Source organism: Streptomyces sp. NPDC085944 (assembly GCF_040686295.1).
In the GTDB taxonomy this organism is placed as follows: domain Bacteria; phylum Actinomycetota; class Actinomycetes; order Streptomycetales; family Streptomycetaceae; genus Streptomyces; species Streptomyces salinarius.
Window position 1 is genome coordinate 1 of record NZ_JBFBJX010000004.1, and the last position, 57,671, is coordinate 57,671.

At 72.5% G+C, this 57,671-nt stretch carries 44 protein-coding genes (1 of these 44 running past the window's edge); 25 read left to right on the top strand and 19 right to left on the bottom strand.

From position 1 onward, the window contains the following. Window positions 1–156 precede the first annotated feature (156 nt). A complete protein-coding gene (locus AB0P07_RS08740; protein WP_365547089.1) occupies window positions 157–7,083 on the bottom strand; it encodes a glycoside hydrolase domain-containing protein in 6,927 nt (2,308 codons plus the stop codon). 336 nt (window positions 7,084–7,419) lie between these two features. On the opposite strand from AB0P07_RS08740, the gene AB0P07_RS08745 reads away from it, so the two are divergent. The 14 genes from AB0P07_RS08745 (at window position 7,420) to AB0P07_RS08810 (ending at window position 22,957) form a co-directional block, all read left to right on the top strand. Further along, window positions 7,420–8,175, top strand: a complete 756-nt coding sequence (locus AB0P07_RS08745) for a (5-formylfuran-3-yl)methyl phosphate synthase (protein WP_365547092.1) — start codon at window positions 7,420–7,422, stop codon at window positions 8,173–8,175. A gap of 2 nt (window positions 8,176–8,177) precedes the next feature. Continuing rightward, complete coding sequence (locus AB0P07_RS08750) at window positions 8,178–9,587, top strand: aldehyde dehydrogenase family protein (protein ID WP_365547095.1); 1,410 nt, start codon at window positions 8,178–8,180, stop codon at window positions 9,585–9,587. A 1-nt stretch (window position 9,588) separates the two neighbouring features. After that, on the top strand, window positions 9,589–10,692 hold the full coding sequence (locus AB0P07_RS08755) for an NAD(P)-dependent alcohol dehydrogenase (RefSeq protein WP_365547098.1): 1,104 nt from the start codon (window positions 9,589–9,591) through the stop codon (window positions 10,690–10,692). A 79-nt stretch (window positions 10,693–10,771) separates the two neighbouring features. Next, window positions 10,772–11,683, top strand: coding sequence for a class I SAM-dependent methyltransferase (locus AB0P07_RS08760; RefSeq protein WP_365547101.1), 912 nt, complete (start codon window positions 10,772–10,774; stop codon window positions 11,681–11,683). Window positions 11,684–11,854: 171 nt separating this feature from the next. Then, window positions 11,855–12,388, top strand: coding sequence for an EF-hand domain-containing protein (locus AB0P07_RS08765; protein ID WP_365547104.1), 534 nt, complete (start codon window positions 11,855–11,857; stop codon window positions 12,386–12,388). A gap of 318 nt (window positions 12,389–12,706) precedes the next feature. Beyond that, window positions 12,707–14,545, top strand: coding sequence for a gamma-glutamyltransferase (locus AB0P07_RS08770; RefSeq protein ID WP_365547107.1), 1,839 nt, complete (start codon window positions 12,707–12,709; stop codon window positions 14,543–14,545). Window positions 14,546–14,678: 133 nt separating this feature from the next. Next, complete coding sequence (locus AB0P07_RS08775; RefSeq protein WP_365547110.1) at window positions 14,679–15,524, top strand: inositol monophosphatase family protein; 846 nt, start codon at window positions 14,679–14,681, stop codon at window positions 15,522–15,524. Window positions 15,525–15,634: 110 nt separating this feature from the next. After that, complete coding sequence (locus AB0P07_RS08780) at window positions 15,635–17,044, top strand: NAD(P)/FAD-dependent oxidoreductase (protein WP_365547113.1); 1,410 nt, start codon at window positions 15,635–15,637, stop codon at window positions 17,042–17,044. A gap of 31 nt (window positions 17,045–17,075) precedes the next feature. Then, window positions 17,076–17,585: an O-acetyl-ADP-ribose deacetylase gene (locus tag AB0P07_RS08785; protein WP_365547116.1), complete on the top strand. Its 510-nt coding sequence runs from the start codon at window positions 17,076–17,078 to the stop codon at window positions 17,583–17,585. A 160-nt stretch (window positions 17,586–17,745) separates the two neighbouring features. Beyond that, window positions 17,746–19,374 (top strand): ABC transporter substrate-binding protein, encoded by a 1,629-nt coding sequence (locus tag AB0P07_RS08790; RefSeq protein ID WP_365547119.1) that lies wholly within the window; start codon window positions 17,746–17,748, stop codon window positions 19,372–19,374. A 32-nt stretch (window positions 19,375–19,406) separates the two neighbouring features. Then, window positions 19,407–20,375, top strand: a complete 969-nt coding sequence (locus tag AB0P07_RS08795) for an ABC transporter permease (protein WP_365548093.1) — start codon at window positions 19,407–19,409, stop codon at window positions 20,373–20,375. A 5-nt stretch (window positions 20,376–20,380) separates the two neighbouring features. Further along, window positions 20,381–21,268, top strand: a complete 888-nt coding sequence (locus AB0P07_RS08800; RefSeq protein ID WP_365547122.1) for an ABC transporter permease — start codon at window positions 20,381–20,383, stop codon at window positions 21,266–21,268. Window positions 21,269–21,372: 104 nt separating this feature from the next. Continuing rightward, the gene (locus AB0P07_RS08805) at window positions 21,373–22,296 is read left to right on the top strand and encodes an ABC transporter ATP-binding protein (RefSeq protein ID WP_365548096.1); all 924 of its coding nucleotides are present in this window, start codon (window positions 21,373–21,375) and stop codon (window positions 22,294–22,296) included. After that, the gene (locus tag AB0P07_RS08810; RefSeq protein ID WP_365547125.1) at window positions 22,289–22,957 is read left to right on the top strand and encodes an ATP-binding cassette domain-containing protein; all 669 of its coding nucleotides are present in this window, start codon (window positions 22,289–22,291) and stop codon (window positions 22,955–22,957) included. Before AB0P07_RS08805 ends, AB0P07_RS08810 begins: the two co-directional genes overlap by 8 nt. A 19-nt stretch (window positions 22,958–22,976) precedes the next feature. On the opposite strand, the gene AB0P07_RS08815 is transcribed toward AB0P07_RS08810, so the two are convergent. Beyond that, window positions 22,977–24,368 carry a ricin-type beta-trefoil lectin domain protein gene (locus tag AB0P07_RS08815; protein ID WP_365547127.1) on the bottom strand — a complete coding sequence of 464 codons (1,392 nt, stop codon included), beginning with the start codon at window positions 24,366–24,368 and terminating at the stop codon, window positions 22,977–22,979. Window positions 24,369–24,649: 281 nt separating this feature from the next. Between AB0P07_RS08815 and AB0P07_RS08820 the strand changes: the two genes are divergently transcribed. Together AB0P07_RS08820 and AB0P07_RS08825 are read left to right on the top strand one after the other, a co-directional pair. Then, window positions 24,650–28,564: a glycoside hydrolase family 2 TIM barrel-domain containing protein gene (locus AB0P07_RS08820; RefSeq protein WP_365547129.1), complete on the top strand. Its 3,915-nt coding sequence runs from the start codon at window positions 24,650–24,652 to the stop codon at window positions 28,562–28,564. A 40-nt stretch (window positions 28,565–28,604) separates the two neighbouring features. Then, entirely contained in the window at window positions 28,605–29,483 is an 879-nt protein-coding gene (locus tag AB0P07_RS08825; protein ID WP_365547132.1) for a DUF72 domain-containing protein, read from the top strand. On the opposite strand, the gene AB0P07_RS08830 is transcribed toward AB0P07_RS08825, so the two are convergent. After that, window positions 29,464–29,826 (bottom strand): metalloregulator ArsR/SmtB family transcription factor, encoded by a 363-nt coding sequence (locus tag AB0P07_RS08830; protein ID WP_365547135.1) that lies wholly within the window; start codon window positions 29,824–29,826, stop codon window positions 29,464–29,466. The genes AB0P07_RS08825 and AB0P07_RS08830 overlap by 20 nt on opposite strands. A gap of 84 nt (window positions 29,827–29,910) precedes the next feature. Between AB0P07_RS08830 and AB0P07_RS08835 the strand changes: the two genes are divergently transcribed. The 4 genes from AB0P07_RS08835 (at window position 29,911) to AB0P07_RS08850 (ending at window position 34,997) form a co-directional block, all read left to right on the top strand. Continuing rightward, window positions 29,911–31,842 (top strand): heavy metal translocating P-type ATPase, encoded by a 1,932-nt coding sequence (locus tag AB0P07_RS08835; RefSeq protein ID WP_365548099.1) that lies wholly within the window; start codon window positions 29,911–29,913, stop codon window positions 31,840–31,842. Window positions 31,843–31,921: 79 nt separating this feature from the next. After that, a complete protein-coding gene (locus AB0P07_RS08840) occupies window positions 31,922–33,406 on the top strand; it encodes an AlkA N-terminal domain-containing protein (protein ID WP_365547137.1) in 1,485 nt (494 codons plus the stop codon). A gap of 46 nt (window positions 33,407–33,452) precedes the next feature. Then, on the top strand, window positions 33,453–33,947 hold the full coding sequence (locus AB0P07_RS08845) for a methylated-DNA--[protein]-cysteine S-methyltransferase (RefSeq protein ID WP_365548102.1): 495 nt from the start codon (window positions 33,453–33,455) through the stop codon (window positions 33,945–33,947). A 180-nt stretch (window positions 33,948–34,127) separates the two neighbouring features. After that, window positions 34,128–34,997, top strand: a complete 870-nt coding sequence (locus AB0P07_RS08850) for an LLM class flavin-dependent oxidoreductase (protein ID WP_365547140.1) — start codon at window positions 34,128–34,130, stop codon at window positions 34,995–34,997. 45 nt (window positions 34,998–35,042) lie between these two features. Here the strand turns inward: AB0P07_RS08850 and AB0P07_RS08855 are convergent, their stop codons facing one another. Further along, entirely contained in the window at window positions 35,043–35,768 is a 726-nt protein-coding gene (locus AB0P07_RS08855) for a Sir2 family NAD-dependent protein deacetylase (protein ID WP_365547143.1), read from the bottom strand. Between the two features lie 40 nt (window positions 35,769–35,808). Further along, on the bottom strand, window positions 35,809–36,303 hold the full coding sequence (locus tag AB0P07_RS08860; protein WP_365547146.1) for an NUDIX hydrolase: 495 nt from the start codon (window positions 36,301–36,303) through the stop codon (window positions 35,809–35,811). A gap of 184 nt (window positions 36,304–36,487) precedes the next feature. Between AB0P07_RS08860 and AB0P07_RS08865 the strand changes: the two genes are divergently transcribed. Then, window positions 36,488–37,630: a glycerate kinase gene (locus AB0P07_RS08865; protein WP_365548104.1), complete on the top strand. Its 1,143-nt coding sequence runs from the start codon at window positions 36,488–36,490 to the stop codon at window positions 37,628–37,630. 263 nt (window positions 37,631–37,893) lie between these two features. Here AB0P07_RS08865 and pssA read toward each other — a convergent pair whose 3' ends face one another. The 9 genes from pssA to AB0P07_RS08910 all read right to left on the bottom strand — a co-directional run bounded on the left by pssA (window position 37,894) and on the right by AB0P07_RS08910 (window position 48,749). Beyond that, window positions 37,894–38,676 (bottom strand): CDP-diacylglycerol--serine O-phosphatidyltransferase, encoded by a 783-nt coding sequence (gene pssA / locus AB0P07_RS08870; RefSeq protein ID WP_003972511.1) that lies wholly within the window; start codon window positions 38,674–38,676, stop codon window positions 37,894–37,896. Window positions 38,677–38,734: 58 nt separating this feature from the next. Further along, window positions 38,735–39,391 (bottom strand): phosphatidylserine decarboxylase, encoded by a 657-nt coding sequence (locus AB0P07_RS08875; protein WP_061441475.1) that lies wholly within the window; start codon window positions 39,389–39,391, stop codon window positions 38,735–38,737. Between the two features lie 170 nt (window positions 39,392–39,561). Next, entirely contained in the window at window positions 39,562–40,767 is a 1,206-nt protein-coding gene (locus AB0P07_RS08880; protein WP_365547149.1) for an acyl-CoA dehydrogenase family protein, read from the bottom strand. Between the two features lie 2 nt (window positions 40,768–40,769). Next, window positions 40,770–41,282 (bottom strand): MaoC family dehydratase, encoded by a 513-nt coding sequence (locus tag AB0P07_RS08885; protein ID WP_365547152.1) that lies wholly within the window; start codon window positions 41,280–41,282, stop codon window positions 40,770–40,772. Window positions 41,283–41,287: 5 nt separating this feature from the next. Next, complete coding sequence (locus AB0P07_RS08890; RefSeq protein ID WP_365547154.1) at window positions 41,288–42,262, bottom strand: CoA ester lyase; 975 nt, start codon at window positions 42,260–42,262, stop codon at window positions 41,288–41,290. Beyond that, window positions 42,259–44,286, bottom strand: coding sequence for a protein meaA (locus tag AB0P07_RS08895; RefSeq protein WP_365547157.1), 2,028 nt, complete (start codon window positions 44,284–44,286; stop codon window positions 42,259–42,261). The genes AB0P07_RS08890 and AB0P07_RS08895 overlap by 4 nt, the downstream gene beginning before the upstream one ends. Window positions 44,287–44,304: 18 nt before the next feature. Continuing rightward, on the bottom strand, window positions 44,305–45,642 hold the full coding sequence (gene ccrA / locus AB0P07_RS08900) for a crotonyl-CoA carboxylase/reductase (protein ID WP_365548107.1): 1,338 nt from the start codon (window positions 45,640–45,642) through the stop codon (window positions 44,305–44,307). A gap of 340 nt (window positions 45,643–45,982) precedes the next feature. Next, window positions 45,983–46,807, bottom strand: a complete 825-nt coding sequence (locus AB0P07_RS08905; RefSeq protein WP_365547160.1) for a TetR family transcriptional regulator — start codon at window positions 46,805–46,807, stop codon at window positions 45,983–45,985. Window positions 46,808–46,943: 136 nt separating this feature from the next. Further along, window positions 46,944–48,749 (bottom strand): 3-hydroxybutyryl-CoA dehydrogenase, encoded by a 1,806-nt coding sequence (locus AB0P07_RS08910; protein WP_365547163.1) that lies wholly within the window; start codon window positions 48,747–48,749, stop codon window positions 46,944–46,946. A 384-nt stretch (window positions 48,750–49,133) separates the two neighbouring features. Between AB0P07_RS08910 and AB0P07_RS08915 the strand changes: the two genes are divergently transcribed. Beyond that, window positions 49,134–49,727, top strand: coding sequence for an adenylosuccinate lyase (locus tag AB0P07_RS08915; RefSeq protein ID WP_365547165.1), 594 nt, complete (start codon window positions 49,134–49,136; stop codon window positions 49,725–49,727). Window positions 49,728–49,889: 162 nt separating this feature from the next. Here AB0P07_RS08915 and AB0P07_RS08920 read toward each other — a convergent pair whose 3' ends face one another. The 5 genes from AB0P07_RS08920 to AB0P07_RS08940 all read right to left on the bottom strand — a co-directional run bounded on the left by AB0P07_RS08920 (window position 49,890) and on the right by AB0P07_RS08940 (window position 54,047). Beyond that, window positions 49,890–50,393, bottom strand: a complete 504-nt coding sequence (locus tag AB0P07_RS08920) for a GNAT family N-acetyltransferase (protein WP_365548110.1) — start codon at window positions 50,391–50,393, stop codon at window positions 49,890–49,892. Window positions 50,394–50,425: 32 nt separating this feature from the next. Further along, entirely contained in the window at window positions 50,426–50,824 is a 399-nt protein-coding gene (locus AB0P07_RS08925) for a RidA family protein (protein ID WP_365547167.1), read from the bottom strand. A 43-nt stretch (window positions 50,825–50,867) separates the two neighbouring features. Continuing rightward, window positions 50,868–52,448 (bottom strand): alpha/beta hydrolase, encoded by a 1,581-nt coding sequence (locus AB0P07_RS08930; RefSeq protein ID WP_365547170.1) that lies wholly within the window; start codon window positions 52,446–52,448, stop codon window positions 50,868–50,870. Between the two features lie 188 nt (window positions 52,449–52,636). Then, window positions 52,637–52,936 carry an antibiotic biosynthesis monooxygenase family protein gene (locus AB0P07_RS08935; RefSeq protein ID WP_365547172.1) on the bottom strand — a complete coding sequence of 100 codons (300 nt, stop codon included), beginning with the start codon at window positions 52,934–52,936 and terminating at the stop codon, window positions 52,637–52,639. 64 nt (window positions 52,937–53,000) lie between these two features. Continuing rightward, window positions 53,001–54,047 carry an Rv2578c family radical SAM protein gene (locus AB0P07_RS08940; protein ID WP_365547175.1) on the bottom strand — a complete coding sequence of 349 codons (1,047 nt, stop codon included), beginning with the start codon at window positions 54,045–54,047 and terminating at the stop codon, window positions 53,001–53,003. Between the two features lie 160 nt (window positions 54,048–54,207). On the opposite strand from AB0P07_RS08940, the gene AB0P07_RS08945 reads away from it, so the two are divergent. From AB0P07_RS08945 to AB0P07_RS08955, 3 genes are all read left to right on the top strand, one after another. Continuing rightward, on the top strand, window positions 54,208–54,651 hold the full coding sequence (locus AB0P07_RS08945; protein WP_061441462.1) for an SRPBCC family protein: 444 nt from the start codon (window positions 54,208–54,210) through the stop codon (window positions 54,649–54,651). 150 nt (window positions 54,652–54,801) lie between these two features. Next, entirely contained in the window at window positions 54,802–57,276 is a 2,475-nt protein-coding gene (locus AB0P07_RS08950) for an MFS transporter (protein ID WP_365547178.1), read from the top strand. A gap of 144 nt (window positions 57,277–57,420) precedes the next feature. After that, on the top strand, window positions 57,421–57,671 hold the 5' portion of the coding sequence (locus AB0P07_RS08955; RefSeq protein ID WP_365547181.1) for a SpoIIE family protein phosphatase. Its footprint extends 2,281 nt past the window's final position; 251 of the gene's 2,532 nt are visible here — the first part of the coding sequence; it begins with the start codon at window positions 57,421–57,423; the stop codon falls past the right edge of the window.

A 57,671-nucleotide genomic window follows, 5' to 3' on the forward strand; every position in this document is an offset into this window, starting at 1 on the left:
TCCGCCTCCCCCCGCCCCACCCCCCCTGGGTACCCGCCACCCATTTCCCCCCCCCCCGCACCCCACCCCCCCCCCCCCGCTACGGCCGCCGCCGTGCGGCCGGGCCCGCACGGCGGCGCCAGTACCGGGGGAGCGGTCAGCGGGAGCCCGGCACCGTCATCTCACCCCCTGCGCCCGGGGCGTGCCCCGCGTCACCTCCCACTCCCGGGCCGGCGACCACAGGCCGCCGGCGCCCGCGCCGCCGCCGCCGTCGCCGCCCGCGGCACCCCGACCGTCGGACGCGGTCCACCAGTGGGGGCGGTGGTCCGTCGTCCGCCGGACGCCGACCGTGTACGTCCGGGTGTACTCACCGTTGGCAGAGGTCACCGTGATCGTGCGGGTGGTCAGACGGGAGCGGGACGACGAGACCGTGTCACTGCCGTCGGTGACCTTCACTGTGGCCCCCGACTCGGCGGCCACCGCCCCGACGGCCGGGATCCTCCCGTGCCCCGGCCAGTCCACGACGTACGTGCTCACGTCCGGGTCGAACCCGTCGAGCGCGACGCCCCCCACGGTGATCGCGGAGGCGTCGGCCACACTGGCCTTCGTGGCGTCCGGGAAGTCGGTCACCGTGACCGACCCGTCGGCGTTCACCACCACGTCCGCCGCCATCGCCGCCGCGAGGTTGATCCGCTGCCAGCCCGGCCCGCCGGACGCGCTGAGGTCGAGCGGGTACCCGGAGTCCGTGGCGGTCTGCTCCAGGACCTGGGTGCGCTGCCCGGCGGTGAGGTCCGGGAAGGCCGTGACCAGCAGCGCCGCCGCGTCGGCCGGTGCGTCGAGGGTCTGCCCGGCCTCGCCGGTCCGGGAGAACCCGTACGTCAGGCGCCGCGTGTACAGGTCCACGGCCTGTCCGGTGCTCAGCCCGGCGTACCGGTCGCCCGCACAGGCCGTGAGGGTGTCGCCGTATCCCTCCTCCTCGCACCGCGCGAGCAGCACGTTCTCGATCTCGGTGTGGGCCTGCCGCAGCAGCTCCGCGAAGGCGGGGTCCGCCCAGCGGTGCGCCACCGTGGCCTGCGCGGTGATGCGGCCGCCCATGACGTCGAGCGGGTAGTGGAACCCGAGGACGACGCGGTTGTCCCCGTACTCCGAGGTGCGGGCGAGGATCGACGGCGCCAGGTCGGGCAGCAGCGTGGCGAGGATCGTCCCGGCCTCGTAACCGCCGTAGGTGTGGCCGCTCGGGTACGAGCCCTGGCCGGCGAGTCCGCTGTACGAGCTGTCCTGCGACTCGTAGATCGCGCCGCCGTCCCCGGCGAAGCCGAGCCGCACGTAAGGGCGCAGGTACTGGTAGTGGTTCTTCGCCGCGTCGTGGGTGTCGAGGTTCTCGGTGACGCGGGAGAACAGTGCGCTGGTCTTGGGCAGTCGCCCTTCCTCCAGGGCCTGGCTGTACAGCGGGCCGAGCCGGGAGCCGAGGCCGTCGGCCATCGTGACGGTGGCGCTGTGGGACGCGTCCACCTCGGCCCGGTCGACCCGCTCCCGCGTCGCCGCGTTGTTGACGGCGACGGTGATCGTGTCGTTCTCGGCCGTGAGCGAAGTGCCTCCGGTCCACTTCTCGTTGGCGCCGAGGGTGCCGGAGTCCAGGTCGTCGAAGCCGCCGAGGAGCCGGTTGAAGTAGTCGCTCCCGTCGTCGGTCGCGGGCCACGAGTCCGACGCGTAGGCGGCGTCGAGCACGTCGTCCGGGAAAGGGGAAGGCTCGTAGTCCGCGGGGTCCGGGGCGGCGGCGGCCGTGGTCGCGGTCGCCGTGCCGGGGGCGTCGGAGCTGCCGGCCGGGGTCACCGCGGTGACGGTGGCGGTGTGGGTCTTCGCCCGGCCCGTCGTGGTGAGCAGTGCGGTGTCCGCGGTGCCGGACACGTGCACGGTCGTCCCGTCGTCGAGCGCCACCGTGTAGCCGACGACCGGGAAGCCGCCGTCCCCGGCGGACCGCCAGCTCACCCGGACCCGCTCGCCGTCGGTGACCACGCCCGTGACGACCGGCGTCTGGGGCGTGTTGTCGCCCGTGACGGCGGGCTGCGTCGAGGCGCTCCAGGGGGAGTCGCCCAGGGCGTTCACCGCGCGGACCCGCGCCGTGTACGACGTGCCGTCCTTCAGCCGGGTGAACACCGTGCTCCGGCTGTCCGGATCCGCGATCTCGACCCGGTGGCCGTCGCCGAGCGTGATCTCGTAGCCGGTGACCGGCGAGCCCCCGTCGTCCCCGGGCGCGGCCCAGATGACCCTCACACTGGTGCCGGACGAGGTCGCGGACACCGCGGCGGGTGCGGCGGGCACCGTCCTGCGCTTCGTGGTGAGCGCGGTCTGGGCGCGGTCGAGGGCCGCGTACCGTTCGCCGAGGGCGCGGTCCGTGGCCGAGTCGTCGGCCAGCGCCGCCTTCGCCGCGGTGAGCGCCGTGGTGAACGCACGCCACGAGGCCTCCGTGTACCGCTCGTCGGCGAGGGCGGACGCGGTGGCGACCAGGTTCTCCAGCTTCAGCCGGGGGAGGGGCACCAGCTGGTTCGCGGCCAGGGTGAGGGCCCGGGTCCGCAGGTCGACCTCCGGCTGCGTCGCGTCCCCGGCGTCCAGGAGGGCGCGGGCGGCGGCGAGTTCGCGGCGGAACACCGCGAAGTCGATCGTGCCGTACCGGTCCGCGTCCTCGGACAGCCCCTCGTACCGCTCGACAGCCTTCCGCAGGGCGGACAGGTCCGTCTCCGCGGGCGGCTCGACGTGGCCGAAGGTGATCCGGCCGAGGTTGGCGACGTACGGGTGCGCGGAGTCCGCGTTCGTGGTCAGCCGCAGGTGCACGGCGTGCGTGCCGGTGACCGGCTTCGGCAGGGTCAGGCTGGTCGTCCCTCCCGACGACCACGAGTTGCCGGTGACCGGCAGGGGAACGGCCGCGTACGGCGTGCCGGGGCTGTCCGCGTCGAAGGAGTCCAGGTAGAGCTGGACGGCGGAACCGGTGCCGCAGCGGGCGGAGTTGTTGACGTAGGTGAGCGTGAGCGTGTTCTTGGGGGAGTCGCCGAAGTCGACGGCTCCGTAGTCGAGCCAGGCGCCGTCGTAGGTGCCGCCGAGGCTGGTGGCCGAGCCCGCGTCGTCCCAGGTGGCCGGCTCGCTCTTGAGCCCGCCCCCGCTGCTGTCCGTGAACGCCGTGGCGTCGAAGACCACCGGGGCGTCCGCCTGCCGGGTGAAGGTGAGCGAGTGGATGTTGGCCACGTACGGCTGCGCGTCGGTCTGGGTGCTGGAGACGAAGACGGCGAACACGTCCCGGGTGCCGTCGAAGACGTCCGGGTCGAGCCGTACGCTCGTGGTGGCCACGGTGCCCCAGCCCGAGCCGGTGTAGTCGAGGGGGATCTCGACCGCCGGCGGGCCGTCCTCGGCGCCCAGGCGCAGTTCGATGCGCGAGTCCGAGGCCGCGCGGGAGCGGGGCTTGTCGTAGCCGACGGCGACGGTGTCGGCGCCGTCACCGAGGCCGGTGTCCCGCCACTCGGCCCAGGCGCCGTTCGTCACGTTCTCGAAGACGCCGTTCGAGAGCTTCAACGGGAGCGAACCGTCGCCGGTCCCGGTGGCGTCGGCCGCGGTGAGCGTGGCGAGCGTGGTGACCGGGGAGGACGACGGGGCCTCCTCGGGCGAGAACCGGTACCAGTCGAAGTTCGACACCCACCGCTGTCCCGACGGGGCGTGGAACACGAACGTCGCGCTCGACGCGTCCAGCAGGGCGTCCGGGTCGGTGACGGCCGCCTGGACGGTCGTGTAGTACTGCCAGCCGCCGGTCCCCGGCAGGGAGACGGTGGCGACGACCGGGCCGTCGGCGTCCCCGGCGTGAAGGGCCACGCTGCTCGGGTCCGCGGTCGGTGCCTGCGCGTTGGCGTAGCGCACGGAGACGCTGCGCGGGGCGACCCCGCCGAAGTCGAGGCCGGTGTACTGCTCCCAGGAGCCCTCGGTGACGCCGCCGAGGTCGCCGTCCGAGTGGTAGGCCTCCTTCACCAGGCTCGGGCCCTCCATCCGGTCCGGGTCCTCGGCCTGGAGGACGGCGTAACCGCCCTCGTCCAGGGTGAGCGCGTCGGTCGCGGACCGCAGCGCGTCGTGGGCCGCCATGAGCGTGCCGGTCGGCGAGGCGGGGTCCGCGAGGACGGTCCGCGCGCGTTCCAGCGCCGCCCGGAAGATCCCGTAGGAACCGTCGGAGTAGTTGCCCTCGCGCACCAGGGACGCCTCGTCGGCGAGGGCGGCGAGGCTCCCCCGGTGCACCGCCGCCGCCGAGACCACCAGCGGGTCGGTCACGGACACGCCGGTGCCGGTGACCGTCGAGGCCGGTGTGCCGCGCGGGAAGGCCCGGTCGGCGAAGACGAGGCCGAGCCGCGCGTCGGTCCTCGTGGTGCCGGTGAGCTTCAGGGACGCCGTGCGCCGGCCGGTGACCCGGAGGTCCGCCTCGACCCCGTCCGGAAGGCCGGTGACGCTCGCCGCGCCGCTCCGGGTGAGACTGGTGCCCTTGCGCGCGGCGAACGACGCCCGGCCGTTCAGCCGAAGCTCGATGCCGTTCTCGACGGTGCCGTCGGCGGCGGTGTCGACGGTCTCGGGGCGGGCGGAGACGACGGTCGTACCCCTGCCGGGTCCGGAGTCGTCACCGTCGTCGCCCGTGTCGCCGCTCAGCGAGTACGCGGGCTCGGTGCGGGAGCCCCAGGACGACGGCTCGGAGCCCATGTCGAACGTCAGGGTGCCGCCGGCGACGATCTGCGCGTAGTCGAGCCATGTGTTCGTAAACCGCTTGCCGTTGAGCGTCGCGCGCTGCACGTAGTAGTCGCTCGGCGAGACCCCGTCGGCCTCGACGGTGAACTCGGCGCCGCTCTCGTAGCGGATCGTCGTCGAGTCGAAGAAAGGACTGCCGATCTGGAACTGACTGGACCCCGCGGTCACCGGGAAGAGCCCGAGGGCCGCGGCGACGAACATCGTCGACATGGTGCCGGCGTCGTTGTCCATGGTCGGCAGGAAGCCGTCCGGGGCCGGTTCGTAGACCCTGGTCTTCACCGGCGGCCGGAACTCGCCGCCCGAGCTGGGGGCTTCGCCCGTCGAACCGGTCGCGATGTACCGGTTCCAGGTCTCGCCGGTGTAGATGGCGCGCACCCACTTCTGGGTCAGGCTCGGCTCACCGACGTAGTTGAAGAGGTAAGGGGCCTGGAGGTCGATCTCGTTCGCGTTGGAGTGCAGCATGGTCGAGCCGTCGTCGGCGTCCGAGTCCTCGCCGAACATGTGGCGGATCGCCGCCCGGCCGGCCTTCTCGCCGCCCATGGCCTCCAGGAGGCCGGCCATGTCGTAGGCGTCGTACCAGTGGTACTGCCACAGGGTGCCCTGGTAGAGCTTCGCCTCCTCGAACTTCTCGTAGTCGGCCTTCTGCCAGTCGCCCTCGCCGTCGCGCGGCGTGAGCAGACCGACCTCGGTGCCGTCGGCCGCGGTCCAGGCGCCGGGCTTGACCAGGTTGTCGATCGCCATGGTCGCCTGCTCGCGCAGCTTCTTCGCGTCCGCGTCCGCACCGAGCGCGTCCGCGATCACGGACAGCGCCCACTGGTCGTAGCCGCGCTGCACCGTCGTACCGGGGTCGCCGGCGATGTACCCCTGCCGCAGCTGGGTTCCGGTGTAGTAGCCGGTGTACGACTTCAGCGCCGGGTACGCCTCGTCGAGGCGGTCGAAGTCCTTGAACCCCTTCGACAGCGCGTCCGCGATCACCACCGCCGAGCGCTCCCAGCGCACGGTCGGCACCGAGTGGGTGAGGCTGCCCGGGCTCTTGCCCGAGGCGTGCGCGTCGGCGAACAGGACGACCGCGGACTGCACCATGTCCCGGTAGGTCGCCGGGTCGATGTACGCCTCGACGGAGTACTTGCGGAAGTCGTCCCAGGTGGACCAGCCGTCGTAGTACGTGAAGCCGTTCGCCCGGTGCACCGCCCCGTCGACGCCGCGGTACGTGCCGCTGGTGCTGGTGGCGTTCACCGGCAGCGCGTACATGCGGTAGAGGTGCGTGTAGAACAGCTTGGTCAGCGTCGAGTCCGGGTCGGCCTTCTTCGAGGCCTTCACCGCGACGGCGCCGAGCGTGCGGTTCCAGTCCGCCTTCGTCTGCGCGCGCACTTCCGCGAAGCCGCGGCCCGCGACCTCGTTGTGCTGGTCGGTCGCGGCCTGTTCGGCGCTGATCGGCGACAGCGTGACACGCAGTTCGACGTCGTCGCCGTCGGCCGGGTCGAATCCGAGGACGGCACCGGTGTCCCTGCCGTCCCGCGCGGTCGCGTCGTCCAGCGCGCCGTCGTCGTCCCAGGTGCGCAGCGAGGCCACGGGGACGTTCGTGGTCGCGTAGTAGTACAGGCGGTACGAGGCGCCGTTGAACGACCCCGCGACCAGCCCGCTGATCGCGGTGGTCCCGTCCTTCAGCTTCGTCGCTTCCAGGGTCGAACGGGTGCGGCTGGTGAAGTTGTTGGCGAGGTCCAGGACGAGCTGGGGCCGCGCTCCGTCGGGGAAGCCGTACCGTTCGAGCGCCGTACGGGTCGTCGCGGCCATCTCGGCGTCGATGGTCCCGGCGGGGGAGCCGAGCCCCACCCGGTAGGAGCCGGGCGTCGCGGACTCGTCGTCGTGGCTGTAGGGGTGCGCGTAGGTGCTCGTGGCCGGGCGGCTGTCGTACTGCCGCGAGGTCGGGACGACCAGCAGGTCGCCGCCGCCGCCCGAACCGCCCACGCCGTCCAGGTTCGTGGCGGTGAACCCGGCGATGTGGTCCTCCTCGTAGTCGTACCCCGAGTGGCTGCGGCCCGGGGCCGTCATCGGGTTGACCTTGGCCAGGCCGTGCGGGGCCTGGGCGCCGGGGAGGTCGTTGCCGTCGTCGCCGGCGGTGGACAGGAACGGGTCGACGAGCTTCGTGTAGTCGGTCCCGGCGGTCGGCGCTCTCTCGGCGGTCGACGCGGTGGGGCCGGGCACGGCCGCGGCGGTGCCGCCGCCCGCCAGCGCGGCGAGGCCGAGCGCCCCGGCGAGCACCGCGGCGACCGTGGACCGCAGGGCCCGTGGCCGGGCCGGCCGTCTCGGCGGTCTCTTGGATCTGTCGGGCATGACGAGCACGGACCCTCCCTGATGGACAACGTTGTCAGACGGCAATCGGAGCAAGCGCTCCGAGGTGAACGCCTCCGCCATCACATAGGGAGAAGTCATACAACGGGGAAACGGAGTTCGTACAGGGCCCGCGCGTCCGTGCCGCACGCACGCGGTCCGGCGCGGGCGGCGCGTTGTGCGGGGCGCGGGCGCCTGGTGGCTGTGATCCGTGTGTCACTCCGCGCGCCCTGCCGGGACGTGACGCCCCGGGAAATGATGTGCGGACCGCGTGTGAGCCAGGCGAATCCGCGTATCCGCTTCATGAGCGGACGGGTGTGCGGGGGAAAGGACTCAACCTTGTTGCTGCTCATCTCTCCGGACGGTGTCGACGAGGCCCTCGACTGCGCGAAGGCGGCCGAGCACCTGGACATCGTCGACGTCAAGAAGCCCGACGAGGGCTCGCTCGGAGCCAACTACCCTTGGGTCATCCGGGAGATCCGCGCGGCGGTCCCGGCGGACAAGCCGGTCTCCGCCACCGTGGGAGACGTGCCGTACAAGCCCGGCACGGTGGCCCAGGCGGCACTCGGCGCCGCCGTGTCCGGGGCCACCTACATCAAGGTCGGTCTCTACGGATGCGGCACGCCCGAGCAGGCCGTCGAGGTCATGCGCGGGGTCGTCCGTGCGGTGAAGGACCACCGGCCGGACGCCTTCGTCGTCGCCTCGGGATACGCCGACGCCCACCGCATCGGCTGTGTCAACCCGCTCGCGCTGCCCGACATCGCGCGCCGTTCGGGTTCCGACGCCGCCATGCTCGACACCGCGATCAAGGACGGGACGCGGCTGTTCGACCACGTTCCGCCCGACGTGTGCGCCGAGTTCGTACGGCGTGCCCACGACGCCGGCCTCCTCGCCGCGCTGGCGGGCAGCGTCAGGAGCGCCGACCTGGGCGAACTGGCCCGCATCGAGACGGACATCGTCGGAGTGCGCGGAGCGGTCTGCGAGGGAGGGGACCGCAACGCGGGCCGCATCCAGCCGCACCTGGTGGCGGCCTTCCGGGCGGAGATGGACCGGCACGTCCGCGAGCACACGGCCGCCACCGCGGCACAGAGCTGATCATGACCTTGGCAACCGGACGTTCGCCCCGCACTCGTGGAGACCGGGGCGGGTGCCTCACCGTCGTCGACCCGGCGACCGGCGAAGCGTTCGACGAGGCTCCCGACCGGCGACCGGAGGAGCTGGACGCGGCCGTCGACCGGGCCCACGCGGCCTGGCACGACTGGCGGGCCGACCCGGCCGCCCGCAGAACGGCGCTGCTCGCGGCGGCGGACGCCGTCGACGCGGCCGCCGCCGCTCTCGCCCCGCTCCTCACCCGCGAACAGGGCAAACCGCTGACCGAGTCGCACGCGGAGGTGGCCCGCACGGCCGCCCGGCTGCGCTACTTCGCCGAACTGAACACCGGGACGCAACCGATCACGGACGGCCGCCCCGTGCACAGCCGACTGCGGTGGCGGCCGATCGGGCCCGTCGCCGCCATCGTCCCGTGGAACTTCCCCCTGCAGCTGGCGTCGGCGAAGTTCGCACCGGCGCTCGCCGCGGGCAACACGATGGTGCTCAAACCCTCACCGTTCACCCCCCTCGCCACCCGGATGCTGGGGTCCGTACTCGCCGCTGCCCTGCCCGAGGGCGTGCTGACGATCGTCACCGGAAGGGAACCCCTCGGCGCCCGTCTCGCGTCGCACCCGGGGATCCGCCACGTGAGCTTCACCGGGTCGGCGGCCACGGGACGGGCCGTCGCCGCGGGCGCGGCGGCCACACTCGCCCGCGTCACCTTGGAACTGGGAGGCAATGACGCAGCCGTCCTGCTCGACGACGTCGACGTGGAGGAGATCGCGGACCGGCTGTTCTGGGCGGCGTTCCGCAACTGCGGCCAGGTCTGCATGGCGGTCAAACGCGTCTACGCCCCCGCCCGGCTCTACGCCCGGGTGGTGGAGGCCCTCGCCCACCGCGCGGACACGACCGCCGTCGGATCCGGACTCGACCCGGCCTCCCGCATCGGGCCGGTCAACAACGCCCCGCAACTCGCCCGCGTCGAGCACCACACGGCCCGCGCCCTGGCCGACGGCGGCCGGGCCGTGGCCGGTGGACACCGCCTGGACCGGCCGGGGTACTTCTTCGCCCCGACGATCCTGGCCGACGTACCGGCCGACAGCCCGGTGGTGACCGAGGAACAGTTCGGCCCGGTCCTTCCGGTCCTGCCGTACGACAGCCTCGACGAAGCTGTCCGGGCGGCCAACGACACCGGCTTCGGACTGGGCGGCTCGGTGTGGGGCACCGACCTCGACCGGGCCGCGGCCGTCGCCGACCGCCTGGAGTGCGGAACGGCCTGGATCAACCACCACGCCGAACTCTCCCTCGCTCAACCCTTCGCGGGTGCCAAGGACAGCGGTGTCGGCGTCGCGGGCGGACCGTGGGGGCTCTACGGAAACCTCAGACCGTTCGTCGTGCACCGCCCTCAGGAGGCGTGAAGTGAGGTTCGGCGCGGCCGTACTGCGGGCGTACGAGGGCCCGTTCACCGTCGAAGAAGTGGTGCTGGCGGACGGACCGGCCGACGGGGAGGTCCTGGTCCGGATCGCGGGCTGCGGGATGTGCCGGACCGACCTGGGGGTGCGGCGCTCGGCCGGCCGCTCACCCCTGCCGGCGGTCCTCGGTCACGAGGGGGCCGGAGTCGTGGTGGAGACGGGAGGCACGGGCACCGGCCTGAGCCCCGGCGACCCTGTGGTGCTGAGCTTCGACTCCTGCGGGCACTGCCGCAACTGCCTGGGCGCGGCCCCCGCCTACTGTGACTCCTTCGCCTCGTTGAACCTGTTCGGCGGGCGCGAGGAGCGTGCCGCACGCTTCGCCGACGCGAGCGGGACGCCCCTGGCCCCCCGCTGGTTCGGCCAGTCCTCGTTCGCCGAGTACACGCTGGTCCCGGCCCGCAACGCCGTCCGGGTCGATCCCGCGCTGCCCCTGGAACTGCTCGGACCGCTCGGTTGCGGCTTCCTCACCGGCGCCGGTGCGGTCCTCAACTCCTTCGGTGCCGGCCCCGGCGACACCCTCGTCGTCCTCGGCGCGGGCGCGGTGGGCCTGGCCGCGGTGATGGCGGCTCACGCCGCCGGCGCGGTGACCGTGGCGGTGGACCGGCATCCCGGGCGGCTGGCCCTCGCCGAACGGTTCCACGCCCTCCCGGTCCCGGCCACTCCGACCGGCCTGTCCGACCGCCTTCTGCGGCTGACCGGCGGTGGAGCGGCCTACGCGCTGGACACCACGGGCGCCGCCGGGCCGATCAACGAGGCGCTCCGGTCGCTGCGTCCGACCGGCCGGCTCGGCCTCGTGGCACGCCTCCACGACACCTTGCCGCTCGGGGTGGGGACACTGGACCGGGGGCGCACGATCTCCCACATCTGCGAGGGCGACGCCGTCCCCGGAGTGCTGATCCCCCGCCTCATCGCGCTCTGGCAGGCCGGGCGCTTCCCCTTCGACGAGCTGATCCGCACCTACCCGCTCGCCGACATCAACGAGGCCGAACACGACTGCGAGACGGGGCGCGTCGTCAAACCCGTCCTGGTCCCGGACGGCCGGCGGCACTGAACACGCCGCCCACCGCCGCCCACCCCGGCCGGCGCCTCCGACGGACGTCCGACCCACACGATCCCACCAGGGAGAAGGCATGGCCGACACGGCATCGCTCAGCACCACTGCGGACGGCGTGGAGGGAGGAGTGGGGCTGACCGCCCTCCTGGTCGCCGCGGCCCGGGCGATCGAGACCCACCGCCCCGACAGCCTCGCCCGGGACAGATTCGCGGAGCACTTCGTGCTGGGCGCCGAGGCATCCGCGCACTGGCCGGTCCGCCCGGAGCAGGCCCCGGACGGGGACACGAGCCCGCTCTGGGGACGCTTCGCCCGCTACTTCGGCCTGCGCACCCGGGTTCTCGACGACTTCCTGCTCCGGTCGGTCCGGTCCGCCGGCATCCGTCAGGCGGTGCTGCTGGGAGCCGGGCTGGACACGCGGGCCTTCCGGCTCGACTGGCCCCCCGGCTGCGCGGTCTACGAGATCGACAGGTACGGAGTCCTCGCGTTCAAGCACAAGGTCCTCGACGCCCTGTCGGCCCGGCCCCGGGCGGCGCGCGTGCCGGTCGGGACCGACCTGCGCGCCGACTGGGCCGGCGCGCTGACGGCCGCCGGCTTCGACCCCACGATCCCCACCGTGTGGCTGGTCGAGGGCCTGCTGTTCTACCTGCCACGCGCCGCCGAGACCGCGCTCGTCGACACGGTCGACCGGCTGAGTGCGCCCGGCAGCACCCTGGCGTACGAGGTCAAGCTCGAGAAGGACCTGATGGCGTACCGCGACAGTCCGCTGTACACGTGCACGCGCCGGGAACTCGGCATCGACCTGCTCGGCCTGTTCAGCCGGGAGCCGCGGCCCGACTCCGCGGCCCGGCTGACGGGCAGGGGCTGGACCGCGTCGGTGCAGACTCCCTTCGACTTCACCCGCCTGCACGGACGCGGCCCGCTGCCCGAGGAGAACGACGCCCTGGGCGGCAACCGTTGGGTGTTCGCCGACCGGGCGCGGTCGGCGTGAGGGGCCCGGCCCGTTTCATGCATGGATCCACTGTTTCCCCCCGTTCGTGTGTGAAGAGCCGTTGTTCCCTGCCGGCGCGGCCGGGACGACTGGATAGTGGGGTCGGCCGCCGGGGGCAGCTCCCCGGCGCATTCCGACGGCAAGGCCCCACCAAGAAAGGCAGGGTGCACCATGGTGCCCACCACCGAGGCGACCGACCGCATCGAGCTGGTCTTCTCCCTCTTCGACGCCGATGGCAACGGCTACCTGGAGCGCGCCGACTTCGACTTGATGGGCAACCGCGTGGTGGCCGCGGTACCGACCGCCCAGGAAGCCGTCAAGGAAAGGATGGCCGGTGCCTTCCGCCGCTACGGTGACACGCTCCTGACCGAGCTGGACGCCAACGGCGACGGCCGGGTCAGCCCCGAGGAGTTCACCTCCGTCGTCCTCAACCCGCAGCGGTTCGACGCGGCCGTGGACGAGTTCGCCGAAGCGCTCGCGGCGATGGGCGACCCGGACGGCGACGGCTTCGTCGCCCGCCCCGAGTTCGTCGCGCTGATGATCGCGATCGGCTTCGCACGGCCCAACATCGAGGCCCTCTTCGAGGCCTTCGGCCCGGACGGGGAGGACCGCGTGCGGGTGTCCACCTGGGCCGACGCCATCAGGGACTACTACCGCCCGGAGAAGTCCGGCATCGCCGGCGACCACCTGGTCCCACGGACCTGACGAGCCGGGCGGGACGGGTTCCGCCGTCGGCCTGAGAAGGCGTTCGACCTGATGGGGAGGGTGGCGTCGGTCGGCGGCGCGGATCTACGCTGCCTGCGACAGCGACAGCGACAGCGACAGCGACAGCGACAGCGACAGCGACAGCGACAGCGACAGCGACAGCGACAGCGACCGAGGCCGACAGCCCGGCCCGGGGCGGCGGTGGAGACTGGGCTGCGTGGAGGGGAGGGGTCCGCGCCAGTGCTCCCCGGACCCTCCCCGCGGGGGCGTTCCGCTGCCGCACAGGCCCGTCGACGTACCCGAACACCGAGGTCAGGCATGCAGTTCACAACTCGCCCCACCCTGAGCGGCACTTTCGGCATGGTGTCCTCGACCCACTGGCTGGCCTCGCAGTCGGCCATGGCGGTGCTGGAGGACGGAGGCAACGCCTACGACGCCGCCGTGGCCGGAGCCTTCGTGCTGCACGTCGTCGAGCCGCACCTCAACGGGCCCGCCGGAGAGGTGCCGATCCTGCTCGCTCCGGCGGACGGCGAGGTGCGGGTGCTGTGCGGGCAGGGCGTGGCGCCCGCCGGAGCGACGGTCGCGCACTACAAGGGGCTCGGACTCGACCTCGTCCCCGGCACCGGGCCGCTCGCCGCCGCCGTGCCCGGTGCTTTCGACGCCTGGCTGCTCCTGCTGCGCGACCACGGCACCAAGTCACTGGCCGACGTGCTCAAGTACGCCATCGGCTACGCCGAGCACGGGCACGCGCCCGTGGAACGGGTCGCGGAGACCGTGCAGACCGTCCGGCAGCTGTTCGAGACGGAGTGGACCTCCTCCGCCGAGATCTACCTGTCGGACGGCCACCCGCCCCGCCCCGGCGAGTTGCTGCGCAACCCCGCCCTCGCCGCCACCTGGCAGCGGTTGCTCGCCGAGACGGCGGGAGCGGCGGACCGGGAGGCGGAGATCGACGCGGCCCGGGAGGTCTGGCGCTCCGGATTCATAGCCGAGGCGCTCGTACGGCAGGCCGGGCGGCCCACCCTGGACACCAGCGGCGAACGCCACACCGGCACCCTGACCGCGGCCGACCTCGCCGGCTGGTCGGCCCACTACGAAGCACCGGCGACCTACGACTGGAACGGCTGGACCTTGTGCAAGGCCGGCCCGTGGAGCCAGGGACCCGTCCTGCTCCAGCAGTTGGCGCTGCTCCCGCCCGAACTCCCCGCCCACGGCTCCGCCGACTACGTCCACCTGCTGGTCGAGGGCTGCAAACTCGCCATGGCCGACCGGGAGGCCTGGTACGGCGACGCGGACGGCGCGGACCGGGTGCCGCTGGACGACCTGCTGTCGCCGGAGTACAACGCTGAGCGGCGCCGACTCGTGGGCGACAAGGCGTCCTTCGAACTGCGGCCCGGCGCTCCCGGCGGGCGCACCCCGCGGCTCAGCGCGCACGCCCTCGTCGCGGCCGTGGAGGGGGAGGGCCTCGACGCCCTGGGGGTGGGCGAGCCGACGGTCGCCAAGAGCCCGACGTCCCCGGTGCCGGGGGAGCCGGACGTGGCGGCCGACGGGGGCACCCGCGGCGACACCTGCCACCTCGACATCGTGGACCGCTGGGGCAACATGGTCTCGGCCACGCCCAGCGGCGGCTGGCTCCAGTCCAACCCCGTCGTGCCCGAGCTCGGCTTCCCGCTCGGCACCCGGCTCCAGATGACCTGGCTGGAGGAGGGCCTGCCCAACTCGCTCACGCCGGGCCGCCGCCCCCGCACCACGCTCACCCCGTCCGTCGCCCTGCGCGACGGGGTGCCGGTCATGGCCTTCGGCACCCCCGGCGGCGACCAGCAGGACCAGTGGCAGACGCACTTCTTCCTCGCCGTCGCGCTGCGCCCGCGGGTGCGCGGCGGACTCGACCTCCAGGGTGCGATCGACGCCCCGAACTGGCACAACGACGGCTTCCCCGGCTCCTTCTTCCCGCGCGGCATGCGGGCGGGTTCCGTCACCGTGGAGTCCCGGATGCCTGCGCAGGTGGTCGAGGAGCTGAGACGGCGCGGGCACGACGTGACGGTGGGGGAGGCGTGGTCGGAGGGCCGGCTGTGCGCCGTCGCGCGGGACCCGGAGACGGGCGTGCTGTCGGCGGCGGCGAACCCGCGCGGCATGCAGGGATACGCGGTGGGCCGCTGACCGGCACACGCGCCCGGGTGACCGGCACCGGGGCGACCGGCACATGTGCCCGTGCAGGCGATGTTCGTGCCGATTCCACCCGGAGTACACCACCCGGGTGAGGATTGTCAGTGGCGCGTGCTCTCATGGAGTCATGATCGAGAACAACGAAACCATCGACGAGTTTCTCTCCCGGCACACCGACGAGGTCGAGGCGGCCGTGCGCAAGGCTGCCGCCCAGGAGATCATGCCGCGCTGGCGCCGGCTCGCGGCAGACGAGGTCGACCAGAAGACCGGCCCGCACGACCTGGTCACGGACGCCGACCGCCGGGCCGAGGTCTGCCTGACGGAGGTCCTGGCCGGCCTGCTGCCGGGCTCGGTGGTGGTCGGCGAGGAGGCCGTGCACGCGAACCCCGCGTCGTACGAGGCGATACGCGGCGAAGCCCCGGTGTGGATCATCGACCCGGTCGACGGGACCCGGCAGTTCGTGCGCGGCGAGGAGGGCTTCTGCACGCTGGTGGCGCTCGCCCGGCACGGCGTCGTGCACGCCTCCTGGACCTACGCCCCGGTCGACGACCGGCTGGCGACGGCCGTCCGCGGACGGGGCGCCTTCCTGGACGGTGAGCGGCTGTACGCGGGACCGCCCGAGCCCGGCCGCGAGCTGCGGGTCGCCACCTCCCACCCGGACTACACGACGGACGAGCAGAAGCGAGCCCTGCTCGCCCTGCGCACCCCGGGCGTGGCCCCCCGCCCCTGCGGTTCGGCGGGCCTGGAGTACCTGGCGGTCGCCCGGGGCGAAGCCGACGCCACCGCCTTCTCCTGGGAGGCGGCCTGGGACCACGCGGCCGGTCTCCTCCTGGTCGAGGAGGCGGGCGGCGCCCACCTGACCCGCACGGGCGAACCCTTCCGCATCACCGGGGGCAACGACCTGCCGTTCACGGCCGCCCGCGACGCGGCCACGGCACGCCGGGTGGCGGCGCTGCTGTCGGGCGGGGCGTGATGCCCGACGGCCGCCGCGGGCGGGGCACCGCGACCGCGCGCCGCCGGATCCCGGGCATATCCTGATCCCCAGTGGCCATCGGCTGACGAAGGGGTCCGAAGGTGCCGTCGATGCTCGATGCGGTCGTAGTGGGTGCGGGGCCGAACGGACTGACGGCTGCCGTGGAGCTCGCCCGGCGCGGCTTCTCGGTCGCCGTCTTCGAGGCCCGGGGCACCGTCGGCGGCGGGGCGCGCACCGAGGAGCTGACCCTGCCCGGCTTCCGGCACGACCCGTGCTCGGCCGCGCACCCGCTCGGCATCAGTTCCCCGGCCTTCCGCGGCCTCCCCCTGGAGCGATACGGCCTCGAGTGGCTGCACCCCGCGCTGCCCATGGCGCACCCCTTCCCCGACGGCTCGGCCGCCGTCCTGTCCCGGTCGGTGGCCGAGACCGCCGCCTCCTTCGGACCGCGCGACGCGGGCACCTACCGCAGGCTCGTCGAGCGCTTCCTGCCCAGGTGGGACACGCTCGCCCGGGACTTCATGTCCCTGCCGCTGACCGCGCTGCCCCGCGACCCCGTCACCCTCGCCAGGTTCGGACTGGCCGGCCTGCCCCCGTCGACCTGGCTGATGCGCCGCTTCCGCGACGAGAAGGCCAAGACCCTGTTCGCCGGGCTCGTCGCGCACGTCATGGCCCCGCTCGGCGGCTTCGCCACCGGCGCCATAGGCCTGGTCTTCGCGCTCGCCGCGCACGCCCGGGGCTGGCCCGTGGCCCGTGGCGGCTCCCAGGCGATCTCCGACGCCCTCGCCGGGTACCTGCGCGACCTCGGCGGCACCGTCCACACCGACTACGAGGTCAAGCGCCTCGACGACCTGCCGCCCGCGCGGGCGTACGTCTTCGACACCTCGCCCACGGCCCTGGCCCGGATCGCGGGTCTCGGCCACCACTACGCGAACTACCGGTACGGCCCCGGCGTCTTCAAGATCGACTACGCGCTGGACGGCCCCGTCCCGTGGACGGCCGAGGAGCCCCGCGGCGCGGGCACCGTCCAGATCGGCGCCGACAGCGCGGAGATCGGCGCCGCCCTGGACGCGGCCTCCGGAACCGACCGCGCGTCCGAGCGGCCGTTCCTCATCACCGTGCAGCCCAGCGTCGTAGACCCCACCCGCGCCCCGGCCGGCCGGCACGTCTTCTGGGCGTACGGCCACGTCCCCAACGGCTGGACCGGCGACCTCACCGACGCGATCGAGCGCCAACTGGAGCGCTTCGCCCCCGGCTTCCGCGACCGCGTCCTCGCCCGCGCCACCGCCGGCCCGCCAGAGATCGCCGCCCGCAACGCCAACTACGTCGGCGGCGACATCGCCTCCGGCGCGGTCAACGGCCTGCAACTCCTCCTCCGCCCCAAGCTCTCCCTCTTCCCGTACGCGACTGCGCACCCGGCCGTCTTCATCTGCTCGTCGGCCACGCCTCCCGGCCCCGGCGTGCACGGCATGTCGGGCCACAACGCGGCGAAGGCCGTCTGGCGCAGACTCCGCCAGACCTGACCCGGACACCCACGGCCGAGCGAGGACCCGTATGCCCACCATCACCCTCGTCCAGGGCGACATCACCCGCGAACACGCCGACGCGATCGTCAACGCCGCCAACTCCTCCCTCCTCGGCGGAGGCGGCGTCGACGGCGCCGTCCACCGGCGCGGCGGCCCGGCGATCCTCGCGGAGTGCCGCAGGCTCCGCGCCGGCCACCTCGGCAAGGGCCTGCCGACCGGACGCGCGGTCGCCACCACCGCGGGCGACCTGGACGCGCGCTGGGTGATCCACACGGTCGGCCCGGTGCACAGCGCCGCCGAGGACCGCTCGGACCTCCTCGCCTCCTGCTACCGCGAATCGCTGCGCACCGCGGACGAGTTGGGCGCCCGCACGGTGGCCTTCCCCGCCATCTCCACCGGCGTCTACCACTGGCCGATGGACGACGCCGCCCGCATCGCCGTCGAGACGGTCAGGACCACCGAGACGTCGGTCACGGAGGTCCGCTTCGTCCTCTTCGACGACCGCGCCTACGAGGCGTTCGCGGCGCGGCTGGGCTGACCACCGCGCGCACGCCGTCGGCCGCCGGCCGGCCGACGTGACACCGCACGCCGTCATTGAGTCCGCGAGCCGTCGCCGCGGCATGCTCTCCCACCTGGCTTGACGCTTTATTGCGACTGATGTGCAATAGCCACACGCCGACAACAAGCGTGGGGGAGACATGACAGCCCGTCGGACCCGTTGGACCCGTCGGACCGATCGGAGCCTTCCGGTACGAAGCGCCGCCGCCGCGGTGTTGTTCGCCGCCGGCGCGGCCGCCTGCTCCGCACCCTCGGACGGAGGGAAGGACGACGACGCCGGGGCCGCCGAGTCCGTCGTGATCGCAGTGGCCTCGGAACCGGACACCCTCAGCCCGCTCCTGGGCTACGGCAAGGACGGCAACTCCAAGATCTTCGACGGGCTGCTCGCCCGCGACACCGACCTGGAACTGAAGCCCGCGCTCGCCACCGCGCTGCCGAAGATCACCGACGGCGGCCGGACGTACACGTACACCCTGCGTGACGGCGTGAGGTTCAGCGACGGCGAACCACTGACCGCGAAGGACGTGGTCTACACGTACCGCACCGTCATCGACGAGAAGACCAACAACACCGCCCGCAGCGAACTCGACGCGATCGAAGCCGTCCGCGCGAGCGGGGACGACACCGTCGTCTTCACGCTCAAGTACCCGTACGCGCCCTTCGCCGCCCGCACCGTCCTGCCCATCGTCCCCGAGCACGTCGCGGGCGGACAGGACCCCAACACCGGCGACTTCAACACCGAGCCGGTCGGCACCGGACCCTACGTGCTCACCGACTGGAGCAAGGGCGAGAAGCTCTCCTTCAAGGCCAACCCGCACTACTGGGGCGGCCGGCCCGCGGTGAAGTCGTTCACCATGGCCATCGTCCCCGACGACAACGTGCGCGCCACCCGGCTGCGCTCCGGCGACCTCGACGGCGCCGTCCTGCCCCCCAACCTCGCCGCCACCTTCGACAAGGACGACGGTCGGCGCACCTACCGGGCCAGGTCCTACGACTTCCGGGCCGTCACCCTGCCCACCTCGGGCAAGGTCACCGGCGACCGCGCGGTCCGCCGGGCCCTGGACGCCGCCGTGGACCGGCAGGCCATGGCCGACAAGATCCTCGACGGCGCGGGTCGGCCGGCGTACGGACCGCTGCCCGTCGAGGACCCCTGGTACGAGCGCGGCATCGAGCGTCCGCACGACCTCGCGAAGGCGAAGCGCATCCTGGACGAGGCCGGCTGGAAGCCCGGCTCCGGCGGCGTCCGCGCCAAGGACGGACAGAGCGCTTCGTTCACCCTGTACTACCCCTCCGGCGACAAGGTCCGCCAGGACCACGCGCTCGCCTACGCCTCCGACGCCAAGAAGGCCGGCATCGAGGTGAAGGTCGAGGGCGCCACCTGGGAGGTCATCGAACCGCGGATGACGACCGACGCGGTCCTCGCGGGCCTCGGCAGCGTCGGCGACCCCGACTTCGGCCTCTACACCCTGCTGCACTCCACCCTCGCCGGCGACGGCTTCAACAACATGGCCCACTACGACAACCCGGCCGTCGACGAGGCGCTCGACACCGGGCGCCGCAGCCAGGACCCGGAGAAGCGCGCGGCCGCCTACGACAGGATCCAGCGGGCCCTCGTCGACGACCCCGGCTACACCTTCCTCACCCACATCGACCACCTCTACGTCCTCGCCGACCGCTGGGACGGGCTGAGCACCCAACTGGAGCCCCACGAGCACGGCTTCGCCAGCGGGCCCTGGTGGAACATCGAGGACTGGCAGCCCAGGAAGTGACCGGAACCCTCCGGCGGCTGCCCTGGGGCGCCATGGCACGACTCGCGGGGCGGCGGGCGCTGTTCGCCCTGCCCGTCGTCCTCGTCGTCACCTTCGGCGTGTTCGCGATCGCCGCCGCCTCACCCTTCGACCCCGTCAAGGCGTACGCCGGCAGCGCCGCGCTCGGCGCCGACCAGGAGACCCTGGACCGGCTGCGCGAGAACCTCGGCGTGGACCAGTCCTTCGTCGTCCGCTGGTGGCACTGGCTGACCGACGCCCTCACCGGCGACCTCGGCCACTCCAGCGTGCTGCGGCAGCCCGTGACCCAGGTCATCGGCGAACGCCTCGTCTGGTCCGCCCTGTTGTGTGCCGTCGCCTTCGCCGCCGCGGTCACCCTCGGCACGCTCCTCGGCGTGCTGGCCGCCCGGCGCCCCGGCTCGATGCCCGACCGGGCCATCACCTCCCTCGCGTACACCCTGGAGGCGGCGCCGGTCTTCTGGATCGCGCTGCTCGCCGTGTGGCTGTTCGCCCTCCAGTGGGACCTGCTGCCCGCCGGCGGTCTCACCGACACCGCCGGCGAACAGGTCACCCCGGGGCAGGTCGCGGGCCACATCGTGCTGCCCGCCGGAGTGCTCGCCGTCTCCCAACTGCCCTGGTTCACGCTCTACGTGCGTCAGGGCGTCGCCGATGCGCTCGCGGAGGACCCGGTGCGCGGCGCACGGGCCCGCGGTCTGCAAGAGAGCACGGTGCTGCTCGGGCACGCCCTGCGCTCCGGACTGCTGCCCGTGCTCACCCTGATCGGCTCCCGCGTGCCCGAACTCATCACCGGCGCCCTGCTGGTGGAGAGCGTCTTCAGCTGGCCGGGCATCGCCGCCGCCACCGTCGAGGCGGCCACCGCCGTCGACTTCCCGCTGCTCGCCGCCCTGACCACGCTCGCCACCGCCGCCGTACTCGCCGGCAACCTGCTGGCCGACCTGCTCTACGGACTCTTCGACCCGAGGGTGAAGCTCAGTGAGATGTGATGTCCATGGCTGACGTCGCCGCCGAGAAGACCGGCACCGTGTGGCGCTCCCGGAGCGGCGACCGCCGCTCCACCCGCACCCTGCGCCTGCGCACCTCCGCCGCGCTGCTGACCGTCACCGTGCTCGCCGTGCTGCTCGTGCCGCCGCTGGTGCAACTCGACCAGCAGGCCGTCGACCTGGCCGCCAAGCTCCGGGCCCCCGGCTTGGCACACCCCTTCGGCACCGACGACGTCGGCCGCGACCTGCTGCTGCGCTGCGTCTACGGCCTGCGCGTCTCCCTGCTCGTCGGCGTGGCGGCCGCGCTGACGGCGACGGTCGTGGGCACCGCCGTGGGCGCCACGGCCGGTGCGCTCGGCGGCTGGGTCGACCGGGGAGTCATGCGGGTCGTCGACGCCCTGTCCTCCGTGCCGCACCTGCTGATGGGCATCTTCATCGTCGCCATGTTCCGGCCGGGCGTCTGGCCCGTGGTGGCCTCCGTCGCGCTCACCCACTGGCTGTCCACCGCGCGCATCGTCCGCGCCGAGGTGCTGTCCGTGCGCGCCCGTGCCCACATCGACGCGGCCGTCTCCGGCGGCGCGTCCCGGTGGCGGGTGACGGTACGGCACCTGCTGCCCGGCGTGCTGCCGCAGGCCGCGCCGGCCGCCGTACTCATGGTGCCGCATGCCATGTGGCACGAGTCGGCGCTGTCCTTCCTCGGTCTCGGCCTGCCCACCCACACCGCGAGCCTCGGCAACCTCATCCAGGAGGCCCGGGGTTCGCTGCTGGCCGGGCAGTGGTGGCCCACGCTCTTCCCCGGCCTCTTCATCATCGTGCCGACCCTCGCCGTCGCCGGACTCGCGGGCGCCTGGCGGGAGCGGATCAACCCCCGCAGCCGATCGGAGCTGATGCTGTGACCGGGCGAGCCCCCGTGCCGTCGGTGCCCCCCGTGCCGTCGGTGCCCCCCGCGCCGTCGGCGCCGCCCGTGCTGTCGGTGCGCGGTCTGTCGGTGCGCTTCCGCATGCCGGACGGGCGCCGCGTCGCCGCCGTGACCGACGCACGCTTCGACGTGGCGGCCGGCCAGTGCCTGGCCCTGATCGGCGAGAGCGGCTGCGGCAAGTCCGTCCTCGCCTCCGCCCTGCTCGGGCTGCTGCCCGGCAACGCGCAGACCGCGGGCCGTGCCCTCCTCGGCGACCTCGACCTGCTCGCCGCCGACGAACGGACCTTCGCCCGCACCGTACGGGGCCGGCTGATCGGCCTCGTCCCGCAGAGCCCGGCCGCCCACCTCACCCCGGTCCGCACCATCCGCTCACAGCTGGCGGAGACGGTCGCGGAACTCACCGGGGTCCGCGGCCGCACCGCCCTGCGCGAGGCCGCCGAGGCCGCCGCCGAACGCGCCGCGTTCCCCGTGGACCACCTCGATCGCCATCCGCACGAACTCTCCGGCGGCCTCGCCCAGCGTGCCGCCACCGCCCTCGCCCTCGTCGGCGACGCTCCGCTGCTGCTCGCCGACGAGCCGACCACCGGGCTCGACCGGGACCTGGTGGACCACACGGTCGACGAACTGAGACGACATCTCGACAAGGGGGGTGGCCGTGCCCTGCTGATGATCACCCACGACCTGGCCGCCGCCGAGCGCATCGCCGACCGCGTCGCCGTCATGTACGCCGGCCGTGTCGTCGAACTCTCCGACGCCACCGCCTTCTTCGGCACCTCCGGCCCCCGCCACCCCTACAGCCGCGGCCTGCTCGACGCGCTGCCCGACCGCGCCTTCGTCCCCGTCCCCGGCCTGCCGCCCGAACTCGGCGCCCTGCCCGACGGCTGCGCCTTCGCCGCCCGCTGCGACCGGGCGAGCGGCGCCTGCGCCACCCTGCCCCCACTGCGCGGCGAGGTCGCCTGCCACCACCCGCACGCCGCACTGACGGAGGCGGCCGACCGTGCTTGAACTGCGCACCGTCACCGCCGGATACGACAGGAAGGCGCCCGTGTTCCGGGACGTCTCCCTGTCCGTGGCACCGGGGGAGGCCGTCGGGCTGCTCGGTCCCAGCGGCTGCGGCAAGTCCACCCTCGCCCGCGTCGCGGCTCTGCTGCACCGGCCCGACGCCGGCGCACTGGTCCTCGACGGCACCCCCGTACGGCGCTGGCGGCACGGCGCCCCGCGTGCCCTGCGCACCGCCTTCGGTGTCGTCTTCCAGCAGGCCCGCCTCTCCGCGGACCCCCGGCTGACACTCGCCGGCCTCGTCGCCGAGCCGCTGCGTGCCACCGGCCGGCGGGCGCAGGCCGCCGACCGGGTCGCCGAACTGGCCGCCACCGTGGGGCTGACCACCGACCTGCTGAGCAGACGCCCGCACGAGGTCAGCGACGGCCAGCTGCAACGCGCGTGCCTCGCCCGGGCGCTGGTGCTGCGCCCGCGCTGGCTGGTGTGCGACGAGATGACCGCGATGCTGGACGCCTCGACCACGGCCGCCCTGGTCCGGGTGGTGGAGGCCTACCGGGCCGGCACGGGAGCGGGGCTGCTGGCCGTCGGCCACGACCGCGTCCTGCTGGACCGCTGGTGCGACCGCACCGTCGAGTGGGCCTGTGTGGCCTCCACGCCGAAGAGCTGACCTGCTGCCCCGGCCGGGGTCAGCGGGTGCTCCACTTCTGGTTGTCCCGGCCGTTGCACTCCCAGAGCTGAAGCCCGGCGCCGTTGCCGGTCTTCTCGTCGACCACGTCCACGCACTTGTTGGCCTGCACGTTGACCAGGTCCTTGGGCCCGGCCAGGATGAACTGCTGGGCCGGGTTGCCACTGCACACCGCCACCTGGACCACCGTGCCGTTGGCCGTACCGCCCCACGTCGCGTCCATGCACAGGCCGAGCGACCGGATCGTGCCGTCGGGCCGGAAGTCCCACTTCTGCCAGGCCTTGCCGGTGCAGTCCGCGATCTGCAGCGGCGCACCGTCCCGCCACTTGTGACCCGCCACCTCGATGCAACGGTTCGAGGCGTGGCCGTAGATGGTCGTGCCGGGGGCGACGGGCTCCGGGGCCTCGGTGTCCGGCTTCTCCTCGCCGCCCCCGCCGGAGGTCTCCTTCTCGGACTTCTGGGGCGCCGGCGCCTTCTCCTCCCCGCCTCCACCCCCGCCGCCGTCGTCCCTTGGCTCCTCCGCGGTCGGTTCCTGCACCTTCGGCTGCTCGGCTGGCGCGGACTCGGCGGTGCTGGGGAGCGTCTGGGGGCTGGCGCTGGGGCTGGGGGCGAGCGCGGCGCCCGCCTGCTGGGCCTGTTCGGTGGCGCTGGTGCGCACCTGCGGCTTGTACGCGATCCAGATCATCACGAACGCGAGCGCCAGCGCCACGAAGATGCCGACGAAGGTGGCCAGCCAGCGGGGCAGGAAGCCGCGCTGGACGTAGGTGCCCTCGACGTCGGTGGGATCGACGCCGGAGCGGCGTACCGCCAGCTTGTAGGGCCGTTCCTCCTTCGACCCGAACCAGATGACCTGCTTGGGCTTCAGCGTGGTTTCCACGAACGCCGCACGCCCCGGCTCGATCTGGACGTTCGAGGGCCGGATCTCGTAGGCGAGGTGGTCGCCGGTGTCGCTGCCCGCGACCGAGGCGGTCACCTTCGTATTGCCGAGGTTGTCCACCGCCAGCCTGGGCCGGCCCCGGAACCGCCCCTTCACCGTCGGCGGCACCAACTCGGCCCGCACCTCGGTGAACGCCGTGATCGTGAGGTTCCCCTCCGGCACCGTCACCGCGTCCGGGTGCTCGGTCGGCGTGATCCGCACCGCGTACGGGTTCGGTCCCGCCGCCGCATCCGGCGTACGCGGCGGAGCGAAGGTCAGCTCCACGGTGCCGGTCGTGCCCGGGTACAGGCGCAGGGTCGGCGGCTCGACCGTCGTCCAGGGGGCCACGTCCCCCACCGGCTCGAACCGGTACTCGTCCACCACGTCACCGGTGTTGCGCACCCGCAGCCGTACGCGCGTACTGCTGCCGGGGTCGACGGTGGCGGACGCGGGCTCCAGGGAAGTCCACAAGTTCACGCAAGGACGTTACGTGGTGATCGATTCCGGGTCAGGGGGCCTCGGGGCAGACCTGAGTGCCCCGAGGGTCCACGTCCCGTGACCGGTCGCCCCGGAGGTGCGACCGTCCATCAGGAACAAACAAACTCCGACGGGATAATTGATTCGGTTCTGTTCGAGTTCTAGGGTGAGCCTGATCCAGTAGTCACCGCGTCACCGGTAGTTGAGCACCGCCCCACCCTCAACTGCATTCGAAGCACCGTGTGTTGAGCCGCCCCCGAAGCCCACGGAAGGCCACGGTCATGCCGCACTCTCCCGCGTCCCCCGCCCCGTTCCCGGCCCGACCGCCCCGCCCGGTCGTCAGCCGCCGCCGTCTCCTGGAGGGCGGGGCCGCCGTCCTCGGCGCGCTCGCCCTCTCCGCGTCGCCCGTCGCCGCACACGCCGCCGGACGGAGAGCGGCGGCCGACGGACCCCCGGAGTGGAACGACTTCGGCGTCTTCCGGCTCGGCACCGAGCCGCCGCACGCCACGCTCACCCCGTACGAGGACGTCGAGCAGGCGCTCGCCGGAGACCGGGCCCGCTCGCCCTACCGGCTGAGCCTGGACGGCACCTGGAAGTTCGCCTACGCCGACCGCCCCGAGGACCGGGACGCCGACTTCCACCGCACCGACGTGGACGACGGCGACTGGGAGACCATCCCGGTCCCCTCCGTGTGGCAGCTGCACGGCCACGACTTCCCCATCTACCTGAACATCACCTACCCGTACTGGGGTCCCAACGGCCTGGGCGAGGAGCCGCAGCCGCCCGCCGCGCCGACCCGCTACAACCCGGTCGGCCAGTACCGGCGCACCTTCACCGTCCCCCGCGACTGGGAGGGCCGCCGCACCTTCCTCCACTTCGAGGGCGTCAAGTCCGCGCACTACGTGTGGATCAACGGCGAACTGGTCGGCTACGACGAGGACTCCTACACCCCCTCCGAGTACGACGTCACCGACCACCTCAAGCCCGGCACCAACCAGATCGCCGTCGAGGTCTACCGCTACTCCGACGGCGACTGGATGGAGGACCAGGACATGATCCGGGTGAGCGGCATCTTCCGCTCGGTCCACCTCTACTCCACCCCGGCCGTGCACCTGCGCGACTTCAAGCTGGACACCCCGCTCGACGCCGCCTACACCGGCGCCGAACTGGCCGTCACGGCGAGCGTGCGGGCGTACGGCGAGGGCGGCACCGGCCGCTACACCGTCGAGACCCAGCTCTACGACGCGCGCGGCCACGCCGTCTGGTCCCGGCCGCTGCAGCAGCCCGTCGACCTGGGCGGGGCCCGTGCCGGCGAGGACGTCACCGTCCGGGCCGCCAAGGCCGTGCCGAAGCCCCGGCTCTGGTCCGCCGAACACCCCAACCTCTACACGGCCGTCCTGCGCCTGCGCGACCCCGCCGGGAAGGTGACCGAGACCCTGTCGCACCGGGTCGGTTTCCGCGAGTTCGCGCTCAAGGACGGGCTGATGCGGATCAACGGCGAGCCGGTGTCCATCCGCGGCACCAACCGCCACGAGATGCACCCCTCCCGCGGCACCGCGCTCACCCGCGAGGACATGGTCGAGGACATCAAGATCATCAAGCGGATGAACATGAACAGCGTCCGCACCTCGCACTATCCCAACAACCCGTACTGGCTCGAACTCGCCGACGAGTACGGCCTCTACCTCGTCGACGAGACCAACCTGGAGACCCACGGCATCCGCGGCGAGTATCCCGGCGACCACCCGGACTGGACCGCCGCCTGCGTCGCCCGCGCCCAGAACATGGTGCACCGCGACAAGAACCACGCCTCGGTGGTCATCTGGTCGCTGGGCAACGAGGCGGGCGGCGGCTCCACCTTCACCGCCATGCACGACTGGATCCGCTCCTACGACGACACCCGCGTCATCCAGTACGAGGGTGACGACCGCCCCGGCATCAGCGACATCCGCTCGGAGATGTACGACAGTCCGCAGCGCGTCGAGCAGCGCGCGAAGGACACCTCCGACACCCGGCCGTACGTCATGATCGAGTACGCCCACTCGATGGGGAACTCGACCGGCAACTTCAAGAAGTACTGGGACATCGTCCGCCGGTACGACGTCCTCCAGGGCGGCTGGATCTGGGACTTCGTGGACCAGTCCCTGTACACGCCCGTCCCCGCCCGCACCCTGCTCACCGAGGCCGGACCCGCCGGGCTGCGTGGCGAGATCCTCGCCACCCGCGGCACCCTCGACCGCGACAAGGGCCTGTCCGGCAGCACCGTCTTCGCCCGCGACGACAGCCTCGACCTCACCGGCTCCCTGACCCTGGAGGCCTGGGTCACCCCGCAGGTGACGGGCTACCACCAGCCGATCATCGCCAAGGGCGACACCCAGTACGCGCTGAAGCAGAACGGCCGGACCCTGGAGTTCTTCATCCACTCAGCAGGTCAGTGGATCACCGCGAACTGGACCGTGCCGGACGACTGGACCGGCCGCGAGCACCACCTCGCGGGCGTCTTCGACGCGGACGCCGGGACCCTGACCCTCTACGTCGACGGCACGGTACGGGCCACCCGCACCACCGACCGGCGCCCCAGCAGCAACACCGCGCCCCTCGCGCTCGCCTCCGACGCCGACAACCAGGTACGGGAGTTCAGCGGCACCATCCGCCGCGCCCGCGTCTACGCCCGCGCCCTCGGCGCCGGCGAGCTGGCCTCCGAGAGCCGCGGCCCCGGTGACGACGGTGTGCGGTTCTGGTTCGACGCCGCCACCGTGAAGAGCGAGCGGAAGCGGCCCGAGGACAAGACGTTCCCCGCCTACGGCGGCGACTGGGGCGACAACCCCAACGACGGCAACTTCGTCGCGAACGGCATCGTCACCGCCGACCGCCGCCACACCGGCAAGGCCGCCGAGGTCAAGCGTGTCCACCAGGCCGTCAACGCGTCCAACACCCCGGGCGGCGGCCCCGGCGCGGTCACCCTCGTCAACGAGTACCTCTTCACCCACCTCCGCGAGTTCAACGGCCGCTGGGAACTGGTCGCCGACGGAAAGGTCGTACGGCGCGGAAGGCTGACCCGCGACCAACTGGACGTGGCACCGCGTTCGGAGAAGGACATCACCGTCCCCGTACGCCTGCCCCACGACCCGGACCCGGGCACCGAGTACTTCCTGCAGCTCTCCTTCACCACCAAGGAGGACACCCCCTGGGCGAAGGCGGGCTTCGAGGTGGCCCGGCAGCAGCTCCCCCTCGAGACCGACTCCCCCGCCCCCACCCCGGCACGCCTGGAAAGCGTCCCGGCCCTGCGCCACCAGGACCGCGACAAAGACGTGAGGATCACCGGCAAGGACTTCTCGGTCACCGTCGACAAGGCCACCGGCACCCTCACCTCCTACGAGGCGAAGGGCCGCGCCCTGATCACCTCCGGACCCGTGCCCAACTTCTGGCGCGCGCCCACCGACAACGACAAGGGCAACGGCCAGCACACCCGCAACCAGACCTGGCGCGACGCCGGAGCCCGCCGCGAGGTCACCGACGTCGCCGTGCGCGCGCTCGGCGACCGGGCCGTCGAGATCAAGGTCACCGGCACCCTGCCCACCTCGGTGGAGTCCGCCTACAGCACCACCTACACGGTGTTCGGCAACGGCGAGATCCAGGTCGACAACACCCTGCACCCGGGCGCGGCGAACCTGCCGTACATTCCCGAGGTCGGCACCATGCTCTTCCTGCCGCGCCGCCTGGACCGCGTGCACTGGTACGGCCGCGGCCCCGAGGAGAACCACTGGGACCGCAACGACGGAACGGACGTCGGCCTGTACTCCGGGACCGTCGCCGAGCAGTGGACCCCGTACATCCGTCCCCAGGAGAACGGCAACAAGACCGACGTCCGCTGGATCGCCCTCACCGACCGGCACGGCGTGGGCCTGCTCGCCTGCGGCGAACCCCTGCTGGAGGCCAACGCCTCGTACTTCACCCCGGAGGACCTGTCGGCCGGCGTGCGGCACGACTACCAGCTCACCCCGAGGAACGAGGTGGTACTGCGCCTGAGCCACCGTCAGATGGGTGTCGGTGGCGACAACAGCTGGGGCGCGCACACCCACGACGAGTTCAAGCTCTTCGCCGACCGGGACTACGCGTACACCTACCGCCTGCGCCCGCTCACCGACGTCCGTGACGCGACACGCGCCTCGCGGCGGCCGACGGCGACCGAGTAACGCCCGATCAGGACCGGGAGCCCGGGGTACACGGGCTCCCATGGGTGACATTCTGGTCGGTGCGTGTTCGTGGACGGACCGGCAACTCCTCGCCAGCGGCTGGTATCCGCGCGGGCACCGGGACGCCGAGGGGCGGCTGCGGCACTACGCGTCGCGGCTGCCCGTCGTCGAAGTGGACGCCGGCTACTACGCGTTGCCGAGCCGGCGCAACAGCGAGCTGTGGGTGCAGCGGACACCGGAGGGCTTCCGCTTCGACGTCAAGGCCTTCTCCCTGCTCACCGGCCACCCCACCCGCGCGGCGGCGCTCCCCGCCGACCTGCGGGGGGCCGGGCGGGGACGGCTCGGGCGCGGACAGGCGAGTGACGGGCTGCTGGACGAGGTGTGGGGGAGGTTCGCCGACGCGATCGTCCCGCTGCGCGAGGCCGGGCGGCTCGGCGCCGTGCTGTTCCAGTTCCCGCCGTGGTGCGCGCCCGGCGCCTGGGCGGAGGCGGCCCTCGACGCGTGCCTGCGGCGCGCGCGGGGCTGGCCGGTCGCGGTGGAGTTCCGGCATCCGGGCTGGTGGGAACCGGAGCAGACGGAGACCACCCACGCCCTGCTCTCGGCTCTGGGCGCCTCGGCGGTCGGCACCGACATGGCCCAGGGCCTGCCCGGCTCCCTGCCGCCCGTCACACCGGTCACCCGCCCCGCCCTCGCCGTCGTCCGGTTCCACGGCCGCAGCCGCGCGTGGGGGCAGGGTCCCAAGGAGGACCGCTTCCGGTACGCCTACGACGTGAGCGAACTCGCCGCCCGAGTGCCCGGTCTGCGGCGCGCGGCCGGCCTGTCGGACGAACTGCACGTGCTGTTCAACAACTGCTGCGCGGACGCCGCCGTCCGCGCGGCAGAGACCATGCGGAGGCTGCTCACCGCCCCGCGTCGCTGATCCCCAGCCGCAGGTGCTCCACGTGGTACACGGCCTGGTCGAGCAGCTCGGCGACGTGGTCGTCGTGCAGGGCGTACACCACCGAACGGCCCTTGCGCTCGCCGACCACCAGGCCCAGGTTGCGCAGCAGCCGCAGCTGGTGCGAACAGGCCGACTGCTCCATGCCGACCTCCGCCGCCAACTCGGTGGCGGGCAGCGGACCTTCGCGCAGCCGGGCGAGGATCAGCAGCCGGGACGGGGTGGACAGGGCCTGGAGGGTCGTGGCCACCTTCGCGACGTTGTCCGCGTCCAGGCGCACCCGCTCGGCGGCGTTCTGCGTGGTGGTGGCGGCTCCGTGACCCATGCGGTCATCCTACGCACCCGGGCGCGATCCTTCCGGAGACACATGAACAGATGAATGAATGAACGATTCTTCATGTGTTCCTGTATGGTGTGCCGCGTGTCCACCACCCTCGCCCCCGCTCCCGAGGCCGCGCCCTCAGCCCCCGCGCCGCCCCGCCGCCGCACCCGCGTCCTCGCCCTGCCCGAGGCCCGCTGGGCGCTCGTGTCCCTCGTCGCCTTCCTCCTGGCCCTGCCCCTCGACCTCGGCGGCGCACCCGCCTGGACGTACGGCCCGCTGTACGCGGTCGCCTATGCCGCCGGCGGCTGGGAGCCCGCGCTCGAAGGGCTGCGGGCGCTGCGCGACAAGACCCTCGACGTCGACCTGCTGATGATCGTCGCGGCGCTCGGTGCGGCCGCCATCGGCCAGGTCCTCGACGGCGCCCTGCTCATCGTCATCTTCGCCGGCTCCGGCGCCCTGGAGGCCCTGGCCACCGCCCGCACCGCCGACTCCGTGCGCGGCCTGCTCGACCTCGCGCCCACCACCGCGACCCGCGTGCGCGACGGCAGCGAGGAGACCGTTCCGACCGCCGGCCTCGCCGTCGGCGACCTGGTCCTGGTCCGGCCGGGGGAGCGGATCGGCGCGGACGGCACGGTCGTCGACGGCACCGGAGAGGTCGACCAGGCCACCATCACCGGCGAGTCCCTGCCCGTCCTCAAAGGCCCCGGCGACGACGTCTTCGCCGGCACCCTCAACGGCACCGGCGCCCTGCGCGTCCGCGTCGGACGCGACCCGGCCGACTCGGTCATCGCCCGGATCGTCACCCTGGTCGAGGAGGCGTCCCGCACCAAGGCGCCGACCCAGCTGTTCATCGAGAAGATCGAGCAGCGCTACTCGGTCGGCGTGGTCGTCGCCACCCTCGCCGTCTTCGGCATCCCCCTCGTCTTCGGCGCCGATCTCACCGACGCCCTGCTGCGCGCCATGACCTTCATGATCGTCGCATCGCCGTGCGCCGTCGTCCTCGCCACGATGCCGCCGCTGCTCTCCGCCATCGCCAACGCCGGCCGGCACGGCGTCCTGGTCAAGTCGGCGGTCGCCATGGAACGCCTCGGCGAGATCGACACCGCCGCCCTCGACAAGACCGGCACCCTCACCGAGGGCACGCCCGAGGTGACCGCCGTGCACCCCCTGGCCGGCTCCGGCGTGGACGAGGACGCCCTCCTCGCCCTCGCCGCCGCGGCCGAGCACCCCAGCGAACACCCGCTGGCCCGCGCGATCGTGGCCGCCGCCCGTGCCCGGGGGCTGCGGATCGCGCCCGCCGAGGACTTCACGGCGGCTCCCGGCCGCGGAGTGACGGCCGTGGTCGACGGCCGCACGGTGCACGTCGGCCGTGCGGATCCCCCCGAGGGCGCTGCGGGCGCCGAGACCACCGTCCGCGTCACCCGCGGCGGCACCCTCCTGGGCACCCTCGCGCTCACCGACCGCCTCCGCACCGACGCGGCCCCGGCCACCGCCGCCCTCACCGGCCTCACCGGCACCGCCCCCACCCTGCTGACCGGCGACCACACGGCCGCCGCCGCCCGCGTGGCCGGGGCGACCGGCATCACCGACGTCCGTGCCGGACTGCTGCCCGAGGACAAGGTCGAGGCCGTACGGGAGCGGCAGCGGGCCGGCCGCAAGGTGCTCTTCGTCGGCGACGGCGTCAACGACGCCCCCGCGCTGGCCGCCGCGCACGCCGGCATCGCCATGGGCGGGGCCGGCTCCGACCTGGCCCTGGAGACCGCCGACGCGGTCGTCGTGCGCGACGAGCTGACCGCCGTCCCCGCCGTCGTACGGCTCTCCCGGCGCGCACGCCGGCTGGTCGTCCAGAACCTGGCCGTCGCCGGTGTCTTCATCACCGTCCTCGTCCTGTGGGACCTGATCGGGCACCTCCCGCTGCCACTCGGCGTCGCCGGCCACGAGGGCTCCACCGTGCTGGTCGGCCTGAACGGCCTGCGGCTGCTGCGCGAGTCGGCGTGGCGCGCGGAGCGATCCGGGTGATCCGCGAACGCCCAGCACGGGGCACGTCTATGTCGGATTCCCGCCAGCCCGCCTCCGTCCCGGGGGTCATCCTGGACACATGCAGACGGGAATGCACACCGACACCGAGCGCTGCGTGCGCGCCGTGCAGTCGAAGGACGCGCGCTTCGACGGCTGGTTCTTCACGGCCGTCCTGACGACCCGCATCTACTGCCGGCCCAGCTGTCCGGTGGTGCCGCCCAAGCCCGCCAACATGACCTTCTACCCGAGCGCGGCGGCCTGCCAGCAGGCAGGGTTCCGGGCGTGCAAACGCTGCCGCCCGGACACCAGCCCCGGCTCGCCCGAGTGGAACCTGCGCGCCGACCTGACGGCCCGCGCCATGCGCCTGATCGCCGACGGCGTAGTGGACCGCGAGGGCGTGCCCGGCCTCGCCGCCCGCCTCGGCTACAGCACCCGGCAGATCGAGCGCCAGCTCCTCGCCGAACTGGGCGCGGGGCCCCTCGCCCTCGCCCGCGCGCAGCGCGCCCACACCGCCCGGCTGCTGATCGAGACCACCCCGCTGCCCATGGCGGACGTCGCCTTCGCGGCCGGCTTCGCCTCCATCCGCACCTTCAACGACACGGTCCGCGAGGTCTACGCCCTCTCCCCGAGCGAACTGCGCACCCGCGCCCCCGGGAACCGCCTCGCCCGCACCACCCCCGGCACCCTGTCCCTCCGCCTCCCCTTCCGCGCCCCGCTCAACCCCGACAACCTCTTCGGTCACCTCGCCGCCACCGCCGTACCCGGCGTCGAGGAGTGGCGGGACGGCGCGTACCGGCGCACCCTGCGCCTCCCGTACGGTCACGGCATCGTGTCCCTCACCCCGCACCCCGACCACATCGCCTGCCGCCTCACCCTCGGCGACCCGCGCGACCTGACCGTCGCCATCAGCCGCTGCCGGCGCCTGCTCGACCTGGACGCCGACCCGGTGGCCGTCGACGACCGGCTGCGCGCCGACCCGCTGCTCGCACCGCTCGTCGACAAGGCGCCCGGCCGACGGGTGCCCCGCACGGTGGACGAGGCGGAGTTCGCCGTACGGGCCGTGCTCGGCCAGCAGGTCTCCACCGCCGCCGCCCGCACCCACGCCGCCCGCCTGGTCACCGCGCACGGCGATCCGGTGGACGACCCCGAGGGTGGCCTGACCCACCTCTTCCCGTCCACCGGGGCCCTGGCGGCCGTGGACCCCGAGACCCTGGCCATGCCGCGCACCCGCCGCACCACCTTCACCACCCTGGTCGCCCACCTGGCCGACGGCTCGCTCAACCTGGGCGTCGAGTCCGACTGGGCCGAGACCCGCGCCCGCCTCCTCGACCTGCCCGGCTTCGGCCCCTGGACCGCCGACGTCATCGCCATGCGCGCCCTCGGCGACCCCGACGCCTTCCTCCCCACCGACCTCGGCATCCGCCGCGCCGCCGGGGAACTGGGCCTGCCCTCCACCCCGGCCGCGCTCACCGCCCGCGCGGCGGCCTGGCGGCCCTGGCGGGCGTACGCCGTCCAGTACCTGTGGGCCACCGACGACCACCCGATCAACTTCCTGCCCGTATGAACCCGTTGGAGCCGTTCGAGGAGTTCGAGGAGCCCGCGTGAACCCCGTGAAACAGCACACCGTGATCGACAGCCCCTACGGCGCGCTCACCCTCGTCGCCGAGGACGGCACCCTGTGCGGCCTGTACATGACCGACCAGCGCCACCGCCCGCCGGAGGAGACCTTCGGCGCCCGCGACGCACGCCCCTTCGCCGAGACCGAGGAACAACTGGAGGCCTACTTCACCGGCGAGCTGAAGGACTTCACCCTCGACCTGCGCCTGAACGGCACCGCCTTCCAGCGCACCGTCTGGGCCCAGCTCCAGAAGATCCCCTACGGCGAGACCCGCACCTACGGCGACCTCGCCGCCGCCCTCGGCAACCCGGCCGCCTCCCGCGCGGTGGGCCTCGCCAACGGCCGCAACCCCATCGGCATCGTCGTCCCCTGCCACCGTGTCATCGGCGCGAGCGGCGGCCTCACCGGTTACGGCGGAGGCCTGGAGCGCAAGCGGCGCCTGCTGGACTTCGAACGGGGCGAGAGGGGACCGGAGGCGTTGTTCTAGCCGTTCCGGCCGGGCGTAAACGCGTTGTCCGGGCGCCGCGGCGCCCGCTACGCTCGCCGGACTTCGAAGACCACGCTCTCCAGAACGATGCCGCAGACGGGGAGCAGGCCCGCGCACAGCAGCCCGGAGCCACGGAGGGGCGGCGCCCTGATCCGTCATGCCCTCCGGAGGACTGCTCCCATGCATCCCACGCACCGCCCGCACATCGGCCTCGGCCTTCCCGTCGACGATCCCGCCCTGCTGCCGATCTGGGCACGGCGCGCCGACGCGCTCCCCTTCAGCACGCTCGGCCTGCTCGACCGGCTCGTCTTCGACAACCCCGAACCCCTGATCACCCTCGCGACGCTCGCGGGCGCCACCTCCCGCATCCGCCTGCAGACCGAGGTGCTGATCGCCCCCGTCCACAACACCGCGCTGCTCGCCAAGCAGACCGCGACCCTCGACCGGCTGTCGGGCGGCCGTTTCACGCTCGGCATCGGGGTCGGCGGTCGCGCCGACGACTGCCTCGCCGCCGGCACCGACCTCCACCGCCGGGGCCGCCGCCTCGACGAGCAGATGACCCTCCTGCGCCGGACCTGGGCGGGCGAGCCCTACGCCCGGGACGTCGGCCCCATCGGGCCCCGACCCGCGACGCCCGGCGGACCCCCGGTGCTGTTCGGCGGCTTCGCCCCGGCCGCACTGGAACGGGTCGGCCGCTTCGGCGACGGCTTCCTCGGCGCGGCGCTGCCCGCCGCGCACATGTCCGGCCTGTTCCGCCGGGTCGAGGCGGTCTGGCGGAAGTACGACCGCCCGGGCCGGCCGTACCTGGTCGCCCAGGCGAGCGTCGCCCTCGGCCCCGACGCCACGGTCGAGCGGGCCCGGCGCAACCTCCGCGACTACTACGCCTTCACCGGGCGCGCCGAGTACATGACCAAGGGGCTGCTCACCACCGCACGGGACATCCGCGCGGCCGTCGAGGCCTTCCGCGGCATCGGCGCCGACGAGGTCGTGCTGTACTGCTGGGCCTCGGACATCGACCAGGTCGACCGCCTCGCGGACTCGTTGTTCTGACGGACGCTCTGTTCCGACCGGCCGACCCGCCCGACCGGCGCCCGCTCAGCCCAGGCCGCGCAGCAGCCCGGGCAGGGCGGTGCCGATCGGCTCCCGGACGACCTCGTCGGCCAGCGCGTCGTACGGCGTCGGCTCGGCGTTGACGACGATCAGCCGGGCCCCGTGCTCGACGGCCACGCCGGCCAGTGCGGCGGCGGGCTCCACCCGCAGGCTGGTGCCGACGGCGACGAAGACCTGGCACGCCTTGCTGATGGCGGCCGCCTCGCCCAGCACGACCGGGTCGAGGCGTTCGCCGAACATCACGGTCGCCGACTTCAGGATGGAGCCGCACTCCAGGCACGGCGGGTCGTCCTCACCGGCGTCGATCCGGGCCAAGGCGTCCGCCATCGGCCCCCGGACCCGGCAGCCCGTGCACACATAGGCGCGCGCGGTGCCGTGCAGTTCGAGGACCTTGCGGGCGGAGACCCCGGCGACCTGGTGCAGGCCGTCCACGTTCTGGGTGATCACCCGGACCGGCACCCCGCGCCGCTCCAGCTCGGCCACCGCGCGGTGCGCCGCGTTCGGCTCGGCGTGCAGCGCCGCGGTGTCGCGCCGCATCCGCCAGGAGCGCCGCCTGATCTCCGGATCGCCCATGTAGTAGTCGTAGGTGACGAGCTTCTCCGCCTCCGGGTCGCGCCGCCACAGCCCGTTCGGGCCGCGGTAGTCGGGGATGCCGGAGTCGGTCGAGACGCCGGCACCGCTGAGGATGGCGACGAGGGGCTTGCCGGTCATGCGCTCGAGGGTAGGACGCCGGCGGGCGGTGGGCGAACGGTTATCGGTCGACGCGGACGCCGTTGACCAGCTCGGCCGTGCCGGAGCCGTCCGCCAGCACGTCCAGTGCGGTCAGCACCCGGCCGTGCAGGGAACCGAGCAGGTGGTCGCCGAGTTCTTCGCGGGCCACCAGCCGCCAGGACAGCAGCTCCTCCTCCTGCAGCCGGATCGCCTTGAGGTCGTCCTCCGACAGGACTCCGCCGTCGTACAGGTACGCCACGATCGGCGGCCTGCCCGGCCCGTTCGACCAGTCCACCGCGAGCAGCCGACCGATCCGCACGTCGAGCCCGATCTCCTCCAGGGTCTCCCGCCACGCGCCCTGCCGCGGGGTCTCCCCGTCCTCGGACTCGATCGTCCCACCGGGCAGCGCCCATCCCTGGCGGTAGTTGGGCTCGACGATCAGCACGCACCCCGCGGCGTCCCGGAAGACCGTGGCGGCCGCGGCCAGGACGCGGGGCAGACCGGCGATGTAGGTGGCGTAGTCAGGAGTCGTCATTGCGGAAGAGTAACGAGCCCGCACCCGGCCCCGGGGGAGCCGCGGGGCGGGTGCACGGCCGGTTCCACGGTGTGGGCAGGGCATGACGGCACGGGTGTCCTCCGGTTAGGGTCGCAGCGGCGCGACTGCCTTGACGTGCGCAAGGCTCGGAGAGCAAGGGGAGATCAAGGTGGCTGACGCTGCTGTGGACGGGGCCCGCCGGGTCCTCGTCGCCGCGGACAAGTTCAAGGGCTCGCTGACGGCCGTCGAGGTCGCCGAGCGCGTCATGGCCGGACTGCGCCGCGTCGTGCCGGACGTCCGGGTCGAGGCGCTGCCCGTCGCCGACGGCGGTGACGGCACGGTGGCCGCCGCGGTCGCGGCCGGGTTCGAGCGCCGGGAGGTGCGGGTCGCCGGGCCCCTCGGCGACGAGGTGACGGCGGCCTACGCGCTGCGCGAGGGCACCGCGGTGGTGGAGATGGCCGAGGCCAGCGGCCTCCAGCGGCTCCCCGAAGGCGTCCTCGCGCCGCTGACGTCGTCCACCTACGGCTCCGGCGAGGTGCTGCGGGCCGCGCTGGACGCGGGGGCGCGGACGATCGTGTTCGGGGTCGGTGGCAGCGCCACCACGGACGGCGGCGCCGGAATGCTGGCCGCACTGGGCGCGCGGTTCCTGGACGCCGACGGGGAGCCCGTCGCGCCGGGCGGGGGCGGGCTCGCCGCTCTGGCCTCGGCCGACCTGACCGGTCTCGACCCGCGGCTGGCGGACGTGGAGCTGGTGCTCGCCAGCGACGTGGACAACCCCCTGACGGGCCCGAAGGGCGCCCCGGCGGTCTACGGACCCCAGAAGGGTGCCTCGCCGGACGACGTGACGGCCCTGGACGCCGCCCTGGCGCACCTCGCGAAGGTGCTGGAGGGGACGGAGGGCGTGGGCGCGCGTGCCGCCGAGTACGCCGCTTCGCCGGGCGCGGGCGCGGCGGGCGGCATCGGGTTCGGCGCGATGCTGCTGGGGGCGCGGTTCCGGCCGGGCATCGAGGTGATGCTGGACGTGCTGGGCTTCGCGCCGGCGCTGGAGCGGGCGGACCTGGTGATCACCGGGGAGGGCTCGCTGGACGAGCAGACCCTGCACGGGAAGGCCCCGGCCGGTGTCGCCGCGGCGGCCAGGGTCGCGGGCAAGGAGGTCGTCGCGGTGTGCGGACGCCTTGCGCTGCCGGCGGAGACGCTGGGGCGGGCGGGGATCCGGCGGGCGTATCCGCTGACGGATGTGGAGCCGGACGTCGCGAAGTGCATCGCCGATGCCGGGCCCATCCTGGAGCGGGTGGCTGAGTCCATCGCACGGGACTTCGTCGCGTAGGGGAGCCTCTCGCCCGCGCCGCCCCTTCCCGTTCCCCACCCCGGGGGCTGTCGCCCCCGGGCCCCCGCTGTCGGCCCTGAACGGGCCTCGTTCTCAAACGCCGGACGGGCTGGAAACGTCACCTCTCTCCCCACCGAGTCGGGCGATGGGTGGGCATGGGCCCGGGGGCTGGGGGCGGAGCCCCCAGGGGCACGGGACGACGCCGGGCGCCCGAAAAGCGGAGGGCCCCGAACCCAACCAGGTTCGGGGCCCTCAAGACGCCGTCACGGCAATTGCGCAGCCCGCGCCTCCCGCCGATTGTCACGGAAATTGTTCACCCTGCGAGCCGTGGCGAACAGGGGAATCACCGCCCCCATCACCAACTGCAACGCGCACCCCGTCTGCAGCAGCAGCTGCCCGCTCGGCGCGTCGAAGGCCCAGCCGGCCAGCAGCCCCATCGACAGGACGATCCACGACAGCATCGCCACCGCGAGCCGCCCCCGCGGCTTCGGGTACTCGACCCGGCTCACCATCAGCCAGGCCGTACCCAGGATCGCCAGCAGCGTCGCCACGAACGGCAGCTCGAGCAGCACGATCGACACGACCGTCAGCGCCCCGAACGGGGACGGCATGCCCTGGAACGTGCCGTCCTTGACGGTGACGCAGGAGAACCGCGCGAGCCGCAGGACCACCGCCAGCAGCACCACGATCGCCCCCACCGCCGCCACCCGCTGGTAGGCGTCGTCCGCGACCATGCCGTAGACGAGGACGAAGTACGCCGGTGCGAGACCGAAGCTGATGAGGTCGGAGAGGTTGTCCAGCTCCGCGCCCATCGGCGAGGACCGCAGCTTGCGGGCGACCAGACCGTCGAACAGGTCGAAGATCGCCGCGCACAGCATCAGGATGACCGCGGTGGCAGCGCTGTGCCGGGCCATGCCCGACTCGTCGCTGCCCATGAGGTGCGGGATCAGGATGCCGGTGGTGGTGAAGTACACCGCCATGAAGCCGCACGTCGCGTTGCCGAGGGTGAGCGTGTCCGCTATCGACAGACGGAGCGAGAGCGGCATCTCCTCCTCGTCGTCCATCTCGTCGGCCTCCGGCACCCATCCGGCCTGGGTCTGTGGATCAATCACGGTCAATTCGAGTCACCCCAGCCACCGTCTTCTGACCCACCTCGACATCCACCTCGACGCCTTCCGGCAGGTACAGGTCGACGCGCGAGCCGAAGCGGATCAGGCCGACCCGCTCGCCCTGCTCGACCTTGGTGCCCTGCGGCACGTACGGGACGATGCGGCGGGCCACCGCGCCGGCGATCTGGATCATCTCGATGTCGCCGAGCTCGGTGTCGAAGTGCCACACGACGCGCTCGTTGTTCTCGCTCTCCTTGTTGAAAGCGGGAACGAAGCCGCCCGGCACGTGCTCGACCGAGGTCACCGTGCCCGCCAGCGGGGCGCGGTTGACGTGGACGTTGAGCGGGCTCATGAAGATCGCGACGCGGGTGCGGCCGTCCTTCCACGGCATGATGCTCTGCACCACACCGTCGGCGGGCGAGATGACCCGGCCGCGGGTGATCTCGCGCTCGGGGTCGCGGAAGAACCACAGCATCCCCGCCGCGAGCGCGGTGGCGGGGACGGCGACGGCCTTGGCGGCGCCGGAACGACGGGCCCGCAGGAGGCTGACGGCTGCGGTGGCGACGGTCGGCAGAAGCCACGGCGAGGCTCCGCGCGCGAGGCGTACGCCGGCGAGGCTGTCGCGAGGTGCAGAGGTTTGGCTGTGGGGCATGGATGACCTTCGTAGCGGATGATGCCGCGCTCTGACGGGGGACGGCGGCTTTCCGGCGATCGTAGCGGCTTCCTGCCGCAACTGGGTAAGCCAGGAAGCCGAGTCGGCGGCCGAACAGTGCCTACGGGGTGTGACCTTCTTCTCCAAGAAAACACCCCGTATCCGGACATCTAACCCTGGAATCGATACTCTTCGAGCAGTCGGCGGCCGATGATCATTTTCTGGATCTCGGCGGTGCCTTCACCGATGAGCAGCATCGGCGCCTCGCGGTAGAGGCGCTCGATCTCGTACTCCTTGGAGAAGCCGTACCCGCCGTGGATCCGGAAGGCGTCCTCCACGACCTCCTTGCAGTACTCGGAGGCGAGGTACTTGGCCATCCCCGCTTCCAGGTCGTTTCGTTCGCCCGAGTCCTTTTTGCGTGCAGCGTTGACCATCATCGCATGGGCCGCCTCCACCTTGGTAGCCATCTCCGCGAGTTTGAACTGGACGGCCTGGTGCTGGGCGATCTGCTTGCCGAAAGTGTGACGCTGCTGGGCATACCGGACACCCAGCTCGAAGGCACGCTGAGCGACGCCGCAGCCACGCGCCGCCACATTCACGCGTCCCACCTCGACGCCGTCCATCATTTGGTAAAAACCTCGGCCGGTGACGCCACCGAGGACCCGATTGGCCGGAATGCGCAGGCCGTCCATGATGAGCTCGGTGGTGTCGACGCCCTTGTAGCCCATCTTGTCGATCTTGCCGGGGATGGTGAGACCCGGGCGGACCTCGCCGAAGCCGGGCTCCTTCTCCACCAGGAAGGTCGTCATGGACTTGTGGGGAGCGGTCCCCTCGGGGTGACCCTCGTCACTCCTTACCAGGACGGCCACCAGCGACGACGTACCGCCGTTGGTCAGCCACATCTTCTGGCCGCTCAGGACGTACTCCTCGCCGTCCTTCACCGCCTTCGAGGAGATCGCCGACACGTCGGAGCCCAGCGCCGGCTCGGACATCGAGAAGGCACCCCGGATGTCGCCGGCGGCCATGCGGGGCAGGAAATGGTCCTTCTGCTCCTGCGTGCCGTGCTGCTTGAGCATGTACGCCACGATGAAGTGCGTGTTGATGATGCCGGACACCGACATCCAGCCGCGGGCGATCTCCTCCACGCACAGGGCGTAGGTCAGGAGCGACTCGCCCAGGCCCCCGTACTCCTCGGGGATCATCAGGCCGAACAGGCCGAGTTCCTTCAGCCCGTCGACGATGTCCTGCGGGTACTCGTCCCGGTGCTCCAGCTCGGTGGCGACCGGGAGGATCTCCTTGTCCACGAAGTCCCGGACGGTGGAGAGGATCTCCTGCTGGACGTCCGTGAGGCCGTGGGTCTGGGCGAGGCGGCTCATCTCTACTTCCCCTGTTCCTTCAGCTCGGGCCGGCCGGGCTGTTCGCCGCCGCGCTCCTTGGTGTACGTCTCGGTCGGCACCATCACCTTGCGGCGGAAGACGCAGACCAGGGTCCCGTCCTGCTTGTAGCCCTTGGTCTCGACGTGCACGATGCCGCGGTCGTTCTTCGACTTCGACGGCCACTTGTCGAGCACCGTCGTCTGGCCGTAGAGCGTGTCGCCGTGGAAGGTCGGCGCCACGTGCTTGAGCGACTCGATCTCCAGGTTGGCGATCGCCTTGCCGGAGATGTCCGGGACGGACATGCCGAGCAGGAGCGAGTAGATGTAGTTGCCGACCACCACGTTCTTGCCGAAGTCCGTCGTCTTCTCGGCGTAGTTGGTGTCCATGTGGAGCGGGTGGTGGTTCATGGTGAGCAGGCAGAACAGGTGGTCGTCGTACTCCGTGACCGTCTTCCCCGGCCAGTGCTTGTACGTCGCCCCGACCTCGAACTCCTCGTAGGTGCGTCCGAACTGCATGGCGCTCAGCCCTCCGGGATCTCGAACTTGCTGGTGCGCCGCATGCCGGCCGCACGCCCCTTGCCGGAGACGACCAGCGCCATCTTGCGGCTGGCCTCGTCGATCATCTCGTCGCCGAGCATCGCCGAGCCCTTCTTGCCGCCGGCCTCGGAGGTGTAGTAGTCGTACGCGTCCAGGATCAGCTCGGCGTGGTCGTAGTCCTCCTGGGAGGGCGAGAAGATCTCGTTGGACGCCTCGACCTGGCCCGGGTGCAGGACCCACTTGCCGTCGAAGCCGAGGGCGGCGGCGCGCTGGGCGACCTCGCGGTAGCCGTCCACGTTGCGGATCTGCAGGTAGGGGCCGTCGATCGCCTGGAGATTGTTGGCACGGGCGGCCATCAGGATCTTCATCAGGATGAAGTGATAGGCGTCCGCCGGGTAGCCGGGCGGCTGCTCGCCCACGACCAGGGACTTCATGTTGATGGATGCCATGAAGTCGGCAGGGCCGAAGATGATGGTCTCCACGCGCGGGCTGGCCTGGGCGATCTCGTTGACGTTGTTCAGGCCCTGCGCGTTCTCGATCTGCGCCTCGATGCCGATCCGGCCGACCTCGAAGCCCATCGTCTTCTCGATCTGGGTGAGGAGGAGGTCGAGCGCGACGACCTGCTGGGCGTCCTGGACCTTCGGCAGCATGATGCAGTCCAGGTTCGGGCCCGCGCCCTCCACCACCGTCACGACGTCGCGGTACGTCCACTCGGTCGTCCAGTCGTTGACGCGCACGACGCGGGTCTTGCCGGTCCAGTCGCCCTCGTTGAGGAACTTGACGATGGTGTGCCGCGCCTCCGGCTTGGCGAGCGGCGCGCAGGCGTCCTCCAGGTCCAGGAAGACCTGGTCCGCCGAAAGGCCCTGGGCCTTCTCCAGGAAGCGCGGGTTGGAACCCGGTACCGCCAGGCAGGAGCGCCGGGGGCGCAGACGGTTGACCTGGGGAGCGGGGCTGGTCATGCGGGGACCTCCAGGGGGTCGAGCTTGTTCGCGTTCCGGATCTCGTCGACGATCCGGCCGATGATGCCGGTGATGTCGAAGTCCTTCGGGGTGAAGACCGCGGCCACTCCCGCGGCCCGCAGTTCCTCGGCGTCACCGTTCGGGATGATGCCACCGGCGATCACCGGTATATCTGTGGCACCGGCCACACGGAGCCGTTCGAGCACGTCCGGCACCAGCTGCGCGTGCGAGCCGGACAGGATGGACAGGCCCACCGCGTGCACGTCCTCCGCGAGGGCGGCGTCCACGATCTGTTCCGGGGTGAGCCGGATGCCCTGGTAGACCACCTCGAACCCGGCGTCGCGGGCGCGCACGGCGATCTGCTCGGCGCCGTTGGAGTGACCGTCCAGGCCGGGCTTGCCGACCAGGAAGCGGAGCTTGCCGACGCCCATCTCCATGGCCGTCAGCTCCACCCTGCGGCGCACCTCCGACAGCGCCGAACCCTCCTCGGCGGTGACCGCGACCGGTGCCGAGGACACCCCGGTCGGTGCGCGGAACTCGCCGAACACCTCGCGCAGTGCCCCGGCCCACTCGCCGGTCGTGGCGCCGGCGCGGGCGCACTCCAGGGTGGCCTCCATGAGGTTGCCGGTGCCGCGCGCGGCCTCCTTCAGCTTCTCCAGCGCCTTGCAGGGGCGCGGGTGGTTGAAGGGCGGCTGGTACCGCGTGTCGCGCCAGTTCTGCAGCGAGGCGATGACGCGGGCCTCCACCGCCGGGTCGACCGTCTGGATCGCGGTGTCCAGGTCGGCGGTCAGCGGGTTGGGCTCGGTGCCCTCGAAGGCGTTGACACCGATGATCTTCTCCTCGCCGGACTCGATCCGGGCCCGGCGCTCGGCGTGCGAGGCGACCAGCTGCGACTTGAGGTAGCCGGACTCGACGGCGGCCATCGCGCCGCCCATCTCCTGGATGCGGTCGATCTCCGCGAAGGCCGCCTCGACCAGTTCGTCGACCTTCGCCTCGACCACCTTCGAGCCCTCGAAGAGGTCCTCGTACTCCAGCAGGTCGCTCTCGTGCGCCAGCACCTGCTGGATGCGCAGCGACCACTGCTGGTCCCAGGGGCGGGGGAGGCCCAGCGCCTCGTTCCAGGCCGGCAACTGCACGGCACGCGCGCGTGCATCCTTGGAGAGGGTGACCGCCAGCATCTCCAGCACGATCCGCTGGACGTTGTTCTCCGGCTGCGCCTCGGTCAGGCCCAGGGAGTTGACCTGGACGCCGTAGCGGAAGCGGCGGTGCTTGGGGTTCTCGATGCCGTACCGCTCGCGTGTGATCCGGTCCCAGATGCGCCCGAAGGCGCGCATCTTGCACATCTCCTCGACGAACCGCACGCCCGCGTTCACGAAGAAGGAGATGCGGCCGACCACGTCGCCCATGCGCTCCTGCGGCACCTGACCGCCGTCGCGCACCGCGTCGAGCACGGCGATCGCGGTGGACATCGCGTACGCGATCTCCTGCACCGGCGTGGCGCCCGCCTCCTGCAGGTGGTAGCTGCAGATGTTGATCGGGTTCCACTTGGGCAGATGGGAGACCGTGTACGCGATCATGTCGGTCGTCAGACGGAGGGACGGTCCCGGCGGGAAGACGTGCGTCCCCCGGGACAGGTACTCCTTGACGATGTCGTTCTGGGTCGTGCCCTGGAGCTTGGTGATGTCCGCGCCCTGCTCCTCCGCGACGACCTGGTAGAGCGCCAGCAACCACATGGCCGTGGCGTTGATGGTCATCGAGGTGTTCATCTGCTCCAGCGGGATGTCCTGGAACAGCCGGCGCATGTCACCGAGGTGCGCGACCGGCACGCCGACCCGGCCGACCTCGCCGCGGGCGAGGACGTGGTCGGAGTCGTACCCGGTCTGGGTCGGCAGGTCGAAGGCGACCGACAGACCCGTCTGGCCCTTGGCGAGGTTGCGCCGGTACAGCTCGTTGGACGCCTCGGCCGTGGAGTGACCGGCGTAGGTGCGCATGAGCCACGGCCGGTCCTTCTGACGCTCAGTCATGTGTGGCCTCCGCCGCCCTCAGATGTTCCGGAAGCGGTTGATGGCGTCGAGGTGCTTCGCGCGCTTCTCGTGGTCGCGCACGCCCAGGCCCTCCTCGGGGGCCAGGCACAGCACGCCGACCTTGCCCTGGTGGGCGTTGCGGTGGACGTCGTGGGCGGCCTGGCCGGTGTCCTCCAGCGAGTACACCTTGGAGAGCGTGGGGTGGATCCTGCCCTTGGCGATGAGACGGTTGGCCTCCCAGGCCTCGCGGTAGTTGGCGAAGTGGGAGCCGATGATGCGCTTCAGGGACATCCACAGGTAGCGGTTGTCGTACTCGTGCATGTAGCCCGAGGTCGAGGCACAGGTGGTGATGGTGCCGCCCTTGCGGGTGACGAAGACGGAGGCGCCGAAGGTCTCGCGGCCGGGGTGCTCGAAGACGATGTCGATGTCCTCGCCGCCGGTGAGTTCGCGGATGCGCTTGCCGAAGCGCTTCCACTCCTTCGGGTCCTGGGTCTGCTCGTCCTTCCAGAACCTGTAGCCCTCGGCGTTGCGGTCGATGATCGCCTCGGCGCCCATCGAGCGGCAGATGTCGGCCTTCTGGTCGCTGGAGACGACACAGATCGGATTGGCGCCGCCGGCGAGGGCGAACTGGGTGGCGTAGGAGCCGAGTCCGCCGCTGGCGCCCCAGATGAGGACGTTGTCGCCCTGCTTCATGCCGGCGCCGTTGCGGGAGACCAGCTGGCGGTACGCGGTGGAGTTGACCAGGCCGGGAGCGGCGGCCTCCTCCCAGCTGAGGTGGTCCGGCTTCGGCATCAGCTGGTTGGACTTGACCAGCGCGATCTCCGCCAGGCCGCCGAAGTTGGTCTCGAAGCCCCAGATCCGCTGCTCGGGGTCGAGCATCGTGTCGTTGTGCCCGTCGGAGGACTCCAGCTCGACGGACAGGCAGTGCGCGACGACCTCGTCGCCGGGCTGCCAGGCGTTGACGCCCGGGCCGGTGCGCAGGACGACGCCCGCGAGGTCGGAGCCGATGATGTGGTACGGCAGGTCGTGGCGCTTGGCGAGGTCGTTGGTGCGGCCGTAGCGCTCCAGGAACCCGAAGGTGGACAGCGGCTCGAAGATCGAGGTCCACACCGAGTTGTAGTTGACGGAGGAGGCCATGACGGCCACCAGGGCCTCGCCCGGGCCCAGCTCGGGCAGCGGCACCTCGTCCAGGTGGATCGACTTGCGGGGGTCCTTGTCGCGAGTCTCCAGGCCCGCGAACATCTCCGTCTCGTCCTTGTGCACGGTGATCGCGCGGTACGACTCGGGGAGCGGCAGAGCGGCGATGTCGGCCTTCGTGGCGTCGGTCGACTGGATCGCGTCCAGGATGTCCTTCACGGTCACGGTGTTGCCTCCGGCGGTGAGCGCCCTGAGGGAGGGGCGCTGAGGGGTACGTCGGTGCTGCTGAGGTGAGGGTGTGTGCCTGTGACGCAGGCGTGCGGGCGCGCAGGGGATGAGGTGCGGGGACAGCCCGAACACCTTCAACGTATGACACCGCGTGTCACCCCGCAAGGCACTGAGTGCCAGAAACGCTTCTCAGATGAAATCTTTACGCGACAGATGAGCGATGATCGATCGAATCCTCTCCCGCCGCTGGCTGAAAAGGGGCACCGACATGCAAAAACGGCCACCCGGTGGGTGGCCGTCGTCACAGCGCGGAAGTGTACGGAAAGGGCGGTCAGTGCTCCTTGAGCGCCTGCTCGATCGTGCGCATGACCTCGTGCAGCGGCGCGTCGGTGCGCGCCACCGTCACGAGCACCTCGCCCTGCACGGAGGCCGAGGACGCCCCGGCGGCCGCCGACCGTGTGCCGGCGGCCGTGCCGCGGCCCGCCCCGATGCCCGTACCGAAGGTCCTGCGCACGATCGCGAAGGCGTGGTCCAGCTCGGCCTCCACGTCGCCCTGCCCGTCGGCGCGCAGCCAGCGCCGCAGCACGTGGTTGTGCGCGGTGACCACGGCGGACGCGGCGACCTCCGCCAGCAGCGGGTCGTCGCCCGCGTCGTCGTCGTGCGCGTGCTCGTCGAAGTGACCGAGCAGATAGCGGGTGAACAGGCGCTCGTAACGGGCCACCGACGCGATCTCCGCCTCGCGCAGGGTGGGCACCTCGCGCGTCAGCTTGTAGCGGGCGACCGAGATCTCCGGCCGGGCCGCGTACATCTTCATGACTTCCTTGATGCCGCGGCACACCGTGTCGAGCGGATGCTCGTGCGCGGGCGCCGCGTTGAGGACGGCCTCGGCGCGCACCAGGGTGTCGTCGTGGTCGGGGAAGATCGCCTCTTCCTTGGAGCGGAAGTGACGGAAGAAGGTGCGGCGGGCGACCCCGGCCTGGGCCGCGATCTCGTCGACGGTGGTCGCCTCGTACCCCTTGGTCGCGAACAGCTCCATGGCCGCCGCCGCCAGTTCCCGGCGCATTTTGAGCCGCTGGGCGGCGGCCCGGCTGCCGGCCGTGCTCTCGGGAGCGTCGGACGTGGCTGAGGTACGTGAGGACTTGGCGGGCTGGGACATGACCCGAACGTACTGCATGCGGGCGCAATCATGCGTGTGACCGGGGATTCCCCCGCCCGCGCTGGGCGGGGGAGACCCGGCCGGATCCAGCAGCCCGCCCCAGTCCTCCTCGGGCCGGTACCAGTCGCCCGGCCGTTCAGCGGCGGGCATGCTCGCGGAAACCGCGGCCCGTCTTGCGGCCGAGGCAGCCCGCGGCCACCAGATGCTCGAGCAGCGGTGCCGGCGCCAGCCCGGGGTCGCGGAACTCGCGGTGCAGGACCTTCTCGATGGCCAGGGAAACGTCCAGTCCCACCACGTCGAGCAGCTCGAAGGGGCCCATCGGGTAGCCGCCGCCCAGCTTCATCGCCGCGTCGATGTCGTCGAGGGTCGCGTAGTGCTCCTGCACCATCTTGACCGCGTTGTTGAGGTACGGGAACAGCAGCGCGTTCACGATGAAACCGGCCCGGTCGCCGCAGTCCACGGCGTGCTTGCGCACCGTGGCGCAGACCTCGTGGACGGTGGCGTGCACGTCGTCGGCGGTCAGCACCGTGCGGACCACCTCGACCAGCTTCATCGCCGGGGCAGGGTTGAAGAAGTGCATGCCGATCACGTCCTGCGGACGCGAGGTGGCCCGGGCGCAGGCGACGACCGGCAGCGAGGACGTGGTGGTGGCCAGTACCGCGCCGGGCTTGCAGACCTTGTCCAGCGCGGCGAACAGCTGCCGCTTCACCTCCAGGTCCTCGGCGACGGCCTCCACGGCCAGATCGACGTCGGCGAAGTCGTCGTACGTGCCCGTCGGCGTGATCAGCTCCAGCGTCCGCGCGGCCGCCTCCGCGGTCATGCGCCCCTTGTCGACCGACCGGGACAGGGACTTCCCGATCCTGGCCCGAGCCGTCTGCGCCTTCTCCGCGCTGCGGGCCGCCAGCACCACCTCGTACCCGGCCTTGGCGAACACCTCCGCGATGCCGGACGCCATGGTCCCCGAACCGGCCACGCCCACCGCACGCACCGGCCGCCCGGCGACCGCGGTGCCGCCCTCCGCCGGGGTCAGCGTGTCCGGCACCACGACCGAGCTGCCGGGCGCCTCGTAGGTGTAGAAGCCCCGGCCCGCCTTGCGCCCCGTCAGGCCCGCCTCACTGAGCTGCCTGAGGATCGGCGCGGGGGCGTGCAGCCGGTCGTGGGAGGCGGCGTACATGGCCTCCAGGACCGTGCGCGCGGTGTCCACGCCCACCAGGTCGAGCAGGGCCAGCGGCCCCATCGGCAGACCGCAGCCGAGCCGCATCGCCGCGTCGATGTCCTCGCGCGAGGCGTAGTTCGCCTCGTACATCGCGGCGGCCTGGTTGAGGTAGCCGAACAGCAGGCCGTCCGCGACGAACCCGGGCCGGTCCCCGACCGCGACCGGCTCCTTGCCGAGGGCGAGGGCGAGGTCGGTGACGGCCGTGACGGCTGCGGGCGCGGTCAGCACCGAGGAGACGACCTCGACCAGCTTCATGGCCGGCGCCGGGTTGAAGAAGTGCAGGCCGAGCATCCGCTCCGGGCGGGCCGAGTCCGCGGCGAGCCGCGTGACGGACAGCGCGTTGGTGCCGGTCGCCAGGATCGCCTCCGGGCGCACGATCCCGTCCAGCTCCCGGAAGACCCGCTGCTTGATCTCGTACGACTCCGGGACCACCTCGATCACCAGGTCGGCGTCGGCGGCCGCCCGCAGGTCGGCGGAGGTGCGGACGCGGCCCAGGGCGGCGGCGCGCTCCCGCTCGGTCAGGCGCCCGCGCTCGACGGCACGGGCGGTGGAGGACTCCAGCGCGGCGACGGCCTTGACGGCCTGCGCCTCGCTGACGTCGATGCCGACGACGTCGCGGCCGGCCACGGCCAGGACCTCGGCGATACCGGTGCCCATGGTGCCGAGGCCGACCACGGCGACGGTCCGGAGCGGGGACAGAGGGGTGTCGGACAGGGGAGTGGCCATCGCGGGACTCCAGGAATGAGGGGTGACGACGGGAGCACGCCCGGGTGCGCCGTCGCGGCGCACCCGGTGCGTGGGAAAGGAAGGAAAGGGGTGCGGGTGTTGCCGGGCTCGAACGGCGCACACGCCCGGTGCCGTCGCGGAGGGCGCGCACACGCCCGCCCGGCGGCCTGTGACCGGCCCTGTCCCGAGGCCGAGTCCTGATGCGGTACCCGAGGTACCGGACCGACTGCTCTCCCGGTGGTTGCGTCACCAGACCACCGTGAGGAGTTGCTGCGGGTGGATGACCCGCTCGTCTGAGGTTAACCCGCGGGTAACGAGCGCGCCAGCCCTCGGTGTTCGTGATGTACGTCCCACGAATCGGGTGACGCGCCTAACCTCGGTGTCATGGACGAAGAGTTGCGTGTGCTCACGGAGCGCTTACGGGCCGAGTCGGCGGCATCCGGCGCTCCGGGCGCCACGGCGGAGTACGACCGTCTGGTGGCGACCGGGGACCACGACGAGCTGGCCGCGGTGCTCACCGAGCCGGGACACCCGCTGTGGGCCCGGGAACTGGCCGCCTTCCGGCTGGGCGTCGCGGGGGACCGGCGGGCCTTCGAATCACTCGTGCTGCTGCTGAACCACCGCGACCCGCCGCGCTGCGCCTCGGCCGCCCACGCCCTCGCCCGCCTCGGCGACCCGCGCACCGCCCGCGCGGCCGCCGCGCTCGCCACCAACGAACTCCGGGTCGCCTATGCCCTGCACCCGGTACGGCTGCTGGTGGAACTGCGCGCCCCCGAGGCGGTGCCCGCGCTGATCACCACGTTGCGCCGGAGGCTGCGCCCGCACGACCCGTACCGGCGCGTCGCGCTGGCCTGCGTCGACGGCCTCGGCACCCTCGGCGACGACCGTGCGGCCCCCGTCCTGAACGACGCGCTCGCCCACCCGGCACTGGCCGAGGCAGCGGTACGGGCACTGGCGCGCATCCCGGGCAGGCGGTGAACGCGTCCGGCCGGTGCGGGCGGACAGCGGTACGGAACGGCCGAACGGCGCGGAGGTCGCCCGGAGCCCGGCCGGCCGCGGGCGAGGCGTCGGCGGGGCGTGCGCGGGGTTGGGGTGCGTGGCGTGGCCGGTCGCGGGCGCGGTCGGGGCGGTGACGTGCCGTCAGCTGCTCAACGGCCGCGCGTACCGCACCTCCGGCACCGCGACCCCCTCCACCACGAAGGGCTCCTCGGCGCCGTCGGGGCGGAATCCCGCCCGCTCGTAGAAGCGCCTGGCGCGGGCGTTGCCCTCGAGCACCCACAGGAGCATGCGCGCGTGCCCGGCGGCCTCGCACCGGCGTACCGCCTCCCGGATCAGGGCCTGCCCGATGCCCGTGCCGAACCGTCCCGCGTCGACGTAGAGCGCGTACAACTCGGCGTCCGCGGTGCGTGCCTCGCCGTCCCGGTAGCGGCCGGTGCAGGCCCAGCCGACGACCTCGCCGGCGTCGTCCTCGGCGACCAGGTTCACCACGTCCCCCGAGGCGCCGGTGAACATGGCCCGGCGCCGCTCGGCGTCGGCGGCCGGGTCCATCGCGTCGAGGTACGGCTGCGGCACCAGCCCCCGGTAGGCGGTCCGCCAACCCCGGACGCGAATCCGGGACACGTGGTCGCAGTCCGCGAGGGCCATCTCCCGCACCCGCACCGGCACCGGCCGCGGACTCACGGCGCCACGACCGCGAACGCCTCGATCTCCATGAAAAACTCCGGCCGCACCAGCGCGCCCACCTGCACCGCCGAGGCGGCCGGCAGCCGGTCGTCCGGTATGTGCTCGGCGCGGGCCGTCCGGATCGCCGCCATGTGCGCCATGTCCGTGACGAAGAAGGTCAGCTTCACGACGTCGTCGAAGGTCGCTCCGGCCGAGGCCAGGCACCGGCGCAGGTTCTCGAACACCTGGCGGGCCTGGGCCGCGGGGTCGCCCTCGCCGACCACCTGGCCGTCCTCGTCCAGGGCGAGCTGCCCCGAGACGGCCACGAACCGCCCGGTGCCGAGGACGACATGGGTGTACTGCGCGGCGGGCGCGACACCCTCCGGGGCGGGGATCCTCGTCAGTTCGCTCATACGCCCATCGTGGACCACGGCACTGACAACGCTGCCCAGGGGGTCAGCCGCGGAAGCCGAGCAGCCCGTGCAGGGTCGAACCGCGCGAGGACGTCGAAGCCGCCTTGGACTCCAGCGGCTTCGGCTCCGGCAGCGCCGGACACACCGCGTCCGCCACGCCGCCGTCGCCGCGCGGCACGGTGCCGTCGGTCAGGTAGGCGGCCAGGTGCTCGTCCAGGCAGTCGTTCCCGCTCAGCGTGATGCCGTGGTTCCCGCCGCCCTCCTCGACGACGAGGCCGGAGCCGCGCAGCAGACGGTGCGCGGTGACGCCGCCCTCGTACGGCGTGGCCGCGTCGCCCGTCGCCTGGAACAGCAGTACCGGGGGCAGTTCGTCGTTGGCCACGTCCACCGGCTCCCGGGACTCCGTGGGCCAGAAGGCGCACGGTGCGTTGTACCAGGCGTTGTTCCACACCATGAAGGGCGCCTTCTCGTACAGGCCCCAGCTGTCGTCGCGCCACTCGTCCCAGTCGCGCGGCCAGCTCGCGTCGCGGCACTCGACGGCGGTGTAGACGCTGTACCCGTTGTCCCCGGAGGCGTCCAGGGCGCCGAAGTTGTCGTACACCTCGACCAGCGGGCCGGTGTCCTCGTCGTTGACGTACGCGGCGAACGCCTCGGCCAGGTAGGGCCAGTAGCCGTTGTAGTACCCGCCGGGCATGTAGGTGTCCTCCAGTTCGGAGGCGCCGACCTTCCCGCCCGCCGGCTTCTTCGCCAGCGCCGCCCGCATGGCGTACCATGCGGTCTCGACCCGCTCGGGGTCGGTGCCCAGCCCGTACGCCGCGTCGTGCTCGGCGATCCAGGCCAGGAACGCCCGGTGGCGGTCGTTGAAGGCGAGGTCCTGGTTGAGGTTGGCGTCGTACCAGACGTCGTCCGGACCGACGACCGAGTCCAGGACCAGCCTCCGTACCCGGCCCGGGTAGAGCTTGGCGTAGACGGCGCCGAGGTAGGTGCCGTACGAGTAGCCGAAGTAGTTGAGCTGCTCGGAGCCGAGCGCCGCGCGGATCGCGTCCAGGTCCCGCGCGGCGCTGACCGTGTCGATGTGGGGCAGCACGTCCGCGTACTTGCCGCCGCAGGCGTCGGCGAAGGACTTCGCGCGCGTGAGGTTGGCCTGCTCGACGTCCGGCGTGTCCGGCAGCGAGTCGGGGCGCACCGGGTCGAAGTGCCCCGGCCGGCAGTCCAGCGCCGGGCTGCTCCTGCCCACCCCGCGCGGGTCGAAGCCGATGACGTCGTACTGGGCGGCCACCTTCGCGGGCAGCGAGGAGGCCACGAACCCGGCGAGCGTCAGCCCGCTGCCGCCGGGGCCGCCGGGGTTCACCAGCAGGGGTCCCTGGTACGTCTCGGCGGTGTGCGGGACGCGGGACAACGCCAGCGTGATCTGCCTCCCGCTCGGACGCGCGTGGTCGAGCGGCACCTTCAGGGACGCGCACTGGAGCGTGGGGTAGTCCTCCGTGGCGCACTTCTTCCAGTGCGGTCCCGCGGCGGGCGCGGCTTGCGCGGGTCGCGGGGCGCTCGCCCCGGCGGGGACGGCCGTGACGGTCCCGGCGGCGATCACGGCGGCGCCGCACAGCACGGCTGCGCGTTGTCTCATGGCGTTCTCCCAGGACTCCCAGAACTCCCGGAACGGGAGGGCTGCGGTCCGCGCGGGTCGCGGTCCTCGCCGGATCGTCCCGGGGAGCGCCTTCGGAAGAACGAGACCTGTCCATACTTGACCCGATTGGGTCGGAAGATGCCCTCCAATGCTCTTACTCGGCCGCTCCGGGTGGGCTCACGGTGCCGTCAGAGCCCGAGCCCGCCCGCGACCGACATCTCCCGCTTGGTGAACTCTCCCGTCAGCATCGGCACGGCCCGGCCGATCGCGTCCTTCGCCTCGGGCAGTTCCAGCGAGGCGTCGTGATGTGCCCGGGTCCGCCACACCTCGGTCACCCAGACGGTCGTCTCGTCCTCGTCGGACAGGCCCACGAGATAGAGCTCGCATCCGGCGTCCCGCAGGCCGTCGGCGGCGCTCAGGAGAAGGGAGACCACCTCGCCGCGGAAGCCGGGCCGGGTCTTCATCGAAGCGATGCAGCCGTAGGTCATGGAGGATTCCTTTCACCCTGGGCGGGGGCCGACTTCTTCGACCGGAGCGCGTACCAGAAGGCTGTCAGATGAGCGAGAGCTGCACCGGCTCGGTGGGCGTGGCCTCGGCGGGGCGGGCATGCTCCGGCTCGGCGATCCGGCTCGGCATTCCCGCGCGCGTGGGGCCGATGCCGTACTCGCGGGCCAGATCGTGCACCTGGCGGGTGATCCGGCGCTGGTACCACTTCGGGGCGTAGGCGCCGTCCGCGTAAAGCCGCTCGTAGCGGCGGACCAGGTGCGGGTGGTGCCGGCCGAGCCAGGCCATGAACCACTCCCGGGCGCCCGGGCGCAGATGCAGCACCAGGGGCGTCACCGAGGTGGCGCCCGCGGCGGCGATGGCGCGTACGGTCGCCCTCAGCTGGGCCGGCTCGTCGCCGAGGAAGGGGATGACCGGCGCCATCAGCACCCCGCAGCCGATGCCGCGCTCGCCGAGGGCCCGGACGACCTCCAGCCGGCGCTCCGGAGCGGGGGTGCCCGGCTCCACGGTGCGCCACAGCTCCGCGTCGGTGAAGCCGACCGAGACCGAGATGCCCACGTCCGTGACCCGGGCCGCCCGGGTCAGCAGGTCCAGGTCGCGCAGGATCAGCGTGCCCTTGGTCAGGATCGAGAAGGGGTTCGCCCGGTCGGTGAGGGCCTCGACGATGCCCGGCATCAGCCGGTAGCGGCCCTCCGCGCGCTGGTAGCAGTCGACGTTGGTGCCCATCGCGACGTGCTCGCCCTGCCAGCGCCGCGAGGCCAGCTGGCGGCGCAGCAGCTCGGGTGCGTTCACCTTGACGACGATCTGGGAATCGAAGCCGAGCCCCGTGTCGAGGTCCAGGTAGCTGTGCGTCTTGCGCGCGAAACAGTAGACGCACGCGTGCGTGCAACCCCGGTAGGGGTTCACGGTCCACTCGAACGGCATGCGCGAGGCCCCCGGCACCCGGTTGAGGATCGAGCGGGCGCGTACCTCGTGGAAGGTGACGCCTGCGAACTCGGGCGTGTCGAACGTGCGGGTGACGACGGCGTCCGCGCCGAAGAGCGCGGTGTCCGCGGCCCGGGCGTGGTCGGAGTCCGTGAGGTTCTCCCAGCGCATTTCGGCCTCCTCGGTAGCACTGGGCGACACAATAGAACACTTGTTCCCTTGATCGTGCGGGTGAGTCGCGCGGGGCCGCTTCACGCCCCCCGATTTGGTGGCCGCGCGGCGGGGTGGTTGGCTTGCCCCGAACCCGAGAACCAGGCCCTGGAGGAACCCGATGGCGCAGGTCGAGGCGACGACGGAGCGGATCGTCGCAGCGGACGCGGAGACGGTGTTCGACACCCTCGCCGACTACAGCGGCACCCGCGAGAAGCTGCTCCCCGAGCACTTCAGCGAGTACGAGGTCCGCGAGGGCGGCGACGGCGAGGGCACCCTCGTGCACTGGAAGCTGCAGGCCACCAGCAAGCGCATCCGTGACTGCCTGCTGGAGGTCACCGAGCCCACCGACGGCGAGCTGGTCGAGAAGGACCGCAACTCCTCCATGGTCACCACCTGGCGGGTCACCCCGGCGGGCGAGGGCAGGTCACGGGTCGTCGTGGTCACCACCTGGCAGGGCGCCGGCGGCGTCGGCGGCTTCTTCGAGAAGACGTTCGCACCCAAGGGCCTCGGCCGGATCTACGACGCCATGCTCGCCAAGCTCGCCGCCGAGGTCGAGAAGTAGCCAAAGGGCAGGCGGCGGGCGCCTGTTGGGTGCCTCACCGGTTCGAGTGATCTCCGCGCGAACCCGCCGCACGTCCGTAACTCGTCGCACTTGTTCGCAGTTGTCGCCCCAGGCGGCAAATGTGAGCAGGTGTGACGAGGGGAGCGGTACGTGGGCGGGATCACTCTGGTGCAGGATCCGGTGGAGGACGGACCAGTCGTCGCGGCCCCGGCGCCACCCGGGCCCCCCGCCGCCGGAACGGGGCGGGAGCCGGAGCGGGAGGACCGGGAGCCGGACGCCGGGCTGAGTCCGCGCCGGGTGCGGCTGGTCTTCGTCGGGCTGATGCTGGCCCTGCTGCTCGCCGCCCTCGAGCAGATGATCGTCGCCACGGCCCTGCCGAAGATCGTCGGCGAGCTGCACGGCCTGGACCGGATGTCCTGGGCGATCACCGCGTACCTGCTCACCTCGACCATCGGGCTGCCGATCTACGGCAAGCTCGGCGACCTCCTCGGGCGCAAGGGCGTCTTCCAGTTCGCCATCCTGGTCTTCGTCGTCGGCTCCGCGCTCGCCGGACGCGCACAGAGCATGGACCAGCTGATCGCCTTCCGCGCGGTGCAGGGCGTCGGCGCCGGCGGCCTGATGATCGGCGTGCAGGCGATCATCGCGGACATCGTGCCGCCCCGCGAGCGCGGCCGCTTCATGGGCCTGATCGGCGCCGCCTTCGGACTCGCCTCCGTCGCGGGTCCGTTGCTCGGCGGCTACTTCACCGACCACCTCTCCTGGCGCTGGTGCTTCTACATCAACGTGCCCTTCGGCCTGGTCACCATGGCCGTCGTCGCCGTCGTCCTCAAGCTGCCCAGGCCGCGGGTCAAGCCCCGCCTCGACATCCTCGGCACCCTGATGCTCGCCGCCGCCTCCACCTGCCTGGTGCTGCTCACCAGCTGGGGCGGCACCGAGTACGCGTGGGGGTCGAGGACGATCCTCGGTCTCGCCGCCGGAGCGGTCGGGTCCACCCTGCTCTTCCTGGTCGCCGAGCGTTTCGCACCCGAACCGCTGATCCCGCTGCGCCTGTTCCGGGACTCGGTCTTCAACGTCACCGCCCTGGTCGGCCTCGTCGTCGGCGTCGCCCTGTTCGGAGCCGCGAGCTACCTGCCGACCTTCCTGCAGATGGTGGACGGCGCCAGCGCCACCGAGTCCGGTCTGCTGATGCTGCCGATGATGGGCGGCGTCGTCGGCGCCTCGATCATCTCCGGACAGCTCATCAGCCGTACCGGTCACTACCGGATCCACCCGATCCTCGGCAGTGCGCTGTCCGTCGTCGGCATGTGGCTGCTCTCCCGCCTCGACACCGACACGCCCCGGCTGCACTACAGCATCTGGATGGCCGTCCTCGGCGCCGGCATCGGCATGGTGATGCCCGTCCTCGTCCTCGCCGTGCAGAACTCCGTGCGCCCCACCGACCTGGGCACCGCCACCAGCGCCAACAACTACTTCCGGCAGATCGGCGGCAGTGTCGGCGCGGCCGTCTTCGGCACGCTCTTCGCCGGCCGGCTCACCGACGCCCTGGCCGACCGGGTCCCCGCCGACGCGGGGGCCGGGCTGCCCGACGCCGAGGCCATCACCCCCCAGCTCGTCCACTCCCTGCCGCCGGCGCTGCGCGACGCCTACATCGGTGCGTACGCCGAAGCCATGCCGCGGATCTTCCTCTACCTGGTGCCGGTGCTCGTCCTCGGGCTCCTCATCGCCCTCTTCCTCAAGGAGAAACCTCTGGTGTCCCACAACGCCCCCGTCACCGAGCCGGAGACCGCGCAGCAGCCGCAGTACGCACAGCACGCACCGCGGGAACAGCCCGCCGCCCAGGTGCCGCCGGCCCGGTCGCCCTACGCCGGCGGCATCCCCGTCTGCGGCACGGTGCAGCACCCCGACGGCACCGTCGTGCCCCGCGCGGCGCTCACCCTCATCGACGTCGGCGGGCAGCAGATCGGCCGGGGCGCCAGCGGCGACGACGGACGGTACGCGCTGGCCACGCCCGGGTCCGGCGCGTACGTCCTGATCGCCGCGGCCGGCGGCCACCAGCCCCAGGCGGTCTCCGTGACGGTCGGCGAACGCCCGGTGGAACTGGACGTGGTCCTCGGCGGCGCCGGACGCCTGGCCGGCAGCGTCGTGACCGCCGACGGCAGCCCCGTGCGCGACGCGGCCGTCACCCTCACCAACGTGCACGGCGAGGTCGTCGCCACCACCCGCAGCGGCCGCGAGGGCGGCTACGTCATCACCGAGCTGGTGGCGGGCGAGTACACCCTCGCCGCCAGCGCCCCCGCCTTCCGCCCGGCCGCCCTGCCGGTCAGCGTCCAGGCCGCCCGGGAGACCCGCCAGGACGTCGAACTGGCCGGCGGGGCCGTGCTGCGCGGCACCGTGCGGGCCAGTGGTGGACGGGCCGTGGAGGACGCGCGTGTGACGCTGCTCGACGCGGCGGGCAACGTGGTGGACACCCTGACCACCGGACCCGACGGCACGTTCCGGTTCGTCGACCTGTCGTCCGGCGAGTACACCGTCATCGCCGCCGGATACCCGCCCGTCGCGACCGTGCTCCAGGTGGCCGGCGGTGGCCGCACCGAGCGTGACCTGCAGCTCGGACACGAGGACTGAGACCGGCACACCGGCGCCCGGGCGCGCCGGTGTGTTCGCGCGCCACCAATTCCCCCGTTGCCGCACATGGTCACCGGCCGCCACCGTACGGTGGTGACGGCGACACAGATCTTGAGGAGCCGTGGGCAGAGAGGGCCTGACGCCATGGACCATGGCACCGAGCGGGACGCACCTCCCGGCCGCCCGGCCGGACCCGGCACCGTGCCGGCCGATCCCGTGACGGGCCGTGTCCCCCTGGCCGTCGTCGTGGTGGACCGCGAGGGGCTGGTCTCCCACTGGAGCCGAGGCGCACGACGGCTGTTCGGCCTGCCCAAGGAAGAGGCGATCGGCCGTCCCGCCCCCGACCTGCTGCCCGTCTCGGGCGTCCTCGGGGACGTCAGCGGAACCGGGGACGG

Coding starts and splice junctions, on each gene's coding strand:
- AB0P07_RS08750 (WP_365547095.1), top strand. CDS start 8,178: ATGACCTTGGCAACCGGACGTTCGCCCCGCACTCGTGGAGACCGGGGC.
- AB0P07_RS08795 (WP_365548093.1), top strand. CDS start 19,407: ATGGCACGACTCGCGGGGCGGCGGGCGCTGTTCGCCCTGCCCGTCGTC.
- AB0P07_RS08920 (WP_365548110.1), bottom strand. CDS start 50,393: ATGGCCCTCGCGGACTGCGACCACGTGTCCCGGATTCGCGTCCGGGGT.
- AB0P07_RS08880 (WP_365547149.1), bottom strand. CDS start 40,767: ATGAGCCGCCTCGCCCAGACCCACGGCCTCACGGACGTCCAGCAGGAG.
- AB0P07_RS08790 (WP_365547119.1), top strand. CDS start 17,746: ATGACAGCCCGTCGGACCCGTTGGACCCGTCGGACCGATCGGAGCCTT.
- AB0P07_RS08875 (WP_061441475.1), bottom strand. CDS start 39,391: ATGCCCCACAGCCAAACCTCTGCACCTCGCGACAGCCTCGCCGGCGTA.
- AB0P07_RS08915 (WP_365547165.1), top strand. CDS start 49,134: ATGGACGAAGAGTTGCGTGTGCTCACGGAGCGCTTACGGGCCGAGTCG.
- AB0P07_RS08935 (WP_365547172.1), bottom strand. CDS start 52,936: ATGACCTACGGCTGCATCGCTTCGATGAAGACCCGGCCCGGCTTCCGC.
- AB0P07_RS08785 (WP_365547116.1), top strand. CDS start 17,076: ATGCCCACCATCACCCTCGTCCAGGGCGACATCACCCGCGAACACGCC.
- AB0P07_RS08760 (WP_365547101.1), top strand. CDS start 10,772: ATGGCCGACACGGCATCGCTCAGCACCACTGCGGACGGCGTGGAGGGA.
- AB0P07_RS08945 (WP_061441462.1), top strand. CDS start 54,208: ATGGCGCAGGTCGAGGCGACGACGGAGCGGATCGTCGCAGCGGACGCG.
- AB0P07_RS08835 (WP_365548099.1), top strand. CDS start 29,911: ATGGTGTGCCGCGTGTCCACCACCCTCGCCCCCGCTCCCGAGGCCGCG.
- AB0P07_RS08910 (WP_365547163.1), bottom strand. CDS start 48,749: ATGGCCACTCCCCTGTCCGACACCCCTCTGTCCCCGCTCCGGACCGTC.
- AB0P07_RS08925 (WP_365547167.1), bottom strand. CDS start 50,824: ATGAGCGAACTGACGAGGATCCCCGCCCCGGAGGGTGTCGCGCCCGCC.
- AB0P07_RS08830 (WP_365547135.1), bottom strand. CDS start 29,826: ATGGGTCACGGAGCCGCCACCACCACGCAGAACGCCGCCGAGCGGGTG.
- AB0P07_RS08780 (WP_365547113.1), top strand. CDS start 15,635: ATGCTCGATGCGGTCGTAGTGGGTGCGGGGCCGAACGGACTGACGGCT.
- AB0P07_RS08895 (WP_365547157.1), bottom strand. CDS start 44,286: ATGACTGAGCGTCAGAAGGACCGGCCGTGGCTCATGCGCACCTACGCC.
- AB0P07_RS08805 (WP_365548096.1), top strand. CDS start 21,373: ATGCCGGACGGGCGCCGCGTCGCCGCCGTGACCGACGCACGCTTCGAC.
- AB0P07_RS08890 (WP_365547154.1), bottom strand. CDS start 42,262: ATGACCAGCCCCGCTCCCCAGGTCAACCGTCTGCGCCCCCGGCGCTCC.
- AB0P07_RS08930 (WP_365547170.1), bottom strand. CDS start 52,448: ATGAGACAACGCGCAGCCGTGCTGTGCGGCGCCGCCGTGATCGCCGCC.
- AB0P07_RS08860 (WP_365547146.1), bottom strand. CDS start 36,303: ATGACGACTCCTGACTACGCCACCTACATCGCCGGTCTGCCCCGCGTC.
- AB0P07_RS08800 (WP_365547122.1), top strand. CDS start 20,381: ATGGCTGACGTCGCCGCCGAGAAGACCGGCACCGTGTGGCGCTCCCGG.
- AB0P07_RS08840 (WP_365547137.1), top strand. CDS start 31,922: ATGCAGACGGGAATGCACACCGACACCGAGCGCTGCGTGCGCGCCGTG.
- AB0P07_RS08765 (WP_365547104.1), top strand. CDS start 11,855: ATGGTGCCCACCACCGAGGCGACCGACCGCATCGAGCTGGTCTTCTCC.
- AB0P07_RS08850 (WP_365547140.1), top strand. CDS start 34,128: ATGCATCCCACGCACCGCCCGCACATCGGCCTCGGCCTTCCCGTCGAC.
- AB0P07_RS08775 (WP_365547110.1), top strand. CDS start 14,679: ATGATCGAGAACAACGAAACCATCGACGAGTTTCTCTCCCGGCACACC.
- AB0P07_RS08885 (WP_365547152.1), bottom strand. CDS start 41,282: ATGCAGTTCGGACGCACCTACGAGGAGTTCGAGGTCGGGGCGACGTAC.
- AB0P07_RS08905 (WP_365547160.1), bottom strand. CDS start 46,807: ATGTCCCAGCCCGCCAAGTCCTCACGTACCTCAGCCACGTCCGACGCT.
- AB0P07_RS08825 (WP_365547132.1), top strand. CDS start 28,605: ATGGGTGACATTCTGGTCGGTGCGTGTTCGTGGACGGACCGGCAACTC.
- AB0P07_RS08855 (WP_365547143.1), bottom strand. CDS start 35,768: ATGACCGGCAAGCCCCTCGTCGCCATCCTCAGCGGTGCCGGCGTCTCG.
- AB0P07_RS08820 (WP_365547129.1), top strand. CDS start 24,650: ATGCCGCACTCTCCCGCGTCCCCCGCCCCGTTCCCGGCCCGACCGCCC.
- AB0P07_RS08940 (WP_365547175.1), bottom strand. CDS start 54,047: ATGCGCTGGGAGAACCTCACGGACTCCGACCACGCCCGGGCCGCGGAC.
- pssA (WP_003972511.1), bottom strand. CDS start 38,676: ATGCCGCTCTCGCTCCGTCTGTCGATAGCGGACACGCTCACCCTCGGC.
- AB0P07_RS08740 (WP_365547089.1), bottom strand. CDS start 7,083: ATGCCCGACAGATCCAAGAGACCGCCGAGACGGCCGGCCCGGCCACGG.
- AB0P07_RS08770 (WP_365547107.1), top strand. CDS start 12,707: ATGCAGTTCACAACTCGCCCCACCCTGAGCGGCACTTTCGGCATGGTG.